General features: G+C 53.2%; 50 protein-coding genes and 2 tRNA genes. 21 read left to right on the plus strand and 31 right to left on the minus strand.

What is annotated here, in order from left to right; translation table 11 throughout:
• Positions 1 to 446: 446 nt before the first annotated feature.
• Both ABF979_RS02200 and ABF979_RS02205 read right to left on the minus strand, forming a co-directional pair.
• Positions 447 to 1136, minus strand: coding sequence for a histidine phosphatase family protein (locus ABF979_RS02200; protein ID WP_415557547.1), 690 nt, complete (start codon positions 1134 to 1136; stop codon positions 447 to 449).
• Complete coding sequence (locus tag ABF979_RS02205) at positions 1133 to 3181, minus strand: hypothetical protein (protein WP_415557548.1); 2049 nt, start codon at positions 3179 to 3181, stop codon at positions 1133 to 1135. Before ABF979_RS02205 ends, ABF979_RS02200 begins: the two co-directional genes overlap by 4 nt.
• Positions 3182 to 3370: 189 nt before the next feature.
• Between ABF979_RS02205 and rfbB the strand changes: the two genes are divergently transcribed.
• The 5 genes from rfbB to ABF979_RS02230 all read left to right on the plus strand — a co-directional run bounded on the left by rfbB (position 3371) and on the right by ABF979_RS02230 (position 7967).
• Positions 3371 to 4426 carry a dTDP-glucose 4,6-dehydratase gene (rfbB, locus tag ABF979_RS02210; protein ID WP_415557549.1) on the plus strand — a complete coding sequence of 352 codons (1056 nt, stop codon included), beginning with the start codon at positions 3371 to 3373 and terminating at the stop codon, positions 4424 to 4426.
• A 20-nt stretch (positions 4427 to 4446) separates the two neighbouring features.
• On the plus strand, positions 4447 to 5319 hold the full coding sequence (rfbA, locus tag ABF979_RS02215) for a glucose-1-phosphate thymidylyltransferase RfbA (RefSeq protein ID WP_202207245.1): 873 nt from the start codon (positions 4447 to 4449) through the stop codon (positions 5317 to 5319).
• Between the two features lie 104 nt (positions 5320 to 5423).
• A complete protein-coding gene (gene rfbC / locus ABF979_RS02220) occupies positions 5424 to 5987 on the plus strand; it encodes a dTDP-4-dehydrorhamnose 3,5-epimerase (RefSeq protein WP_215749594.1) in 564 nt (187 codons plus the stop codon).
• Between the two features lie 8 nt (positions 5988 to 5995).
• Positions 5996 to 6886, plus strand: coding sequence for a dTDP-4-dehydrorhamnose reductase (gene rfbD / locus ABF979_RS02225; RefSeq protein ID WP_415557550.1), 891 nt, complete (start codon positions 5996 to 5998; stop codon positions 6884 to 6886).
• Positions 6887 to 6956: 70 nt separating this feature from the next.
• Positions 6957 to 7967, plus strand: a complete 1011-nt coding sequence (locus ABF979_RS02230; protein ID WP_415557551.1) for a glycosyltransferase — start codon at positions 6957 to 6959, stop codon at positions 7965 to 7967.
• Here the strand turns inward: ABF979_RS02230 and ABF979_RS02235 are convergent.
• From ABF979_RS02235 to ABF979_RS02260, 6 genes are all read right to left on the minus strand, one after another.
• Positions 7958 to 8401: an HIT family protein gene (locus ABF979_RS02235; RefSeq protein WP_415557552.1), complete on the minus strand. Its 444-nt coding sequence runs from the start codon at positions 8399 to 8401 to the stop codon at positions 7958 to 7960. The genes ABF979_RS02230 and ABF979_RS02235 overlap by 10 nt on opposite strands.
• A gap of 29 nt (positions 8402 to 8430) precedes the next feature.
• A complete protein-coding gene (locus ABF979_RS02240; protein ID WP_215749599.1) occupies positions 8431 to 9918 on the minus strand; it encodes a sugar porter family MFS transporter in 1488 nt (495 codons plus the stop codon).
• Positions 9919 to 10176: 258 nt separating this feature from the next.
• Positions 10177 to 10983, minus strand: coding sequence for a metal ABC transporter permease (locus tag ABF979_RS02245; RefSeq protein ID WP_415557553.1), 807 nt, complete (start codon positions 10981 to 10983; stop codon positions 10177 to 10179).
• A complete protein-coding gene (locus ABF979_RS02250; protein ID WP_415557554.1) occupies positions 10970 to 11635 on the minus strand; it encodes a metal ABC transporter ATP-binding protein in 666 nt (221 codons plus the stop codon). The genes ABF979_RS02245 and ABF979_RS02250 overlap by 14 nt, the downstream gene beginning before the upstream one ends.
• On the minus strand, positions 11619 to 12473 hold the full coding sequence (locus ABF979_RS02255) for a metal ABC transporter solute-binding protein, Zn/Mn family (protein ID WP_415557555.1): 855 nt from the start codon (positions 12471 to 12473) through the stop codon (positions 11619 to 11621). Before ABF979_RS02255 ends, ABF979_RS02250 begins: the two co-directional genes overlap by 17 nt.
• Before the next feature lie 57 nt (positions 12474 to 12530).
• The gene (locus ABF979_RS02260) at positions 12531 to 12947 is read right to left on the minus strand and encodes a lytic transglycosylase domain-containing protein (RefSeq protein ID WP_415557556.1); all 417 of its coding nucleotides are present in this window, start codon (positions 12945 to 12947) and stop codon (positions 12531 to 12533) included.
• 99 nt (positions 12948 to 13046) lie between these two features.
• Between ABF979_RS02260 and ABF979_RS02265 the strand changes: the two genes are divergently transcribed.
• Positions 13047 to 13532 (plus strand): aminoacyl-tRNA deacylase, encoded by a 486-nt coding sequence (locus ABF979_RS02265; RefSeq protein WP_415557557.1) that lies wholly within the window; start codon positions 13047 to 13049, stop codon positions 13530 to 13532.
• A gap of 110 nt (positions 13533 to 13642) precedes the next feature.
• Here ABF979_RS02265 and ABF979_RS02270 read toward each other — a convergent pair.
• Together ABF979_RS02270 and ABF979_RS02275 are read right to left on the minus strand one after the other, a co-directional pair.
• Positions 13643 to 13718: transfer RNA gene (locus tag ABF979_RS02270), tRNA-Ala, on the minus strand.
• A gap of 91 nt (positions 13719 to 13809) precedes the next feature.
• Positions 13810 to 14421: a Maf family protein gene (locus ABF979_RS02275; protein ID WP_415557558.1), complete on the minus strand. Its 612-nt coding sequence runs from the start codon at positions 14419 to 14421 to the stop codon at positions 13810 to 13812.
• Positions 14422 to 14774: 353 nt separating this feature from the next.
• Here ABF979_RS02275 and hemE point away from each other — a divergent pair, with 353 nt between their 5' ends.
• Genes hemE through hemJ form a run of 3 tightly spaced genes read left to right on the plus strand, consistent with a single transcriptional unit; the run spans position 14775 to position 16968 of the window.
• Positions 14775 to 15824 (plus strand): uroporphyrinogen decarboxylase, encoded by a 1050-nt coding sequence (gene hemE / locus ABF979_RS02280; protein ID WP_415557559.1) that lies wholly within the window; start codon positions 14775 to 14777, stop codon positions 15822 to 15824.
• Positions 15821 to 16525: an HAD family hydrolase gene (locus ABF979_RS02285; protein ID WP_415557560.1), complete on the plus strand. Its 705-nt coding sequence runs from the start codon at positions 15821 to 15823 to the stop codon at positions 16523 to 16525. The genes hemE and ABF979_RS02285 overlap by 4 nt, the downstream gene beginning before the upstream one ends.
• Positions 16525 to 16968 (plus strand): protoporphyrinogen oxidase HemJ, encoded by a 444-nt coding sequence (gene hemJ / locus ABF979_RS02290; protein ID WP_369826506.1) that lies wholly within the window; start codon positions 16525 to 16527, stop codon positions 16966 to 16968. The genes ABF979_RS02285 and hemJ overlap by 1 nt, the downstream gene beginning before the upstream one ends.
• A 26-nt stretch (positions 16969 to 16994) precedes the next feature.
• On the opposite strand, the gene ABF979_RS02295 is transcribed toward hemJ, so the two are convergent.
• Positions 16995 to 17966 carry an SDR family oxidoreductase gene (locus ABF979_RS02295; protein WP_202206884.1) on the minus strand — a complete coding sequence of 324 codons (972 nt, stop codon included), beginning with the start codon at positions 17964 to 17966 and terminating at the stop codon, positions 16995 to 16997.
• The gene (locus ABF979_RS02300; RefSeq protein WP_202207248.1) at positions 17966 to 18568 is read right to left on the minus strand and encodes a DedA family protein; all 603 of its coding nucleotides are present in this window, start codon (positions 18566 to 18568) and stop codon (positions 17966 to 17968) included. Before ABF979_RS02300 ends, ABF979_RS02295 begins: the two co-directional genes overlap by 1 nt.
• Positions 18569 to 18717: 149 nt before the next feature.
• Between ABF979_RS02300 and ABF979_RS02305 the strand changes: the two genes are divergently transcribed.
• Positions 18718 to 20634 carry an alpha/beta hydrolase family protein gene (locus tag ABF979_RS02305; protein WP_415557561.1) on the plus strand — a complete coding sequence of 639 codons (1917 nt, stop codon included), beginning with the start codon at positions 18718 to 18720 and terminating at the stop codon, positions 20632 to 20634.
• A 245-nt stretch (positions 20635 to 20879) separates the two neighbouring features.
• Positions 20880 to 21926 carry an aldo/keto reductase gene (locus ABF979_RS02310; RefSeq protein ID WP_415557562.1) on the plus strand — a complete coding sequence of 349 codons (1047 nt, stop codon included), beginning with the start codon at positions 20880 to 20882 and terminating at the stop codon, positions 21924 to 21926.
• A gap of 38 nt (positions 21927 to 21964) precedes the next feature.
• On the opposite strand, the gene ABF979_RS02315 is transcribed toward ABF979_RS02310, so the two are convergent.
• Complete coding sequence (locus ABF979_RS02315) at positions 21965 to 23260, minus strand: MATE family efflux transporter (RefSeq protein ID WP_202206887.1); 1296 nt, start codon at positions 23258 to 23260, stop codon at positions 21965 to 21967.
• Between the two features lie 300 nt (positions 23261 to 23560).
• Between ABF979_RS02315 and flgE the strand changes: the two genes are divergently transcribed.
• The 4 genes from flgE to htpG all read left to right on the plus strand — a co-directional run bounded on the left by flgE (position 23561) and on the right by htpG (position 29372).
• Positions 23561 to 24820: a flagellar hook protein FlgE gene (flgE, locus tag ABF979_RS02320; protein WP_415557563.1), complete on the plus strand. Its 1260-nt coding sequence runs from the start codon at positions 23561 to 23563 to the stop codon at positions 24818 to 24820.
• A 25-nt stretch (positions 24821 to 24845) separates the two neighbouring features.
• On the plus strand, positions 24846 to 26369 hold the full coding sequence (flgK, locus tag ABF979_RS02325) for a flagellar hook-associated protein FlgK (protein WP_415557564.1): 1524 nt from the start codon (positions 24846 to 24848) through the stop codon (positions 26367 to 26369).
• A gap of 2 nt (positions 26370 to 26371) precedes the next feature.
• Positions 26372 to 27439 (plus strand): flagellin, encoded by a 1068-nt coding sequence (locus ABF979_RS02330; RefSeq protein WP_415557565.1) that lies wholly within the window; start codon positions 26372 to 26374, stop codon positions 27437 to 27439.
• Positions 27440 to 27506: 67 nt separating this feature from the next.
• On the plus strand, positions 27507 to 29372 hold the full coding sequence (htpG, locus tag ABF979_RS02335; RefSeq protein ID WP_415557566.1) for a molecular chaperone HtpG: 1866 nt from the start codon (positions 27507 to 27509) through the stop codon (positions 29370 to 29372).
• A gap of 86 nt (positions 29373 to 29458) precedes the next feature.
• Here the strand turns inward: htpG and ABF979_RS02340 are convergent, their stop codons facing one another.
• The 3 genes from ABF979_RS02340 to ABF979_RS02350 form a co-directional block, all read right to left on the minus strand.
• On the minus strand, positions 29459 to 30322 hold the full coding sequence (locus tag ABF979_RS02340) for a helix-turn-helix domain-containing protein (protein ID WP_415557567.1): 864 nt from the start codon (positions 30320 to 30322) through the stop codon (positions 29459 to 29461).
• Positions 30323 to 30473: 151 nt separating this feature from the next.
• Positions 30474 to 33881 carry an AAA family ATPase gene (locus ABF979_RS02345; protein WP_415557568.1) on the minus strand — a complete coding sequence of 1136 codons (3408 nt, stop codon included), beginning with the start codon at positions 33879 to 33881 and terminating at the stop codon, positions 30474 to 30476.
• Complete coding sequence (locus tag ABF979_RS02350; RefSeq protein ID WP_415557569.1) at positions 33881 to 35113, minus strand: metallophosphoesterase family protein; 1233 nt, start codon at positions 35111 to 35113, stop codon at positions 33881 to 33883. Before ABF979_RS02350 ends, ABF979_RS02345 begins: the two co-directional genes overlap by 1 nt.
• A 55-nt stretch (positions 35114 to 35168) precedes the next feature.
• On the opposite strand from ABF979_RS02350, the gene ABF979_RS02355 reads away from it, so the two are divergent.
• Positions 35169 to 36608 carry a discoidin domain-containing protein gene (locus ABF979_RS02355; protein WP_415557570.1) on the plus strand — a complete coding sequence of 480 codons (1440 nt, stop codon included), beginning with the start codon at positions 35169 to 35171 and terminating at the stop codon, positions 36606 to 36608.
• An 18-nt stretch (positions 36609 to 36626) separates the two neighbouring features.
• On the opposite strand, the gene ABF979_RS02360 is transcribed toward ABF979_RS02355, so the two are convergent.
• From ABF979_RS02360 to ABF979_RS02375, 4 genes are all read right to left on the minus strand, one after another.
• Positions 36627 to 37133, minus strand: a complete 507-nt coding sequence (locus ABF979_RS02360; protein ID WP_202206896.1) for a DUF892 family protein — start codon at positions 37131 to 37133, stop codon at positions 36627 to 36629.
• Positions 37134 to 37292: 159 nt separating this feature from the next.
• Positions 37293 to 39782, minus strand: coding sequence for a TonB-dependent receptor (locus ABF979_RS02365; RefSeq protein ID WP_202206897.1), 2490 nt, complete (start codon positions 39780 to 39782; stop codon positions 37293 to 37295).
• 224 nt (positions 39783 to 40006) lie between these two features.
• Positions 40007 to 40753, minus strand: a complete 747-nt coding sequence (locus ABF979_RS02370; protein ID WP_415557571.1) for a sulfotransferase family 2 domain-containing protein — start codon at positions 40751 to 40753, stop codon at positions 40007 to 40009.
• A gap of 110 nt (positions 40754 to 40863) precedes the next feature.
• Entirely contained in the window at positions 40864 to 41865 is a 1002-nt protein-coding gene (locus ABF979_RS02375; protein ID WP_415557572.1) for a bile acid:sodium symporter family protein, read from the minus strand.
• A gap of 110 nt (positions 41866 to 41975) precedes the next feature.
• Here ABF979_RS02375 and ABF979_RS02380 point away from each other — a divergent pair, with 110 nt between their 5' ends.
• Positions 41976 to 43910, plus strand: a complete 1935-nt coding sequence (locus ABF979_RS02380; RefSeq protein ID WP_415557573.1) for a GH32 C-terminal domain-containing protein — start codon at positions 41976 to 41978, stop codon at positions 43908 to 43910.
• A gap of 57 nt (positions 43911 to 43967) precedes the next feature.
• Complete coding sequence (locus ABF979_RS02385; protein WP_046900439.1) at positions 43968 to 44438, plus strand: MgtC/SapB family protein; 471 nt, start codon at positions 43968 to 43970, stop codon at positions 44436 to 44438.
• An 87-nt stretch (positions 44439 to 44525) separates the two neighbouring features.
• On the opposite strand, the gene ABF979_RS02390 is transcribed toward ABF979_RS02385, so the two are convergent.
• From ABF979_RS02390 to hisG, 7 genes are all read right to left on the minus strand, one after another.
• Positions 44526 to 44601: transfer RNA gene (locus ABF979_RS02390), tRNA-Phe, on the minus strand.
• 61 nt (positions 44602 to 44662) lie between these two features.
• Complete coding sequence (locus ABF979_RS02395; RefSeq protein WP_211502471.1) at positions 44663 to 44839, minus strand: DNA gyrase inhibitor YacG; 177 nt, start codon at positions 44837 to 44839, stop codon at positions 44663 to 44665.
• Positions 44836 to 45879, minus strand: a complete 1044-nt coding sequence (locus ABF979_RS02400; protein ID WP_415557574.1) for a ribonuclease E/G — start codon at positions 45877 to 45879, stop codon at positions 44836 to 44838. Before ABF979_RS02400 ends, ABF979_RS02395 begins: the two co-directional genes overlap by 4 nt.
• Complete coding sequence (locus ABF979_RS02405) at positions 45876 to 46523, minus strand: Maf family protein (protein WP_202206903.1); 648 nt, start codon at positions 46521 to 46523, stop codon at positions 45876 to 45878. The genes ABF979_RS02400 and ABF979_RS02405 overlap by 4 nt, the downstream gene beginning before the upstream one ends.
• Positions 46524 to 46536: 13 nt before the next feature.
• A complete protein-coding gene (gene infA, locus ABF979_RS02410; protein WP_007282896.1) occupies positions 46537 to 46755 on the minus strand; it encodes a translation initiation factor IF-1 in 219 nt (72 codons plus the stop codon).
• Positions 46756 to 47128: 373 nt separating this feature from the next.
• Entirely contained in the window at positions 47129 to 48427 is a 1299-nt protein-coding gene (gene hisD / locus ABF979_RS02415; RefSeq protein ID WP_415557575.1) for a histidinol dehydrogenase, read from the minus strand.
• On the minus strand, positions 48424 to 49128 hold the full coding sequence (hisG, locus tag ABF979_RS02420; protein ID WP_415557576.1) for an ATP phosphoribosyltransferase: 705 nt from the start codon (positions 49126 to 49128) through the stop codon (positions 48424 to 48426). The genes hisD and hisG overlap by 4 nt, the downstream gene beginning before the upstream one ends.
• A gap of 118 nt (positions 49129 to 49246) precedes the next feature.
• Between hisG and ABF979_RS02425 the strand changes: the two genes are divergently transcribed.
• Together ABF979_RS02425 and ABF979_RS02430 are read left to right on the plus strand one after the other, a co-directional pair.
• Complete coding sequence (locus tag ABF979_RS02425; RefSeq protein ID WP_415557577.1) at positions 49247 to 49687, plus strand: GntR family transcriptional regulator; 441 nt, start codon at positions 49247 to 49249, stop codon at positions 49685 to 49687.
• A gap of 2 nt (positions 49688 to 49689) precedes the next feature.
• Positions 49690 to 50613 (plus strand): slipin family protein, encoded by a 924-nt coding sequence (locus tag ABF979_RS02430; protein ID WP_415557578.1) that lies wholly within the window; start codon positions 49690 to 49692, stop codon positions 50611 to 50613.
• 1 nt (position 50614) lies between these two features.
• On the opposite strand, the gene ABF979_RS02435 is transcribed toward ABF979_RS02430, so the two are convergent.
• Positions 50615 to 51517, minus strand: coding sequence for a LysR family transcriptional regulator (locus ABF979_RS02435; RefSeq protein WP_415557579.1), 903 nt, complete (start codon positions 51515 to 51517; stop codon positions 50615 to 50617).
• 131 nt (positions 51518 to 51648) lie between these two features.
• Here ABF979_RS02435 and ABF979_RS02440 point away from each other — a divergent pair, with 131 nt between their 5' ends.
• Positions 51649 to 52422: an SDR family oxidoreductase gene (locus ABF979_RS02440; RefSeq protein ID WP_415557580.1), complete on the plus strand. Its 774-nt coding sequence runs from the start codon at positions 51649 to 51651 to the stop codon at positions 52420 to 52422.
• A 46-nt stretch (positions 52423 to 52468) separates the two neighbouring features.
• Here ABF979_RS02440 and ABF979_RS02445 read toward each other — a convergent pair whose 3' ends face one another.
• The 3 genes from ABF979_RS02445 to ABF979_RS02455 form a co-directional block, all read right to left on the minus strand.
• Positions 52469 to 55087 (minus strand): TonB-dependent receptor plug domain-containing protein, encoded by a 2619-nt coding sequence (locus ABF979_RS02445; RefSeq protein ID WP_415557581.1) that lies wholly within the window; start codon positions 55085 to 55087, stop codon positions 52469 to 52471.
• A gap of 182 nt (positions 55088 to 55269) precedes the next feature.
• Entirely contained in the window at positions 55270 to 55902 is a 633-nt protein-coding gene (gmk, locus tag ABF979_RS02450; protein ID WP_415557582.1) for a guanylate kinase, read from the minus strand.
• Between the two features lie 80 nt (positions 55903 to 55982).
• Complete coding sequence (locus ABF979_RS02455) at positions 55983 to 57248, minus strand: AI-2E family transporter (protein WP_215749655.1); 1266 nt, start codon at positions 57246 to 57248, stop codon at positions 55983 to 55985.
• Positions 57249 to 57420 lie beyond the last annotated feature (172 nt).

A 57420-nucleotide genomic window follows, 5' to 3' on the forward strand; every position in this document is an offset into this window, starting at 1 on the left:
GAGCAGCTGACTCTTAATCAGCGGGTCCAAGGTTCGAGCCCTTGTGTGCCCACCAAGCTCCGTTTCCGGTCTTACCCTTGAAATATGTACTTTAAAGCGCTCCATCTGGATTTTTTTAAATCCGGTTACTTTCGCTTTTAAAAAGTATTCCCTCGATGGTTTCACAAAAATTAAAATAATAGTCCCTCAGAAGAGCTTTCTTTAGTACTAATGAAATCTTCCTATCGCCATTTTTGACGACAAAAAGATCTCATGGAAAATGCTTTAAAGAATTTCTGCTCTGCCTTATTCGCAATTCTGACATACAAGCTTCTGCAAGAATGCCATCACGCATCCTATATTTTGGCTGCACTCGGCGGCTGCCTGATGCAATGCATCATGGATGTGACAAGTGCTCGCTTAAAGAAAAAATACCTAACCATGACCTCCTTAGAGGCAGCCCCGGTTTATCCCCGAAAATCTGGCAGTTCATTAACAGCCACAACACGCCACAGCCCATTGATACGCTCGATAATCGAAATCGACAGATTTTGAATAGTGAAGCGCAGAGCAATGTCAGGGTGAATGGCCAGAGCATGTGAAAGTGCCGCCCGGATCGCGCCACCGTGGCTCACAACAACCATATCCTGACCAGCATTTGCGTTGGCAAGATCTTCCAGGCCATGGGAGACGCGCGCACAAACATCCAGCATGCTTTCTCCGCCCGGCGGAAGCTCACTGGCTGACAAAGACCAGAATGGATTGGGCGGCAGCCTTAGCAAAGAGAGAAACTGATCGTGCGGTGTTCCGTGCCACTCTCCAATAGATTGTTCAATAAATCTTGGATCAACCGTGACGTCAGCGTGGGTAAACGCTCCTGCGCAGCGTATCTGTGCGGCAGTGTCACGTGCCCTTTGAAGCGGTGAGGTATACCAGACAGCATCAGACGGCAGACGTCTGGCCAAAGCAGCGTATCCACCCTGCTGGCTCGCCATCGCATCCATGCAAAGCGGAACGTCCATCGCGCCATACATGGTCTTGCGCGCACTCGCCTCTACAACGGCATGTCTGATCAGCCAGAAGCGGGTAATACCGCGTGGCAGTTCAGGCGTATCAAGAAAGTGTCCATGAGGGACGGCTTGGTCTGTCTGTGTCATGAGAGAGGCGCGTAACGGGGAACAGGGTTGGCGTCCAGAAGAACGTCCCAGTTTTCCAAAATGAGCTCAAGTTTGGCAAGCACCCGTTTCGCGTCTGCACACTCCCGCTGCAAGCGCTGCTTTTCATCCAGACCTTCGTGCGATGGCTCGCCTGAGACCAGACGCGCGCCGCCACACAATCTCAAAGCTCCGGCATGACCAGTCACCAAGGGATGTGGAACCGGAACAGGCTGGCCAAGAACACAGAGAAGCCCCGGCTCGCCCTCCCCTACCCATGGTGAAAGATCTGCATTGAGCCACCGGTGCAACTTACGGGCATCTTCCAGTCGGAGAGGCGCATCCGGATTTTTGGGGTCTTCCACCAGAAATGACAGAATGGTCGGCACAGCGTCCCATCGACCATCATCAATGGGTTTTCCGACTGGCAGTAACGTGCAGGTAGGACTGGCCTCTACCAGCTTAACAGCCTCAGTCATGAAATCATTGAGTCTCTGGCGGATCAGGGAGTCAGGAAGCGAGAAGAGCGCATCCATTTCAGCGAGAGCCGCATGCCAGCGGAGGGCCAGACCGATATTATGGCCCTCATTCAACGCGTGCCTGTCAGCCTGCTCAGGCCACTCGTCCCGATTTCCATAAGACTTCAAGCCTTTGGGGAGCGAAAGCGATGACATCTTCTCCAGGATTACATCTGGCAGCAGAAGAGCCCCACAGAACGGTGGTCCGGTAAAGAATTTTGACCCTGTGATCATAACTAGCAGACCATCTTTAACCCATTCTGAAACACGCGATGGGCTAAGGCGTGCCTGGCAGGCATCTACAACAACACTGAGGTGCTCTCCCAACTCAGCCTGCAACTCTGCAACCGTTTCCATATCAGGTGCTGCAAGACCCGTTTTTGACTGATCCAAACGATGCAGCAGGACGTGTCGGCCAGCCTTCACTTCTCGTCGGGCCAACTCCTTACATTCCGCATTAATGTCTTCAAGCAGACGCGAGGTTCCATCCTCATTCCGAATGGGAACGCCAAACAGTTGTGTGTCTTCGGGGAATCCCTCAATCAGTTCCCCCTTTCCGACTGTCGTAGAGCATGCGCTATCACCCGCGAAGTGACGCCCACGAGCGGCCAAGGGCACCCCACTCCCTGTCTCATCAGGAGCCAGAAGAATGGAACTGACTGGTCGATCTGTTCCGGCCGCCACAAGGGCAAGCACAGCAAGTTCACAATCCGTGCCGGATGCGGACAGAAGAACGGCATCTTCCGGCAAACCATAATGCCGCCCGATACCTGCACGCGCACTTCTGACAATGCTTTCCTGCACGAGATCCGGGTCCTGCTTTGACAGGAGCGCATTCATCATCATGCAGCGCGCAAATTCAGCGCCCCCGAAACCTCGTTCTGACAAAGAGGATGCTGTGGAAGAACCGAACGTCACGGCCCATGGGCGTGGGCGATGAGAACAAGAATACTTGTTCAGGCCAGTTTCGGGATCAACGGCCAGGCGAGAATCCCCGCCGCTACTCATCAGTGTTTCTGCCGGGGCCATAACGTGCCACAGCCGCACAAGAACGGGTCTGAGGCGCTTTGCGTCATCTTCGGTGAATTCCGGAGGATTTGACAGGTGGTGCTTCAGACTAGTCCAGAGTGCCAGAAGCGTTGTGCTGTCCGGAACGTCTCCCGCACAAAGAGCCAATTCCCGTGGAAGCGGATTGACCGCATTCGTATCGAGCGCATGAAACAGCGCTGCGACACGGGCAGCAGCAAAGCTCGCAAGACGGACATCTGCCCCATTATGCAGAAGTCGAAAGAGTTCAACAGCCTGGCGAAGAAATGTCGGCGCTAAACCGGGCGTCCGCAAACATGGCTCACCTAGTTTCAGACATGCTCGCCCCGTTACTGAACTTGCTTCAGACAGGAGATTCTCACCCAACTGAAAAGACTGCTCCAGCGAAATATCGAGCTCGGGCATAAGCCCTGCAGCCACGACCCGCAGGTCCGGACGTTCCAAAACGTCTACAAGCGATCGGGTCAGTATATCAGCCAGCATACCTCTAATCTCCTGCCTAACAGGAATGTCTGGGTAGCTCATTACGGAACTCGGGGCGAGGCCTTAATGGTTACGGCAATTGGTTTCACTAAATATTACCACAAGCAAAATTTGCGCCTCTTGTACAACACTGTAAGATACTTCTTCGTGACGGGGCTGAAGCTCCTACCGTGATGTTAAGAGGTTGAAATGCGGATATTGTTGACAGGCGGTTGCGGCTTCATAGGTTCGGCCGTGGTGCGTCATATTATCAGGAACACTGAACACAGCGTTCTGAATGTGGACTGCATGACGTATGCAGCATCCGAAGACACCGTATCCGAAGTTGCTTCCGATCCGCGTTACTCTCACGCACGGTCAAACATCGTGAATGGCGTTGAAATGCAACGCCTTTTCGAAGAATACCGTCCGGATGCAGTCATGCATCTTGCTGCTGAAAGCCATGTAGACCGCTCGATTGATGGTCCGGGCGTTTTTGTCCAGACAAATATTGTCGGCACTTACTCTCTTCTGGAAGCTGCCCGAAAATACTGGAGCAACCTTGGAAATGATGAGAAAGCGGCTTTCCGCTTCCATCACATTTCAACGGATGAAGTGTTTGGCCATCTAGAGCCAAATGATCCGCCTTTCACCGAGACGACCCCTTACGATCCACGCAGCCCCTACTCCGCATCAAAAGCCTCGTCTGATCATCTGGTTCGTGCCTGGTATCATACCTACGGCCTGCCAACTTTCGTCACCAATACGACCAACAACTATGGCGTCTGGCACTTCCCGGAAAAGCTCATTCCGCTCGTGACCATCAATGCCATCGAAGGTCGTGAATTGCCGGTGTATGGCAAGGGTGAGAACATTCGCGACTGGCTGTTCGTTGAGGACCATGCTGAAGCTCTTGTCCGCGCTGTCGAAATTGGCAAACCCGGTGAGACCTATGCCATCGGTGCCCGTCAGCCGCGCACGAACCTCGAAGTCGTCAAGAAGATCTGTGCCGTTCTGGATGAACTCCTGCCAGACCCGGAAGGCCCGCGTGAGCGTCTGATCCGTTATGTGACAGACCGTCCCGGCCATGATTTCCGCTATGAAATCGACCCGTCCCATGCCGAAAAGGAGCTGGACTGGAAAGCCAAGAACGATTTCGAAACTGGCATCCGCAAAACGGTTCAGTGGTATCTCGACAACCGTGACTGGTGGGAAGGAATCCGCTCCAAGCGTTATACGGGACAGCGACTGGGAACACGCGCATGAGCACGATCGAGACGAAGCCCATGAAGGGCATTATCCTGGCTGGCGGTTCGGGCACACGCCTGTATCCCATGACGCTTGCTTCCTCAAAGCAGCTCCTGCCGGTCTACGACAAACCGATGATCTATTATCCCCTTTCCACGCTGATGCTGGCGGGAATCCGGGATATCATGATCATCACGACCCCGCATGACATGCCCCAGTTCCAGCGTCTTCTGGGCGATGGATCACAGTTTGGCGTGAAGTTTGAATACCGGGTTCAGCCGTCCCCAGACGGTCTGGCACAGGCGTTTCTGATTGCCGAGGATTGGATCCAGGGCGCTCCTTGCGCACTCGCTCTCGGCGACAATCTGATCTTCTCCGAACATCTGGGTGTGCTGCTGCGCGCAGCATCGAACCGGCCGGAAGGCGCAACCGTCTTCGCCTATCAGGTCCGTGATCCTGAGCGCTATGGCGTGGTCTCGTTTGATGAAAGCGGCCGAGCTCTAAAAGTCGAAGAAAAACCAGCTCAACCGGAATCCCATTGGGCCGTCACAGGTCTGTATTTCTATGATCATCGCGTTGTGGATTTCGCCAAGAAGGTGAAACCCAGTCCCCGCGGCGAACTGGAAATTACCGATCTCAACCGTATGTATCTTGAAGAAGGTACTCTGCAGGTTGACCGCCTTGGTCGTGGCTGTGCCTGGCTTGATGCTGGTATGCCAGATAGCCTGATGCAGGCTGGAACCTTCGTTCAGACCATTCAGTCCCGTCAGGGCATGCTGGTTGGCTCACCTGCTGAAGTCGCGTTCCGCAACAAGTTCATCAACGCTGACCAGCTTCGTGCCCATGCAAAAAAAATGGGCAAAACAGAACTCGGCCGCCTTCTGCTTGAACTGGCAGACCACGCTTCCTGAACTGGATGTCCAAAACGCTGTCTGAATTTCCCAGACAGCGTTTTTTCTGTCCCCTCTCTGTTTTGTCTCCGCTCCCGGACATCGTTTATAAAAAGGAATTCGTCATGAAGGTTGAACGTCTCGCCATTCCCGACGTCATTCTCGTCACGCCGCCACGTTTTAGTGACAATCGGGGTTTCTTTTCGGAGACCTACAATCTCGATCGTATGACAGAAGCGGGTATCAACCTTCCCTTCGTTCAGGACAATCAAAGCCTGTCCTGCGAAAAAGGCGTTGTGCGCGGACTTCACTGCCAACTTGCTCCCTATGAGCAGGGAAAGCTGGTTCGTGTAACACGTGGCGCGATCTGGGACGTCGCTGTGGATGCTCGCACAGGCTCACCAACGTACGGTCAATGGGTAGCTGCAGAGCTGTCTGCTGAAAACTGGTCTCAGCTCTGGGTTCCGCCGGGCTTTCTGCATGGTTTCGTGACTCTCGAAGAGAACACGGAAGTTCAGTACAAATGCACATCGCTTTACAGCAAGGTTTCCGAGCGCGCCGTCATCTGGAACTGCCCGGACCTGAACATCGATTGGCCCATCGCCGAAGAAGAGGCTATCCTTTCTGACAAGGATAAGGTCGCTCCGCACTTCTCCGCAGCCAAAGGCTGGTTCTCCTACGAAAAGTGAGTCGCATTATGTCCAGCACAGGTCCTATCCTCGTCACGGGTGGCAATGGCCAGCTTGCGACGTCTCTTGCGAACATCGGGGGTGATCAGATCATCCGTGTTGGGCGCCCGGAGTTCGACTTCGACAAACCGGAAACCATTTCCGCAGCGATTGAAAAATACCGCCCTGAAGCTGTCGTAAATGCGGCCGCCTGGACGGCCGTTGATCTGGCAGAAACGGAAACAGCTGGAGCCGAGCGCGCCAACTGCTCCGGCCCAAAGGCGTTCGGGGAAGCCTGCGCAAAGGCCGACATTCCGTTCATCCATGTTTCAACGGACTATGTTTTTTCTGGTGACAAGGGATCTCCTTACACGGAAGAGGATCCTACAAGCCCTGAAACAGTCTATGGCAGCACCAAAGCTGACGGCGAACAGGCTGTTCTGGCGGCAAACCCGAAGAGCATCATTCTTCGGACCTCCTGGGTTTACTCCGCTCACGGCAAGAATTTCGTCAAGACCATGATCAATGCCGGCGCTAAAAATCCGGCGCTCAAGGTTGTTGGCGATCAAAGCGGCAACCCCACCAGTTCTGACGATCTGGCTGATGCTATTCTCGCTATTCTGGCCCTCATCAAAAAAGATGGCTGGAAGCCGGAATTTGGTGGCATCTATCACGCCAGCGGCACAGGCGAAACGACATGGCACGGTCTGGCTGTTGCCGCGCTCGAAGAAGCAGAAAAGCATGGTCAGACCATGCCAACAGTCAGTGCAATCCGGACGGAAGACTGGCCAACCCCTGCCAAGCGCCCGCAGGATTCCCGACTAGACTGCTCGAAACTGCATCGTATTTTCGGTGTTCGTCTGCCAGAATGGCGTGAGAGCGTGGCGCGGACAGTCCACCGGCTTTTCGCAGCAACCTGAGAATAAGGGGTCATCCCAGCAACCTTGCAGGATGACCCTAGTTTCCTGACCCGTTTCAACCAAGGATATTATGTCTTCTCCCCACTCCGGCATTCGCCGCTGGAACCCACAGATGATACGGGGAGGAGCAAGCCAGACCGGCGACAGGACAGACCGCGTCGCCATTTTACTGTCCCTGCATAACGGCGAAACCTATCTCAACGCACAACTCGACAGCATCCTCGCACAGACTCATACAGACTGGGTCCTCTACTGGCGTGATGATGGGTCAACTGATGCATCACGCGTAATCATGCTCTCATTTAAGGAGCATCGAGGACACGGACGCTGCGTTGAAATCACGTCCGTTATGGGCAACATGGGCGTGACGGGGTCCTACCTACACCTTCTGGATTCCATTCCTCCCACGCCATTCGTAGCGTTTGTGGATCAAGACGATGTCTGGCAGCCCCAGAAGCTGGAATGGGCGCTGGAGTGGCTACATATGCAGCCACTCGATAGGCCGGCACTCTACTGTGCTCGTCAGTATTTGACGGATTCTTCGCTCAACGTGTTCAGCAAGTCAGCATCCCTCCGCAAAACGCCTGACTTTGCCTCCGCCCTGACACAGAATATTGCGACTGGACATACTGTTGTCATCAACGAGGCAACGTATGCGCTTCTTTACGAACGACTGCCTCCCCCCTTCATCCTTCATGACTGGTGGGCCTACCTCGTCACGATGGCCTCTGGCGGCAAAGTCTTTTTTGATGAGCGGTGTGTCAGCTATTATCGCCAGCACGCGCGCAACACTGTCGGAGCCAAGCGTTCGCTTCTCAGCCGAGGCTTAAGTGCTCTCAGACGCGGACCCGGCGTCTTCATGACGATCTTTGAGTCCAATGTTCAGCACCTACTCCAGGAACCGGATATCCTGACAGAAGACGCACAGACCCTTCTGTCAGAACTGGACGGAGCCCGGACGTTAAAAGCCAGAATTAAAATCCTCTGGAGGCGAAGAGAGCTTCAGCGCCAGACACGTTGTGAGACCGCTATTTTCCGTCTCTGGTTTCTTCTTGCAGTCCGGCAGCCTTCTCAAGGCTGAATATGTAGCTCACGCCGCATGGCATCCATGAAGGCCCCGTCATGCTCAAGGCTGAATGGGCGTGCAGACGCATAATCGTAAGCAATACTGGCTGCCTTGATGCGTAGCTCTTCAGGTTCTGACGCATACCGCGGAACAATATGCGTATGGAGCGAAGGCGCCAGATTGCACCATGTTTCGTAATTGATGCGGTTTGAATCGGTCAGCGCAAGCAGAGCGTCCCCAACGGCTGCAACATCCAGAAGATATTGAATCCGTTCCTCACCTTTCAGGTCATTCAGGGAAGACACGACAGGATCAGCCAGGAGTTGGCAATATCCTGCAAGAGGCTGCGTCTCACCAATAACCAGCCAACCAGATTTCATACGCCCAATGACAAACGGGTTGCTGCCACTTCGCGCGGCAACAACCCGTTTTGCAATAACATCCAACATGTATGTTTCCCTTCAAAAAGGGAAAGCTATCATGCAGCGGAGCGTGCGTCCTCTTCATCGTCTTCCGGCACAATGCGCTTGTTATCGCGAGTAGGCCGGAAACGGTTTTCCACCAAGGCGTCTTCAATATCTTCGAGAGAAGCACCGGATGTTTCTGGGACGAAGAAAAAGACAAAAATGACCGAAGCCAGATTGACGAGGGCATAAAACCACATCGTCCATGTCAGACCAATTCCCTCTGCCATCGTAAGAGCCGTGCTGGTGACGAGCAGATCAGCCCCCCACAAGGTAGCGGCATGTAGCGAGGTTGCCTGACCACGCATGGACAGCGGGAACATTTCAGCGCCCAACAGCCAGCCACAGACCTGAATGCCACCAGAATTGAACATCATGAACAACAGCAGGAACGCCACGATCAGATAAGACCCCGCGCTGCCTGCGGCCGGGTGAAGCATGAACATGATACCCAGACCAACCAGCGAGAGTGCAGCCCCCGGGCCCATGATCAGCATCAGGCGACGCCGACCGATCCGGTCTACGAAAAGACAGCCCAGAATGGTCATGATGCAATAAACGATCGCGACACCAAGCGAGGCCCAAAGCGCCGACGATGCGCCGAAACCAGCATCATTCAAAAATGTTGGGGCATAGTAGATCATCATCTCCAGGCCACCACACTGGGTGAAAAACGCCACGCCCAGTGCTGCGACCAGAGCCGGACGAACCCATGGCTGAAAAAGACCACGCCACCCTCGGTTCTCCTGCTTGATACCCTCTGCATTCTCACGAATGGCTTCGACTTCCTTGCGAACAGCCCTTTTTGTGGTGCGGATACGGCTAAGATGAAGAATGGCATTCTTCATGCCTTCATTCTCAGCAGACCAGCGCGGGCTTTTCGGCATGAAGAACATGGATACGAAGACGAGGGCAGCCGGTATGGCGGCAATCCCCACCATAGGGCGCCAACCCCAGTTTGTGCGCTGGGTAAGACCGATAATGTTGGCAATCAGAATACCGAGACCGATGGCCACATTGAACATCGTCACCAGGCTTCCCCGCCGTTCTTGGGGAGCCAGTTCCGAAATATACATCGGCACAACCTGTGTGGAACCACCAACGGCAAGTCCAAGCACAAACCGTGCGGCAATGAGGCTCCATACATCCGGAGAGAAAGCACATGCGGTCGCGCCAAGGACAAAGACACCGCTAACCAAACATGTTGTGGTGCGGCGCCCGAATTTCTCTGACAAAGATCCGGCTATAAAGGCTCCGAATACTGCGCCAAGGAGAATAGCCGAAGCTACACTTTCCTTCATTGTGGAGTTCAGATGAAAATCATCACCAATCAAAGGCAATGTGCCTGAGATGATGCCCGTGTCGTAACCGTAGAGACCACCACAGATTGCAGCAACCATAGCTGCAAGCATCAGGATCAATTTCGCGTTTGGTGAGACCTCAACCTGTGAGAGGTCTATCTGTTCACGAGCAGGTCGAGATGTTTTTGTATCATTTGGCATAATGACATTAACATATCGCAATCTATTCAGTTTTTCTGCATTTTTCTATTTTTTTGAAAATTAAGTGACTTTCCACTTATTCTAGCCATGAAAATCAGAACTCTATATGAATTCCAGGACTGCTCCGGAGGCCCTCAATGCTAACGCCTACACCTGATACCACCCGTGATGTCCCATACATCTCTGGCAGAGCCCTGATCATCATGCATATTGGTCTTGTGGCGTTTATCGTGCTTGTGTCCTCGTGTGCAGGAACACTCAACTAGCCTTGAAACGCGTCCAAACGTTCGCCAATCCGTAAAAAGCTCCTGCTCCCAATCCAATCCAGAATGGAATGGGAATATCCGTTATCCAGGACAGCATCAGACCGCCCCAGGACAGGACAAGAGCGAGCAATACGGAAATCAGTAGTCCCATCGCCGGGCGTAGCCCTAGCCTCAATGCCGTAGCCGCTGGGCCAATCATGAGACTGAAGGCCAGTAATGCGCCGGAGACTTCGGCACATGCTGAACAGGCCAAAGCTGCTACAGCCATAAATCCAAGGGACGTCAGACGCACAGGCACGCCACGTGCACGCGCTACTTCTGGCGTCAGGCTCGAAAACAGAAGCGGCCTTCCCAGAAAAACCAGCCCCGCCAGACAAAGGGCCGTCACTCCAGCCAGAATAAACAGCGTTGGAGTGTCAATTCCAAGCACATCCCCAAACAGTAGTGTTGTGGCCATGCTGGAGGCGCCGTTGGCCTCATGCAGGAACCACGTGCCCAAGCCAAGGCTGGCAGCAAGCACAAGACCAATCGTACTGTCTCTCTGAGGGGGAATTTTACCGCGTCCCTCACCTTCGCTTCCTATGGCAAGGCCTGCCAGAAGGCTGAAAGCAATCATTCCAAAGAGAGGCGAAACGCCAAGCCAGACTGCCCCTGCGGCTCCACTGAAGCCAATATGGGACAGTGCATGGGCGGCAAAAGCCTGTCGCCGCAGGCTCAGAAACCATCCCACAGTTCCTGCGAGAACAGAGACGAGCGTGCATCCCAAAAATGCATGCCGCATGAATTCAAATTCGAACATGCAACTCGCCATTTTCCAGAACCAGAACGCGCGTCACGTTTCTATCCAGCGCGGCGGTTTCATGGGATGTCATAAGGATTGAAACGCCAAGGCTCTGGGTGAGTGATACCAGCAGGGAAACAATCTGCTGCTGCGCGCCGTGATCCAGAGCGGCAAGGGGTTCGTCCAGAAGGAGCAGACCCGGTTGACCAGCAAGTGCCTGTGCCAGACAGACACGCTGTCGCTCTCCCCCTGACAGATGTCCCAGAGGTCGTTTTGAGAAAGAGAGTGCTCCAGTCAGGGTAAGAAGCCGCTCGGCCTCCCTTTTTCTTTGACCAAAACGAACAGGCACGCCCCAGCGCGCACCATCCATGGCAGCCATCACATGACTGATCGCCGGAATCATGAGAGCCGCATCGCTCAAACCCTGCGGCATATATCCAATGCGTTCACAGGCCATTCCGGGTGGAAGACCGTCAATCAGGATCTGTCCTTTTTCAGGCCTTACAAGATCCAGACAGGCCCGCAGAACAGTCGATTTTCCTGCACCATTTCGCCCTGACAGAAGCGTAATGCCTTCAAGAGGCACGGTCAGGGAAACCTGATTTAAAACACGTGTCTGGCCTGCACAGAGGGTAACATTCTCAAGAACAAGGTTATCGGGACTGGCCATCAAGTGCCTGCTGAACGGACTGAAGGATCGACGAGACCCAGTCTTGCCATTGCTGGCTGACAGGGAGCGTCTCTCCTATCATAACCAGCGGCAGACCGCTGCCCCTGGCCCGTTCTACCATACGGTCAATCTGTGGAGACCTGACGGCAGGATTGACGATCAGAAATCTGATCTGTCTGCTGTCGATTGCAGTTTCCAGTTGAGCCACATCCCGCGGAGACGGTTCGCTATGATGCATGACTGACAGGGCAAACCCGGGGTCAATGATCCTGAGTCCCATCGTCTGGATCAGATCAGTTCCCACCGGTTCCATGACACCGATGATAGTCCCGTCGTGTTTCTGCCTGATGGCTGCTGTCTGGCCAGACAGAGCATCAACCTGAGTCAGAAAACTCGTTAGGCGGCTACGAATATCCGTCTGATCCAGGCCCCGCGCTATAAACGCGTCCGCCACGGCTGAGGCCACTTTACGCACGGCGCTCAGATCAAGGAACAGATGTGGATTATCCCCTACGCGCCATCCCGCTTCTTCCGCCGCAATAATCCGTGTTGCTGATGAAGGAGAAAAATGGACTGCCCAGTCATCGTAGGTCGCGCCATTCAGAACGATGACGCTGGCATGAGCCATGTTCCGCGCCATGGATGGCGTTGGCGTCAACTCATGGGGATCGATGCCCGGAGTTGAAATTAAAGACTGTGTCTGGACGGCCGGTCCACCAATCTGCGCTGCAATATTACACCAAGCTGCCTCAACGCAGACCACAGGCAATGGAGCAGCATACGCAAAAGGCGCAGTCAGAAGCGAACCAGCCAGAAACAGGGTTCGGACACAGCGCATGAGTTTCCCCGGACGGATGGAAAGGAAAAACGTTATAAGATAACATTCTTCCTTTGGCTATCCTCGGGACGGCTGCCTTACGTAAAGTTCGGTTGCTGCGGCAAGCACCTTACGCTGATACTCCATGTTCAATGGCACGGTCCGCGAATGGTAGTCTCCAATGGCACGCATGAGATTCCCGTGTTCATTATCCAGCGCGGTGCGCAAAATCATCGCAGCGGCAGCAACATTGAAACAAGGCTCAAGGGCCAGTCGCGTTGCAATCTGGGCAGGGCTTTGGTGCAGCATGGATGAAATAGGAAGGATCCATCGCGAATTGATCTGCATGAGACCAATATCCACTGATCCGTCTTTATTCTGGCTAACCTTGCCCATCACTCCACCTTCAACCCGCTGAATGGCAGGAAGAACACGGGGAGGAATACGATAATGCAAAGCCGAAGCAAGCATACAGGCTAGGAAACCAGCGGCCATGAAACCCTGTCATCTTTATTAAAGAAGCTCATAGTCTAGCATCCCCTGACCCTACCTGCCATCCTGACACAACAAGCCGAGAGAATAAGAGCAACAGGAATGAATACACAGGACACTTCCGCAACCCTGACCTTGGATGCTCTGTCCATTCCCTATCAGCGTCGCATTTATGACTACGATCCATCCGCTGGGAAACTTGGTATCGCCGCCGCCAAAGCCTTGGGTCTTTCCCCGGATCATGTTCTCAAAACCCTGATGGTGCAGATTGACGGTCGCCCTGCCTGTGTTGTCCTGCCTGCTGATCGCGAGTTGGATTTCACACGTGTTGCAGCAGCCTTTGGGGGGAGAAAAGCCAAAATGCTCTCTCGCCCAGAGGCAGAACAGCGGACAGGGTACAAAATTGGCGGTGTCAGTCCGTTCGGCCAGCGCAGTATTGTACCAACAGCGTTTGATCAAAGTGCAATGGATGGACCGCCCATCGTCATCAATGGTGGAGACCGGGGCCTTCTTTTAGAACTTGGACCTGAAGATGCCCTGATGGCAACGAATGGCCTGATTGCAGACCTCGTTCGCCCCCTCTCCTAAATTGGAAACAGACCTGATCCTTCGTATTGAAGGACAGGTCTAAGGCATGGCTCTCCGCGCTTCGTGTGTAAAAACACAGAAAGCAGAAATTCAGATTTTTTGGGAGAAACTGGTGGAGCCAATCGGGATCGAACCGACGACCTCCTGAATGCCATTCAGGCGCTCTCCCAACTGAGCTATGGCCCCACGTGTTTCATCTACAGCCCCTTTGGGGTGGAGCCGGATGAGCGCGGTATATAAGGATGTTTTCATCGTGACAAGCCATAAAAACACTTTTTCAGGCTAGAATCACGTTCTCCTGACGCAGCTTCTCAAGAAGCGAAAGCCGTGGAAGTCCAAGGATAGCATCCTGATCGCCCGAAATTTTGGAAAAGAGCTGAATACCCAAGCTTTCCAGCCGATAAGCCCCTACGCAGGACAGTATCCTGTCTCCCTCCTCTCTTAGATAGAACTCCAGAAATTCATCGGAAAAGGGGCGCATCGTCATTTGAGGAGTAGCGAGTGTCTCCCAGATTTTCTGTGAACCCCGATACAGAACGACAGCCGTCTGAAGAGTATGCGTGCGGTTTCGAAGGCATTGAAGATGCGTCTTCGCCTCATTGAGATCCTGCGGCTTCGCAAAGGCTGTTCCGTCCAGATCGAGGATCTGGTCAGCCGCGATAATCAGACTGGTGTCCGGCGATACATCGGCCGCAAGCCTCGCTTTGGCATCCGCGAGAGCCAGAGCCGTGTCTCCCAGAGATTTTCCTTCACTTTCACACTGCTGGCGCAAGGCCTCTTCATACAGATCTACTGGTCGAACCTGAATGATCAGACCACTCTCTTCCAGAAGTACTCGCCGGGCACTCGAGCCACTTGCGAGGATTATGGAATTATTGAGCAAGGTCATAAGATGCGACTCCAAACTATCGACTGCCAGCACAAGTGCCAGTACTGCGTATGACCCGGTGAAAAGATTGTGTCAGTACTGGGGTACATGGGGACAGTACTTGAAGTTTGCGGGAAGGTACCGAGTACCGTGGATTGTTGGGTACGCCCCCGAATTTTGGGGGTTGTACACAGGGGGTCTGTGAGCAAATCGGGATAGAATCCTACACCCCCTTGTCCACTGCGGGTTTTGCAGTTGTACACAGTGTGAGTAAGACGGGGTACATTTTTAGAGAGCCGGGTACCCCGGTATCCACAGGGATCATCCTATCCTCCAGGATTTCTTTCTTATTTCTTTCATGGTTAGTGAGCGGCATGAATTCGGAAAACGCACCCCTCTCCCCGTCCTCGAAACCGCTTTTAAGAGCTCTCAAGGGTGAAGCTGTCTGGCCCCCGCCGGTCTGGCTCATGCGGCAGGCAGGGCGTTACCTTCCCGAATTTCGTGCCATGCGTGACAAGGCCGACTTCCTGACGCGCTGCATGACTCCGGACATGGCTGAAGAACTCACCCTGCAGCCGATCCGCAGGTATGGAATGGACGGAGCAATTCTGTTCTCGGACATTCTCATTCTGCCCTGGGCAATGGGTCAGTCCCTTGAATTCATTGATGGTCGAGGCCCGGTTCTTGGCGCCATCCGTTCTCAGGCAGATCTGGAAAAACTTGATCCAAAGCGTGTACAGGAGGCCACGGCGCCTGTGCGGGAGACACTGTCGCGACTGAGTAAATCGCTCCCAGATGTCACGACATTGCTCGGCTTTGCTGGTAGCCCCTTTACGGTCGCCTGTTACATGGTTGAGGGCGGCGGATCGCGGGATTTCGCCAATACCCGCAGAATGATGCAAACTGATCCAGCGCTGTTTGACCGTCTGATTGAAACTCTGACGATCAGCACGGCAGAGATGCTTTGCGGCCAGATTGAAGCCGGGGCCGAAGCTGTCATGCTCTTCGATTCCTGGGCTGGAATTCTTCCTCCCAGTGCGTTCCGTCGGTATGTGATCGAACCCACCCGGCAGATCGTGCGTCATATCCGGGAGAAGCATCCGGGAACGCCGATTATCGGTTTTCCGCGCCTCGGAGGGATCATGATACGCGAATACGCAGAAAAGACCGGGATCAATACGCTGGCGCTCGATACAGTGGCTGATCCGGCGCAGATTGCGGAGCTGGTACCAAACGTGACGCTGCAAGGAAACATGGACCCGATGGTCCTGTTTTCTGGCGGTGAGGCCATGGTGCGTGAGGCTCAGGGGATCCGGGACGCGCTTCGCGGACGTTCGCATGTTTTCAACCTGGGACACGGCGTTATGCAGCACACGCCGCCTGAAAACGTTGGTGCTCTCGTGGAAGCGGTGCGCGCGATATGACCACGGCTCTGGATACAGCAGGCCAGCTGAAACTGGTCATCTTCGACTGTGACGGTGTACTCGTGGACAGTGAGCGTGCGTCCTGTCGGGCCACAGCAGAATTCGCTCGGTCGCTTGGTCTCAAGATTTCAGACGATGAGGCTCATGACAGGTTTTCAGGTAAGGCACTCTCTCAGGTCGTGAAAGAATTAGAGCATGAAACGGGATATGCTCTTCCTGAAAATACGGCACTCAAAATGAGAGAAAATCTCGTACACCTGATGCAGAAAATGGCGGAACCTGTAGAGGGAGCGCCGGAAATGCTACAGGGAATACGTGGTTTACAACTGCCGTTTCGTGTTGGTTCGAACTCGTCTGTCGTAGAGATGGACGCCAAGTTTGAACGGACGCAGATGACCACGTTTTTCCCGGAAAACCGGGTCCATTCAGCAAATGACATGGATGAACCGAAGCCATCTCCTGAGGTTTATCTGTACGCTGCAAAAGCAGAAGGTGTTCTGCCAGAAAACTGTGTTGTGATTGAGGATAGTGACACGGGTGCTGAAGCCGCCCGGCGTGCTGGTATGAGTTGTGTGCTTCTTCGTTCGGAAGACCTTCCTCTTCCGGCATTTTGGCCAACGCCAGGCTTCGTCAGGATCGGTCATCTCTCCGAACTGGTACCGCTGCTTCGCAAGACACTTCAAAGCCAGAAAGAGAACTGATGGACTTTGTTGTTGATCACCTGAGCTGGTTCCTGTCCCTCCATATCATGGCCTTCACAGCCTGGATGGCGGGGACATTCTATCTGCCACGCCTTTACGTGTACCATACCCAGACAACGCCTGGTACTGCGGAGAGCGAACGTTTCAAAATCATGGAGCGCAAGCTTCTCCGTCAGATCATGACGCCTGCGATGATCGTTACCGTGCTCGTGGGTGGCATGATGTCGTCTGTGCCGGGTCTGGTGGACTGGAACAGCGGCTGGTGGTGGACAAAAGTGATCTGCGTTCTCGGCCTCATGGGGTTTCATGGGGCATGCAGCAAATGGCGTCGTCTGTTCGCAGAAGACCGTAATCCGCATTCCGAGAAATATTACCGGATCGCAAATGAGGTACCGACCATTCTCATGGTGATCATTGTCATCATGATCATGGTTCGGCCCTGAGACACGTCGCCTGTACAGATACGGCCTTAGAGAAGGCCGTATTTGACGCCAGTCATTTCTTCAGAAATTGCCCAGAGGCGTTTTGCAAGCGTATGGTCTGACGCAGCCTCTGGCAGCCCGGCGTCACCCGGGAGACCGGTTCTTTCTCCCTTGCCCAGAGGCCCATAATAACCTCCGTCCTGCGCTTCAGGAGACGCCAGAGCATAGAGAAGCGGCCAAGCCCCCTCCTCCACTGTCTGTCCCATCATATGAAACACAGGGCCGGCGAAGCTTCGGGCAATTTTACGACCCCAGCGACCAATCGGTGTACCATTCCGATCAAGCGAGCCGTTATTGGAGACAATATCGCTTGCTGCCCAGCCGGGATGAGCAGCCCGTGAATGAATGGGCCAAGGAGCTTTCTTGGCCCGACGGTCTAGTTCCAGAGCAAAGAGCAGATTTGAAAGTTTACTCTGCCGGTAACGTGCCATCGGATTGTAGCGGTGACGGGCATTCAGATCACCAAACGGAATTTCACCCTTCAGGGCAGCAAGAGACGCGACAGTCATGATTGTCGCATTGCCCGCGGCTAATAGAGGGAGCAGCCGTCCGGTCAGAGCAAAGTGACCAAGGTGGTTGGTACCAAACTGAAGTTCAAACCCGTCTTTCGTGGTGAGCCGGGATGCAGGGCCCATGATGCCAGCATTATTGGCAAGAAGCTGAATGGGGCGTCCCTGCTCGCGCAAAGCGGTGGCAAAAGCTGCAATAGATGCCAGTGAGGCAAGATCCAGCACTTCAAAGCGGCCCTGCACACTTGGAACACGTTCATACAGGCGGTTAAGAGCCGCCCTGCCCTTCTCCAGGTTACGCCCACTTAGAATGATGGAAGCGCCACGTGCAGCCAGTCCACAGGCAATTTCGAAACCCAGACCGCCTGTAGAGCCCGTAATGAGCGCAGTCTGACCATCCAGACGGTTCAGATTATCAAGAGACCAGCTGGTCTGGGAAAGACGGGTCATTAGTGTTGTCCTTTTTCGTGGGCTCCGGCGGCTGAACGCTTTTCATCTTCTTCAGCCTGTTTGATGGCTTCTTCAGTCAGTCGTTTCTCGTTCTTTTTGAGAAAGAGAAACGCTCCTCCCAGACAGCAGGCTCCTACGACGGCCAGAGCAATTCCAACCGGCCCGGTGATCTTTTCGATCTGCTTACCGAGTTCATAAGTGATGAAGGCATAGCCCCCAGCCCAGAAGAGACCGCCAAGCGCGTTGAAAAAAAGAAACGAATGCCAGGGCATTCGGTTTGCTCCAGCCAGAAGAGCAACGAACACACGCAGAACAGCGACAAAGCGTCCGAGGAAGACAACAATCCCGCCGTGTTTGCGAAAAAGATAGCGGCCGAGCATCAGGCGCTCATCAGTCAAGCCGACTTTCTTGCCGTGTTTCTTCAGGATGCTGTAGCCAAAATGGTGGCCGAGCAGATACCCGAAATTATCGCCCATGATGGCGCCTGTCACAGCGGCAAGGGCAATCCATCGAATCTCTAGATGGTGCGTACTGCCTGCATAGAGGGACGCAGCGATGATGATGCTTTCCGCTGGCAGTGGCAGGCCCATGCTTTCCAGCATGACTGTCACGCCGATAACGCCGTAGCCATATTCCTGGAGCAGGTGATCGAGAAATTGCGTGAGATGAAACAGTGTCGTGATCCTGTGCGAATATGGCGGAAGGCAAAACCGCCAGCTACGATATTAGGACATCAGACACGGGATGAAAAATGACTGAGCTTTGCCCTCCTCACGTAGCCGGAAACTGGCCCTCCTGGGTTGGCCCTGAACTCGTGGCTGGCCGCACTCTTTCTTTCTCTGAACTCAGAACGGTTGAAGACTGGGTATTCTGGCAGGAGACCCGACCAGAAGAGCAAGGCCGCACGGTGATCGTCGGACGACGTCACGATAGAACACTCGTAGACTTGATACCGCCAGAGAGAACTGTCGGAACCCGTGTTCACGAATATGGTGGAGGAGCGTGGGATGTCCGCCTGAAAAACGGATATCCGGAAGTCGTCTTCAGTGACCGAAAGGTTGGCGGTCTGTGGTTCAGTAACAGAGAGGGCACGTTTCAGGCGTTATCTGGCGATCGTGCACCGGAAATGCGTTATGCTGATCTGACATGGGATACAGCGGGAGACGGTGTTTTCTGCGTTCGTGAAACGCATGACGAAGGTCTGCCAATAGCGGCGCTTGTTCATGTATCACAGTCGGGCCAGGAAACGGTTCTGGCAGACGGGGCTGATTTCTATGCAGCCCCTCGCCCCTCGTTGGATGGTGCCTCTCTGGCCTGGTTCTCCTGGCAGAATCCGGAAATGCCATGGACAGTCACCCGACTGTATGTGGCGCCTGTTGACCGAACCGGCCTCAAGCTTGGACAGGCCACAGATCTGAGTGGTCAGACACCCTGCAGCATTATTGAACCGCGTTGGGGAGCAAATGGTAACCTCTATGCGACATCAGATGCTCAGGGCTGCTGGACGCCTGTTAAATTCGTGCATGATCAAACGGGATGGAAAGAGCAGTTTTTCCCAGAGGCTGGAGCTGAGATTGGTCTGCCGCATTGGGTCTTCGGACAAAGAACACTCACGCCACTGCCTGACGGTCAGCTGCTCGCATTAGGAATTCGGGAAGGCCTCACTGGCGTTCTGCTCTTTGCAGATGGACACTGGAAAACTGTTCAGATGGGAGCGCCCGTCAACGTTCCAGAACGTCTGTCGAATGGACAGTTTGCCTGGATTGATGCCCCCGAAAACGCTCCACCTGCTTTGGCTATTGGTGACATGGATGGGAATTTCGAGCGTTTTCGCTCAAGTGTTGTGCTGCCTAATACGATTACGTGTGACGACATTGCCAAGCCTTCTCTGTTCTCTTTTCCAACAGCCGATGGATCGAAGGCATACGCGCTCTTCTATGAACCAGCGAGCAGCACGTCGCATCTAAAAGAAGGCGAAAAACCGCCTTTGGTTGTTATGGCTCATGGCGGTCCAACAGGGCGTGCCAATTCAGGCTTTGCTTTCAAAGTGCAATGGTGGACCTCCCGCGGTTTCGCTGTTCTTGATGTCAATTACCGCGGTTCAACAGGGTTTGGTCGCAAATATCGGGAAGCCCTAAACGAACAATGGGGTGTTGCAGATGTTGAGGATTGTCTGGCTGGTGTTCAGTCCCTGATTAAACAAGGGCTGGTTGATCCAGCACGCTGCGTTATTCGCGGAAGCAGTGCGGGAGGCTTGACGGTTCTGTCAGCACTGGCACAGTCTGATCTCTTTGCGGCAGGCGCCTCTCTTTATGGCGTTACCGATCTAAGGGCCTTGGCAGCAGAGACGCATAAATTCGAAGCACGCTATCTGGATGGTCTGATTGGGCCTTATCCCGAAAAGGAAGCTGTGTATCTGGAACGTTCTCCTCTCACACATGCAGAGAAAATTTCCGTTCCTGTCCTGTTCCTGCATGGCGGTGCTGACAAGGTGGTGCCTCTCGCACAGGCTGAAGCCATGAGAACAAAACTGGCACAGTCTGATCTCCATGTTTATCCGGACGAAGGTCACGGTTTTAGAGCCCGTGAAGTTGTCGAGGATGCTCTTGAGAGAGAGCTGAGATTTTACCGAACTGTTTTTGCCACATCCGCTGATCCGGCCTTATGAATAAAGAAATCAAAATAGAAGACTTTATAAAAATTCGATTTTATTCCGGAATGGTATGTTTGAATGTTTTGAATAAGAAATATTCAATTGGAAAGAATGAAATTGTTTGGTCGAGGGTAGCGCAAACATGCATGCCCTGCCCTTGCGTTTGATCCCGGCACAGGAGAGACTCAGCTTAACCGGTTGCGCATTTAACTGTTGGATGCGCAACCTGACATCCAAAAAATCATCTCATTGGACCTTCTATGAAACATCGCAAACTTGGACGCACCGGTCTTCAGGTCAGTGAAATCTGCCTGGGCACAATGACTTTCGGTCAGCAGAATACGGAAACCGAAGGACATGCGCAGCTCGATATGGCGCTCGATCAGGGGATCAATTTTATTGATACTGCTGAACTTTATTCCATTCCCCCGCGTGCTGAGACCTATGGCGCGACTGAGACCATTGTTGGAAGTTGGCTAAAAGCTCGCGGCGGCCGTGACAAACTTGTCATTGCGAGCAAAGTTGTTGGACGCAGTTCTTCACCGTGGTTTCGGCCCGGCGGTGAGGAAGCCCGTTTGACGCCAAAGCAAATTCACTATGCTGTTGAAGGCTCTTTGCGTCGTTTGCAGACGGACTATCTTGATATTTATCAGTTCCACTGGCCAGACCGTAAAATCGGGTTGTTTGGTGAAGGCGGCACGACGTTTCGGGACGTGGCGGCAGCCAATGAAGTTCCGATTGCTGAAACTCTTGGCGCATTGGGTGATCTGGTCGCACAAGGTAAGATCCGTCATGTCGGTGTTTCCAATGAAACAGCGTGGGGTGTCTCACAATTCCTTGCAGCTTCGCAGAATGGTCTTCCGCGGCTGGCATCCATTCAGAACGCCTACAATCTCATTAACCGGACGTTCGAAATTGGTCTGGCAGAGATGTGCCTGCGGGAAGATGTCGGGCTTCTGGCCTACTCTCCGCTGGCTCAGGGATATTTGACAGGGAAATACCTGAACGGAGCACGCCCTGCTGGCGCACGCACCACGCTCTTTAACCGTGGTCAGCGTTACGAGAAGCCCGGTGTGGATGTTGCCATCGAGGCCTATCACGCATTGGCCCGTGAGGAAGGACTGGATCCGGTTCAGTTGGCTGTGGCTTTTGTGACGTCGCGTCCGTTCGTGACATCCAATATCATTGGGGCCACCAGCACGGATCAGCTTCAGACAATTCTGGATTCAACCCGTCTACAGATCACGCCTGAACTGGAAGCCAAGATCAACGCCATTCACCAGGTGCATTCAAACCCCGCTCCCTGAATTTCAACGATGCGGGCATGAGATCATGCCTGCATCTGTCAGGGGGCTGTGTGCGGCCCGAGCCGTCCAATGACGCGGAAAGCCGTCAGAACTGCAAACGTGCCAAAAATAACGACACCCAGAGACTGCCCAACGAGAATACCAATCGGGCCATAAGCTGACCCGAACCACACAAACGGGATGGTTCCCAGTGTGGCGCGTCCCCAGTTGAAGCCGGTTGAGTAGAAAGGGTGCCCAAGGTTGTTGAACGCCGTATTGGCGACAAATAGCAGCCCGACGAACATATAACTCAGGACCAGCCAGCAACAGAACAGGCGTACGATTTCCGCCCCAATACCCTGAACGTTGAAAAGCTGGAGAATGACATTGTGCCCGGCGGCAAGAACAAACCAGGTGGTTCCCACACAGAGCGCTGTCAGCTTCAGCGCGGCCATCAGGGCTTCACGCACCCGATCAAATTGTTGGGCACCAAGGTTCTGCGCCATGATAGGTCCAACAGAACCTGTCAAAGCAAAAACCAATGAAAACGCAACGGGCACAATCCGGTCGATGGTTGCCTGACCCGAAACAGCGTCTAGCCCAAACTGTGCCATGGCGTGAGTTACGAACAGTGCGCCTGTTGGTGTGGCGAGATTGGTTGCAATCGCCGGGACCGCAATGCCGCCAATTTTTCGCATCGCAGGCTCAAAGGCTTCTTTCTTTGGCCATTCCAGCATGGCGTGCCCCCGAAGGTTCAGGAAGCCGCTCGCTGTAATGGCACATCGCGCCAGAATGGTGCTGATGGCTGCACCTTCCAGACCGAGATGCAGCACAAAGATCATCAAGGGGTCCAGCAGAGCTGAAACAAGCGCACCTGTCAGGGTAATGCGCATGGACCGTTTGGCATCACCAACTGCGCGCAACAGAGCTGACAGAGCCATTCCCAGGCACACTAATGGAAGAGCTGGCGACACTATGTGCAGGAAGGTCGCCGCGTTTTCCAAAGCTGCTCCCTGAGCGCCAAGCAGCCTGAGAAGTGGTGTGGCAAATACCGCCGTGAGCGTGCCCAGAACGGCCGCGATGCCAACCATGACAGCAATGAAAGCAGATGCGAGACTTCGGGCCTCCGCATGCTGGCGCGCGCCGATCAGACGACCAATGCAGGCGCCAAGTCCAATGGTCATGCCAATGGAGACTGAAATCTGCAGAAAGCTCAGAGACGTCGCAAAAGCGATAGCGGCCGTCAGGGCAGAATCATGCAGGTGGGAGATGTAGAAGTAGTTCAGAAGATCGACAGCAAAAACTGCCATGAGGCCAATGGCCCCGGTTCCAGCCATGGTGATGACATGACGCATGATGCTGCCATGTACGAATCTCGCCGGTTTTATGGGAGAATCGTCAGGAATTCTGGGCTTGGATGGGTCATCTGATGGTACTGGCATGTCAGCATATACTGCCTCGTCCCGTGACAAAGAACCAGTGCCTGAAGTGCTTTGTTGGGAAGGTTTTCTGTCTGCCAGAAAGGAAAGGGAGCGTGGGAGGAAGAAGGAGGTTTTCCGCGAGTGTAAGGGTTTCGTTAACGCATGGTGTGGAACTGTCAGGTCAGATAACACCCGGGCGTGAGGCCCGAAGCCCAGTTTCTGCCGGAGTCCGCCATGTCGATCATCAATTCTCTCAACACGGCTGTCAGTGGCCTTAATTCCCAGTCACATGCTTTCAGCGATCTCTCCAACAACATCGCGAATAGTCAGACGACAGGATATAAAGCTGCAACAACAAGCTTTGCCGATTATGTGACAAGCAATGATCTGGCAAGCGACGGGGAGTCACTGAGCGACAGTGTGGCTGCGACAACCAGGCAGCATACTGACAATCAGGGTATGGTTGTTTCTTCCACAAATACGCTGGCGCTCGCAATTTCGGGGAACGGATTCTTCAACGTTGTCCAGCCCACAGGAAGCACGACATCCAGCACAGCGCCGACGTTCAGCAGCCAGCAGTTTTATACGCGAAATGGTGACTTCTCACAAAATAACCAGGGATATCTGGTCAACACTTCGGGTTATTATCTGGAAGGGTATCAGGTGGGTTCAGAAGGTGCTTTGAGTAGCACTCTGTCACCTATAAAAATCTCTGATTCCGTCGCATTTCAGCCGACCAAGAGCACAACTGTTTCTCTGTCTGCTGCAATTGGCAGCACCTCTGGGGCAGAAGGTACCAATACATCTACGACAACAGCCTATGACAGTAAGGGAAATGCTCAGGAGGTGAGCCTGAACTGGAAACAGTCTTCCACGGATCCTTTGGTCTGGACTGTCAGTAATTCAGCAGATTCGAGCAATTCAGCCACAGTGAAGTTTAACAGTGATGGTTCTCTGGCGTCTGTAAATGGAGCGTCCCAGTCTACGGGTTCAGCGGCAACCTTTTCATATACGGGGCTGCCGCAGGATATGACCGTCAACCTGGGAACCATCGGGAGCACATCCGGTGTGAGCCTGGCAACAGACAGCAGCAATTATAGCACCAATCCCACAATGACGACGGACAGCGTCACAAGCGGTACCTTCACGGGTCTGTCTATGCAAAGCGACGGGTCTGTGATGGCGACATTTGATAATGGGCTTTCTCAGCTCCTTGCAAAAATACCACTCTCGACGTTCGCAGACCCTAATGGACTCTCTGCCCAGAACGGGCAGGCTTATACAGCAACGGCGTCATCTGGCGCACCGACAGTCAATGCAGTGAATACGAATGGGGCAGGGACGCTCAGCACCAGTTCCACTGAAAGCTCAACGACGGATCTGACCAGTGATCTTACCAAACTTATCGTCGCGCAGCAGGCTTATGGAGCGAATACAAAAATCGTGACCACTGCAAATCAGCTTCTGCAGACCACTTTGGCGATGATTCAGTAAGGCGGGGTGAGGGGAACTCTCTATCATGGGGCTGACTGATTCACTTTCAATCGCCGTCTCTGGCTTGCAGGCCGTCCAGTATGGAATGTCTACGGCCTCCCAGAATGTCGCCAATGCGTCTACTGCAGGTTATATCAAAGAAGTCGCAAATGTTCAGTCTGTCGTAAATGACGGGACGGGTGGCGGCGTACGACGCGCAACAACTAGTCTGGCTACAAACGCACATATCCAAACTGCTTTATATTCCCAGAATTCAGATGTTTCCCAATATACGACAACAAGCAACGCGCTCTCTGTCGTCACGGCTCTACAAGGTTCAACCTCGGCAGATTCTGGTAGCAGCGGAACACTTTCTGACCAGTTGGGAAATCTTCAGTCAGCTCTTATTTCTTTGACCAGCTCCGCGTCCAGTTCGACCACCCAGAGCATAGTTCTTTCTGCGGCCAATAGTTTTACCCAGTCGTTGAACACTCTTGCAGACACTGTGCAAGAGCAACGTCAGAACGCACACGATGGTGTTGTCTCGTCAGTTTCGGATATCAATACCAACCTGACGACTATTGGCTCTTTGTCTACCAAGATCATGGCTCTTAAAGGGCAAGGGCTCGATACTGCGGATATTGAAAATCAGCGCTTTACGGCCTTGTCATCGCTCTCCAGTGAATTGGGTGTGAATTGGAAGGTTTCCTCCAATGGAGACATGTCCATTACCACGGAAGACGGTGTCACGCTCCCTACACACAATACGTCTTCGGGTTCAGCAGATGCCATTTCGAGCACGTGGCCTTTGACGACAGCCTCAGCGCAAATTTCAACCAGCATGAGCTACCCGGGTAACTCCGACGCTAATGCGATTCCAGCAATTACGCTGAACGGAAAAGATATTACTGATCATCTGACGGGTGGAAGCCTCGGAGCTGATATAACGCTGCGAGATACCACGCTCCCAACGATGCAAGCCCAATTTGACTCTCTAGCCTATACCGTAGCCAGCCGCTTCGATGCGCAGGGCATGTCTTTATTTACAACATCAAGTGGCAATATTCCCGAGGCGTCCCAGACGTCCATTGTGCCGCAGGGAAGCGCTGGTTTTGCTCAGAATATTCAGGTTTCCCAGTCCTATCAGGACGACCCATCGCTTCTTGTATCTGGCGAGACCGCAAGTAGCAGTGTTGTCCAGAACATTCTGTCTTATGCGTTTGGAACCACTCAATCAGATGGCACAGGACAGGTAGCCGCCCCTACCAATAATTTAGGTGTGACGGGGAAATTGTCTACCGGATATAGTGGAAGTCAAAGTCTTGTGGCTCTTGCGACGTCTTTGACAGCCAACCAGGCCGCGACGGCTAATAATGCAAGTAGCAGTCTTTCTCTTGCACAAACAACGCAGGCCAATCTCTCTTCAAGCTTGGCAGGAACATCAACTGTCTCTGTCGATACTGAAATGGCAAATATCGTTACATTACAGAACGCCTATTCAGCCAATGCGAAAATTATTTCGTCCGTACAATCCATGTTCATCGCCCTTTTAAACGCTGTTGGAAGCTGATTATGACTGGAATTACGGCATCGTTTGGTTATGGCGGATTATCGAATCAACAGATGCTAAACTTGGCTTCGTTATCCCAGATAAAAGATAATCTTCAGGAACAAGCTTCTACGGGCGTGAAATCCAGCAACTACGCCCAGCTTGGGGAAACACGTGCGCAGGCGCTGGCGCTTCAGCCTGCAATCACTCAGGTGTCGGCCTGGACCGCCAACGTGACTATGGCGCAAAACAGATTGACGGTCACGCAGAGTGCAGTCAGCCAAATTTCGACGATCGCAGATAATTTGAATGAGACACTTTCAACCCTTGTTGGGAATGTTTCCTCAACGTCCATAAGCTCTGCGTCCGAGCAGGCTAAATCAGATTTATTATCCTTGGGCAACCTGCTGAACACGCAGGAAGGCGGAAGTTATGTTTTTGCAGGGTTGCAGTCTTCTACTGCCCCCGTAAGCACCATTCTAAGTAACTCTGATCTCTCGTCTTCTATACAGGAAGCTGTACAAAGCATGGGAAATGGTAGTGCCTCAGATGTTCTGTCTGAGACGCTTTCTCTGGCGGGGCAAACTAGCCAAAATCAACCGTTTTCCGCAGCGCTTTCGACTAATCCGGTCACAGCATCCCAGCAAAACCTGAAAATTACTGTTTGGAATAATAAAACGGTTTCCGCAGGTATCGTTGCGACACAAGGAAGTACTTCTTCAAAAACATCAACAGGCTCACCAATCCGAGATCTCATGCGAAACCTGATGGTTGTTGCATCTCTGAGTTCTGATGACGCAGGAACCACAGATTACACACAGCTGGTTCAAGGATTACAGACGACGAATACCGGTGTCATCGAAGGGCTATCCGATATCAGTGGGGGCCTTGGAATACAGCAGAACAGCTTGACCAGTCAGAGTACGATGCTGGCACAGATGAAAGCCGCTCTGACAACCCAGCTTGGAACCGCAAAAGATGCAGATCTGGCGCAGGTTTCCGTCCAATTGAATGATACCAGCAATCAACTCCAGGCATCATATTCTATTATCGCAAATATGAAGGGTATGACGCTTGCAAGTTATCTCTGAACTCTGTTGAAAAATTGACCCTGACGTCGCATATCTTCGTTACTTTCCTAAGAGGAGATTGATGACGATGAGTGCAACGCAAGGCCAGCCGGAACAGCATGAATTCAGTGCAGAGGTGGGGCGTCTGCTCGATCTTGTCGTGCATGCGCTTTATTCGGATCGAGAGATTTTTCTGCGTGAACTTGTTGCGAACGCAGCCGACGCAACAGACAAGCGCCGCTTTGAAGGGCTGACGAACTCTGCTCTCGCTCTTCCAGAAAATGCGTCAATTCGTATTGCCCCGGAAAAAGACAAGAAAGAGTTGGTCATTTCCGACGACGGTGTGGGAATGACGCATGATGAACTGGCTCAAAATCTAGGTACGATCGCCCGTTCAGGCACACGCGCTTTCGGTGAAAAACTGAATGCTGCCAAAGCTGAAGATCGCCCAAGTCTGATTGGTCAGTTTGGTGTTGGGTTCTACGCGGCGTTCATGGTTGCCGAAAGGGTGGATGTGACGTCCCGCAAGGCTGGGGCAGACGAGGCTTGGACTTGGTCTTCAGACGGGAAGGGCGCTTTTACCCTGACGCCTTCCACCCGCTCTACGCCTGGCACTGACATTGTTCTGCATATGAAAAGTGATGCGGAAGAGTTTCTGGATAGCTGGCGTCTTCGGTCGATTATCCGCAAATGGGCCGACCATATTTCCTGGCCGATCACCCTGCGTGAGGTTAGTGAAGACGGAACAGTCGAAGAAAAAGCTGCCAACGAAGGAACAGCCTTGTGGCGCAAGCCGAAGGCTGAAATTACGCCGGAACAATATACGGAATTTTACAGGCACATCGCGCGTGCCTTTGATGAGCCTTATGCAACCATGCATTGGCATGCAGAAGGGACGACAGAGTTCACGGCCCTTCTGTTTCTCCCCAGCGCTCGACCATTTGATTTCATGGAACAGTCTCGGGAAAGCAAGATTCACCTGCATGTTCGCCGCATGTTCATCACGGACGACGCAGATCTGCTTCCCAACTGGATGCGCTTTGTCCAAGGCGTAGTCGATACTGAAGATCTTCCGCTCAATGTCTCTCGTGAAATGCTGCAGGCCACCCCAGTTCTTGCTCGTATCCGCAAGGCGGTCACGAAACGCGTTCTGACGGAGATTAAAACCCGGGCTAAGGACGCAGATGCTGGATTTAATGCATTCTGGGAAAACTTTGGAGCGGTTCTCAAGGAAGGGTTGTGGGAAGATAGTGAGCACCGTCAGGAAATTGCCGGTTTCGCACGTTTCCATACGACCCATGGTGATGATCTAACGACGCTTGATGACTATATCTCGCGTATGAAGGACGGGCAGGACGTTATCTACTTCCTGACGGGCGATAACCTTGAGGCTTTGAAAGCATCCGCACAGTTGGAGGGCTTCCGAGCCCGTGGACTGGAGGTTCTTCTCCTCGCAGATCCGGTAGACGCATTCTGGCCAGAGCGATTGCATTCATACCACGACAAAATCTTGCGGTCAGTCATGTATTCTCATGGAGATCTTGAGAAGTTCCCTACAGACAGTGAGGAAACAGTCGAGGCAGCCAATGTAGAGACTCTGGTTCCTGTGTTGAAGGAGGCTTTGGGTGATGCAGTGAAAGATGTTCGTAGTACGGTTCGTCTTACGGATAGCGCGGTCGTCATGACTTCTGAAGGCGGACCAGATCTGGCCATGCAGAGGTTAATGCGCCGGTCAGGTCAGGCTCTTCCAGAAACACTGCCCATTTTGGAAATTAATCCTCGTCACCCGCTGATTAAAGCTTTGGCTCAGCGTGTCGAGAATAAAGAAAACATTCAGGATCTTGCACGCGTGCTGTTGGATTTGGCTCGTGTTCAGGAAGGTGAGCCTTTGCCAGACCCGACCGGTTTTGCTCGCCTGCTCGCAAAACTGCTTGCTGGCACTTCTGCTACTTAATTGAGTACTAGTAGCGGTCTGGACAGAAAAAAAGGCGGAAGATTATTCTTCCGCCTTTTTTAGGTAATTGGGTGACGAGTAATACTTTATCCTGTCAGTTTCTTCTGACGAAATTCCCTAGGCGAAAGTCCAAATTTTTGACGGAAGCGCCTTGAGAAATGAGCTGCATTTCTGAAGCCATGTTTGGCAGCAATCTCGGCGATGGTCATGGAAACGTAAGTGGAAGACTGAAGGTCTTTGTAAATCCTCTCCAATCTCTGGCTCAAGATCCACCCCGAAACAGCATCTGGTTCCCCATCAAAGAGTTGGTAAAGTGCTCGGGAAGAAATACCATAAGCATCTGCAATACTTTTTGGCGTCAGATCGGGTTCTTGCAAACGGCTTTCGATATAGGATCGAATGTGTTTCTGGCGATGTCTGCGTCGGCCTGCAACGCTGAGTTCTAGATCTAGAGAATCCAGAAGGGTTGTGATCAGAAGATCTGTCAGATGTTTGAACAGACGCGTTTGAGTCTGAGAAGGAGAGGCTTCTAAGGCGCCTTCAAGAATTAATTCACAACACGTGAAGAGAAAACGACCAGGTCCCGAGTGGACCTCAAAATGAACAACAGGCAGGCCGGACAACACGGGCAGGTGATTAAGCAGAACGCTTTGTGTCACAGATATAAGAATGCTGTCCGTAATCAAATTTTCATGCTCAGGACGGAACACCTCAGAACTATAAGATCTTCTGAGGTGTTCGCGATCTATATACAGGTTTCCACCGTTTTCTCGCGAGATTACGAAGAGAGCTTGTCCATTTTTGAAGTATGGAAAAAGGCTCTCGGGCATTTCTTGGAGGGAGCGTTGTTGTCTTTGGACAACCGGTTGCAAGCCAGAGGATGGAATGGCAAGCGTCGCAAGAGGAATGATGCGAGCGGGCAGCTCTGGGGAATGCCCTTTTTGGGTCATGGCAGAAACTCTAAGGAGCCTCCAGAGGAACACAGGAGTAGTCTGCTATAACGAAATTACTCATGTAGTGGAATGAAAATATGGAATTTCGTTTCATGTCGGCAGATAACATCTGAAAGATATTTATAAAGTATTCCTCGGATAGGATAAATTATAGAGTCGTAAGATGGCCGAAATTTTTTGCGATATCTGCAATATGTTCATGGTGTGTAAAGAATAATATTTGAGTTCTTTTTGCTATGGAGAAAAGAAGTTCAAGTCCTGAAAGAGACCTTTTCTCGTCGAATGTTATAAAGAGATCGTCAGCGATAAAGGGAAGCTGAATGCCACGATCTAGAGACTGTTCTACGGACGCAAGGCGGAGTGCCAGATAAAGTTGATCTCGTGTACCTTCGCTCATGGCATGCACCGAGACGAGGGAGGATTCATCGGCAAGGAGACCAGATAGAGTCAGGTTGTCTGTTCCCGTGTCTTCCAGGGCAATCCCTGCATAGCGATGTTGTGTCAGATGTGAAAACATGGCCCCCGCTCTTTTCAACAAGGGGCCATGAGTCTCCTGACGCTGTTTTTCTACGAGACGACGTAACATCAGGCTTTGAAGGCGAAGAGAGACATATCGTGCTGCGCGATCGTTCAGGTCGGCTTCGACTTCCTGTATTTGCTCAGCCGTTTCATGCGATCCACTTTTATCCTCTAGGGTTTTTAAATTCTGACGGGCATCCCATAATTTTTTTTCAATTTCAGAATGCCTTTGTTTCAGAGAAAGATTCTGCTGTTCCAATTCATCCGACTCTTTTTCAAGGGTTTCGGGATCAGCCTGTTTCGCTTCTGATAGAAGAGTTTCCAGAGAGCGCCCGTTACCTGAAGAGAGAATAATAGCTTTCAGTTCTTCACGTCTTTGAAGAAGGTTGGCATGATGTCTGAGTTCGGTAGCGACACTATGCAGGCCTTCTCCGAATGGAATTTCAAGCCGCGATAAAATTGGAGAAAGGGTCTGCTTTAGTGACGTAAGTCGTGCATTGGTCGCGTCAAGTGTTTCCAGAAGTGTTGCCCGCTGCGCCATAAATTCTTCGCGTTTTCGTTCTGTTTCCTGAGCCTGTTTGAGTGAAGCGCACAATTCATCCAATGAGGTCGTATTATTTTTTTCGAGAACAAAATTGAGTGAATTTTTGAACTCCAGGATATCCGTATTATTTTTAAGCTGTTCGCTTTCTTCATTTTCCAAGCGAATTTGAATAGCTCGAGCTTCCTGTACATCCCCCAGGTCAACCTGGCGGGGACCAGCAGGATAATGACAGGATGCACAGGCTGTATCCCACTCGACTTGCCATAGGGCCAACTTATCCCGCAGCGCTTCAAGTTGATTTTCTTCAGCAGTAAGAGATGTTTCTAGTCTTTCCTGGGCCTGTTTTTTATCTCTGGCGGCTCTTAAACGATTTTCATATTCATCCTGGATATTTTGTGCATGTTGAAGACAGAGCGCAAAATTATCATTCTGAGTATCAGATATATAAGGTACTAACTCTTTGAGTGCCGAATGCTTTTGTTTCTGCTTTTGCTGCAGAATTTCGTAAACTCGATCCTGATCCTCTGATTTTGAAAGAGCATCGATTCTGGCATCACACCAACCGAGAAATTCTGCAGGCGCAAGTTCGGGCAAGCCGAGATATTTTAATTTCGCATACCAAGATTGCTGCCGAGATATCTGGTCTGATTTAATAAGAGAAACGGTTCTTTCAGCCTGCTCAATTTCTATTTTTATTGTGGTAATTTTCTGGCTAAGATCGTTTAATCGAGCAGACTTCTCAGCATATGCGTGCCGCCGATCCGCAAGTGTATCTGCATTTTCAAGCAAAACCGAGAAAGCGTTTAGAATGGATGATTCGGGATGCTGCTTAGTTTGCAGGAGGCTTTGAATTGATTCCCAAGCCGCATTACGCATCTGCCGCGCGTTTAAAAGCGACTCAGGAGAAACGGCTTCTCCATTTCTTTCCAAGGCATCGTAATCAAAACTTTTCTTCGAGAAGTCTTTTTGGAGCTTTAAAAGAAGATCACGTTCTTTGAAGTGTCTATCCTCAAGCTCACGCCAGACAAGGCACTCAGCGTCAATGATTGTTTTTTGTAGAATAGGCAGACCGTCAAGCGCTCTCCAGCGCGTAGATGGATCGGCGGGAGTCCAGGGAAGGAGACGATCAAAAGCGGCATTAGTGGCATGAATGGCAGCTTTTAGCGCCTTTTGCAGTTCTTGAAGATCATCATCAATGGCTCCAAGGTTGCGCGCGTGGTTCAGGCTGGCTTTTAAGCGTTGAAGATCGATCGTAGAAACACTCTTGGGTCCGTCGGACAGGGACTTTATGGCATCTTGCTCTTGTCTCAATCTCGAGATGCGAAGTTTTATTTCCTGCTCAAGAGTAATGAAATTTTCCCGTTCCTGAAGCTTTTTGTTTAAAGCCTCCAGTGCGGCTGTGCTGGGAAGACGGCAAGGGGAAGCATGATGACGCGCCCAGAATTGCTCCAACCAGATTTTATCATTTCGAATTCGACTTATTCTTAAGTTCGTATCGTTTTCGATCTTATTTATAAGATCGTTTCTGTTTTCTAATGAAATGATTTTCTCGCCATCGTTCAGAATGGCGGATTTGTCCGGGAGTAATTTGATATATTCCGAAACCGTTTCTAATCTTAACTTTGTTTCGTTATCAATAGAAGTTTGAGTTTTGATTTCAGAGAGAATGGCTTCGAAGTTGTCGCATTCAGGGCTGGAAAATTCTGGAAGTTTGGATCCGGAGAGTTGCGATTGCAGATCTAACAATTGAAGGTAGGGAATGCTGATATTTCTGGCGCGGCTATTCTCTCGCTGCCGCATCAAGAGACGCTGTTGTTCCGCGTTGCATTCTGAAAGAGCCTGCTCTCCTTTCGCTTGCGCTTCACGGGCAACAATCAGGTCATGAGGAAGGACGGCATTGCTTCTCAAGGCTTTATTGAGTTCCGAAAGGTCGCGCTTCGCCTTGAGAATTTCTGACTTGCTGCTCCCTTTTCTCCATTGGGTACTCGTTTCTTTATCAAGAGAGGTCATTAGCCCCCCCAGACCGCCTATTCCCAGACCTGCTGATAGAATTTGGAGGCCGGCGTCGTCTTTGAGGCGTCTCATTTCTTCCCCGCCCTCACGGAGGCGGGTGTGGTTAAGAGCCCATCCAGCTTCGAAGCTTTTTGCGTCCAGGTCCCCCATCCAGCGCTTTAGAAGGTCATCACTTTGTGGGGTGAAATCGTCTGGCTCATAGAAAGTCTGTGTGCGTGCCCTTCGGCGCACGCCCTCCAGAACGTCTCCTTCATGGCTTACTTTTCCACCCACTCGCAGAAGGGGGGCAGCACTCATCCAGTCTGCGCTGATGTGATGCGGAAACTGGAAAAGAAAATCCCTTATAGCTGCGAGCATTGTGGATTTTCCGGCTTCATTATGCCCATGAATGACATGGAAATCCGCTTCCGATTCAGGGAAGGCAATGCTGCGATTTTGAAAGCCGCCATATCGGAAGAGGTCAAGACGATCAAACCGCATCAGGTGGTGCTTCCCATAAGTCGTGCTCGTAAGGCAGATCTGGCCTCTTCCAAGGGCCAGTTGCTATCGTCAGCCATTAATGCGCTTTTCTCTACGCAACTGGGTAATGCAGAAAAAAACATTTCAAACTCTTCGGGGAGCATGGCCAAAAACTCAGGATCGCTGATTAACTCTGCCAATGCGGCATCTACATCGTGCAGTGTCTTTGCCGATGGTAGAGACGTCGTCTTGTTCCGGAGTTTTTCCAGCGCAATCTGGTTCTGACCTGTGTCCAGAGAGACAGCTATGCTTCGTAAGTCGTCTTGCCAGCATGTAGATGCACAGAGACTGTCATGAAGGGAGGATGCACCCGTTAACGTGACCCGTGCAATAACAGTACGTTCCTCTGCCTGAGTAAGTGCCTTCTCCATGTACCGCCTTGCAGCATGATTAATGTCCTCCATGTCATGCATGTCGGCTATATCTATGACGATATGGGTCCAGCGTACGACGTCACATGCGACCGGCGTAACAGACTGAACGATGTTGTTTTCGACAGTCACAAGTACCGCACCACACGAGCCTGTTTCGCGGATATGCCGGCCTTGCAGTACACCTGGGAAAACGATCCAGGGATGGCGACAGACAATTTGTTGGGCATGAACATGCCCCAGAGCCCAATAGTCGTAGTGTTTGGATGTAAGTGTCTCTATGGAGCACGGAGCATAGGTTTCGTGTTCGCCGTAGCCTGAAAGAGACGTATGCAGGACACCAATATTGAACCAACCTGGGACAGGTGCAGGATATGCTGGCGTCATGTCTTTCCGAACATGTCTGTCCCGAAAGCTTTGACCATGTAGCGCAACCTGGATGTCTTCCAGCCGCACAGTTTCAGGAGCATCGTAACTGAAGTGATCAACGCCAGGGGGGCGGGGAAGTTCACGTGCGATGACAGACTGGGCATCGTGATTGCCTGAGAGAGTGATAACTCGAATTCCAGCATTCACGAGACGGCTGAGCGACTTCATCATGTAGAGGCCGGTGCTGACGTCCTGCCAGCTCCCGTCATACAGATCACCTGCAAGAATCAGGAAATTTACCTTCTCTTCAAGCGCGGTATCGATAAGACGATCAAGAGCCCGTCGCGTTGCATTTCGAATTTCTTCCAGGGGAAGGCCCTCATAGCGGCTTAGTCCTTTAAGGGGGCTATCAAGGTGAATGTCGGCAGCGTGCAGGAAGGAGAAGTTGGACATGCCAACACTCTAACCTGAGAGCAGAGTCGAACGAAGAGTGTTTCAGAAGGAGGCCTTGACGAGGCGAGACGACCCACCCTATGCCGGATTTATGGATAGTTGGACGGCCTACGGTACTGCCCCTCGTGAAGTGATTGCTGGAGGAGGACAACGACCTTCTCCAAAGCATCAATTTTCCTTGGTAACTACAGTCCGTTGGGAAACACCGTATATTTTGGAATGGCTTACCTATCATTTTTCGATAGGGTTTGATCATGTCTATATATATTGCAATGATGATGATCCGGCCGAACTTTACAATGAAATTCTTCCTTTAACTGTTGGACAAAATCCTAAGGTGACATTCGTTCACTATGGGATTGTCGGTGCCCAGTTTCAGATGTTCTTTCATTATTTACGCCACTACTCGACTGAAACCGAGTGGCATATGTTTTTGGATGTCGATGAATTTCTTTGCCTAAAAGATTGCGATGATATCGGGAAATTTCTTGAAAAATTTCCTCCGCTTGATGCTCTTTACTTCAATTGGTCATTTTTTGGTCATAATGGTTATAAAACCAGACCTAAAGGTGCTGTGCTAACCAACTATATACGTCGCGAAGATGGAGCGACGCCTTTTACAAAAATTCTTGTACGTTCAGCGATGGTTCCGTACGAGGCTATATTTGAGAACCCGCATGAAGCTATTCATCATAACCTTCTTACTGTAGCGCCAGATCTCAGGGCAATTAATGTTCTGGGAGATTCCATGCATGGGTACTATGACAATTTTCCTGAAAAAGCCTGGGCATATCTGAAGGAGAACCAGCGTAACCGCGCCATCGTGGATGTGGCTTTTATTGCTCATTACAATATCAAGTCTGAACAGGATTTTGAGATTCGGGCAAAGCGGAGCGTTGTCGGAAATTTCATTGCTCAAAAAACCTGGCAGAGTATGACGCAGGCAGAACGGGCAGTTTTTTTCTCCATGACGAATGCCGTTCAGGACACCTATCTAGCTGATTACTGGAAGAAATTGTCCGATGCTCGGCTAACCTGCGTTTTCCCAATTTCTACTTGGCCGCTGCTGTCAGAAGGTTGTTCCGCAACACAATCTTCAACGTTTTCGGAAATTTCTTCAGAGGATGACGCGGAAGGTCCTCTCTCGGGACAAATTGGAAATTTTCCAGCTCACCATACTGCTGAAGAGAAGAATCCCTGGTGGCGGGTCGATCTTCAGGAAAAAGCCTGTGTTCACGAAGTACGGCTGTTTAACCGACTTGATTCCGCATTGGAACGCGCAGCTAATCTGACAATTTCCGTTTCAACTGATGGAGAATCCTGGACTGAAGTGCATCGCAAAGAAGATGGACAGATTTTCGGTGGTGCTGACGGCACACCCTATATCTGGACAACCCCGGAAGGCGTTAAGGCAAGGTTTGTAAGGATTACAGTTCTTGGTGAAAAGACATACCTGCATTTCAGCCAGGTCCAGGTTTATGGGAACGTTGACTGAAGCCCAAAAAATATAGTCTCAATGGTTGAGGAGATATTGTGTAACGATATCTGGAAGGTTCTCTTGCAGCGTTTCAGTCGAGGCTACTTCTTCACTACGGAGGCGCTCTAAAAGAGAAAGATCGCTGCTAAAACCCAGTCGATCTGCCAGGATCATAAGTATATTCAAAGATGCGATTTGATGAGCGCGGTAACTCACGTCTGTAAGAACGTTCTTGAGAAGATTACTTTCCTCGCCGGTGACCAGCAGACTGGAGACAGTGCTGAGAATGGAAGAAACCGTCTCATGGGTCGCGGGTGTGTGCCTGCCATGCCGGCTAAGAATCGCCGTAATGTCGCTGACATGCTGTCGGCGCAGGATGAGATCCTGCTTCATCTGGGCACTGACACTTCCATAGCGCTCACAGAATGGCAGTTCTGAAAGAACGGTTTCGATGGCTTTGGTCTCGATCGCCAGATGGTCCTGCAACCGCTCCAGATAAATATCCAGTGCTGTTGTTTCTGTGGACTTGGTTCTGCCAGCCATTGGTTTCCTCTAGCGTCACGATGACGGGATCTGAGCCTATATCTGTTCATGGCGAGTGAACTGTCAACGTCATGATCAAAATTGGAGAGCGGCATAAAAAAAGTCCTCATGCCAAAGGCTGGCACGAGGACTGAATAACGCGGCGTCTGGTTCTGAATATCAGAAACCGGCGCTTACACTCGCAATAGCGGCGAATGGAGCTGCAATCGCATATGTTGGAGCAGAACCGCTGATAGTCTTGCCGAAGATACCAGTCTGCTGTTTTGCGTTGGTCTGAATGCCCTTGACGAAGCCCAGGTAGGCCTTGTCCGACAGATTGGAGAAGTTAATGCGAACGTTCGGAGCCTGCAAAAAGCCAAGGTTGCCGAAGCGATAGCCGATGTTCGCGTTCATCAGGACATAGCCCGGAATGGACTGGTCGTTCATGAACGTGGAGTACTGGCGGGACACATACTTCAGGTTGTAACCACCGAACAGATGGCCATCGTCATAATCAAGGTTGAAGCCAACCTGGAACTTCGGTGTTTCCGGAGCGAATTTGCCCTTGGTATGGAGATAATCGATGCCAGAGCCGCTACCAGCCTGAAGGTTGCTGCCCAGGCGGGCATCAACATACTCGAAGGACACATATGGGCGGAAGTAACGGAAGATTGGCCGCGTACCAATTTCAGCATCTACGCCGTTTGTTGTCTGACCGCCTGCATTGACGTTGGTGGAGACAAAGTTCTGGCAGAGGCTATCCAAACACTGGCTGGATGACATCAGACGGTTCGTGAAATCATAATGGAAGTACGTGATGGACCCCATAATGGTTTTGCCAGTGTAACGGTATCCAACTTCTTCTGAAATCGAGATTTCTGGGTTCTGGTTTAGGTTTGCCTGAGTTGCGTAGGCATGGCTTCTGGCACTGTAAACGCCAGCATCATACAGGGCGTAATTGGTTGGCATCCGGAAATTAGTGGCACCAGAAACAAAGATCTGGTTTTCAGGGTTGATCTGGTAACGGATGGCTACTGTTGGTAGCGGTTCCTGATACGTATGGCTGCTATTTCGCCCTGTAGAGGTATCCGGCAGCATATTCGTCCCACTTCTCAGAACGATTGCGTATTTGAAGCCAGCATCAATGGTCAGCTTGTTGTTCAGTAGCGACAGTGTGTCACCAATGAACATCGTATGCACGCGTGTCTGTGTCAGGCTATCGCGGAATTGGTAAGTCTGGCCATTGGACAGGATGGCATTTGCATCGCTCCCCCAGACATTCCAAGGGTTACCATCAGCACCAACGCCCGTATAAGGTGCCTGCTGCGCCTGCTTGGAATATTCGAACCAGTAACCGACCATCAGGCGGTTGTTGCCTGTTGTCAGGGTGAGCTTCGTGACAGCACCTGGGCGATACGTCTTGGTCAGGGACGGGTTGTAAAGCATCCGCCGACCTCCCGCGCCGTTCAGGGAGCCTGTTACAGACTGCTCACCATAATTCAGGGAGTCCAGGTTCGTGTAGCGACCACTTCCGCCGCTGCCATCACCATACCAGAAATAAGGCGTTTCAGTCAGAACAAGATGGTCTGTCAGCTTAAAGGTTGACGGTGCGCTGGCATAAATATTGGTGAACGGGTTCTGATGGAGCTTGTAATAAGAAGCGCCATTGTCAGACGCGGAGGGATCGTAGGAGGAGTTCCAGACAGTATTGGAAATCGATTGACCCGCTGCGTTTCGTCCCGGAGCAACGTAGCGATCCTTAACCCCGCGGCCATAGGCATCCCAAGAGGCCTTGTTCACGTTCGGGGTCAAGTAGTTGTACAGTCGGTTCCCCACGATCGCGAGAGAGACGCGGTTTCCATCGCCCCAGTCGTTCACGATCTTGGTTTCTGCGTGCAGCTTGCGGTTTGTCGCATCGCTGTTGTTCACGCCTTCCGTGGCATAGGAGCCTGAGAAGTATGCGCGGAGATTGGTGTTACCGATTTTGCCCGTATCCAGGCGCAGAAAGCCGCGGGTGTAATCATAGGACCCGTAGCTGACTCCAAGACGACCACCACTCTTCATGGTGGGATCAATCATGTACATATCGACCACGCCGCCGGTAGAGCTGATATGTGGGCTGTCGAGGTCAGCGGAGCCCTGGGCTACGCGAACGGTACGAAGGTTTTCGGAGTCTACGATTTCCTGAGAGTAAACCGCGAAGTTACCGATGTCGTTGATCGGAAAACCTTCGAGTGTGAAGCCGATCTGGGACTGATCCAGTCCACGCATGCTCATGGAACTGCCCGTCAGGCCTGCAGGGTCACCAGACGAAACGTTTGCACCCGGAAGCAGAGAGATCAGCTGCATTGGGTCAGCGCCCGGAACCTGCTTCTCGATGAAGTCGCGAGAGACAGCCGAGACAGATTTGGCGCTATCCTGCTTCTCCATCAAACCACCACCCACGGCACGACGCGTTACGCCATCGAAAGAATGACGGCCGCTGACGGAGACATGCTCTTCATGCACATCGGTAGGAGCCGTACTACCCATCATGGATGGAGCCGCTACTTCCGTTTTCGGATGGGATTTTTGAGACTGATGTTTCGTATCTGAAACAGGCGCTGCAAGTGCTGGCAGTGTGCCAAATGCGATCAGCGCAGAGGTCGAGAGGAGGCGTGTAAGGCGCATCGTCTGTGGGGTCTTTCTCGGCCAGGTGGGGTTGGTATGGCTGAGAAAGACCATGGTTTGAAATGATCTTCAATCAGATGATGTTAGTCACACTATGACATTTAGTGTGTATGGTAATTTCGCAACAATGCAGTCGTTCGGAAGCTATTTATAGAGCGATAGCTGTATGCTTTGTGACAGTTTAGAGAAAAGGAGAATATTTCTCTTCTCCTCTATTCTTGGCCTTACGGCCGTAACGCTTCGTCCTGTTGGTACAGCCTGCGGATTCTGCGTTCCTGAAGTGCCGTGACTTCGATTGCGTGCGGGTTCTGGTTCAAGTGAGGGATGATGTGTCCCTTCATGGCGGGAACAAGCTCCGGAAGCTGCGCAATTTGTTTCATAGGAAACAGGCGATCTACTTCCAGCTTTCCGTCTTTTCCGCAAATGTACCAAGCCTGTGGGCGGAAAACATGATCCACATCATATGGGGATGACTGGCTTTCTACATGTGTGATGGCATCATCCAGCGTATCGAAAGAGCGGTAAAGTGCATTGACAGAAGGGTGAATCCTGACCGTTGAAGTGCCGCCTTTTCTTGCAAAGGCCCACGCGGAAACAAATCGTTCTACCGGATCGCGCCAGATGGCAAAGCTCGGTAGTTCTCTGGAGAGTTCCGGCGTGACATGACGATAGTACCGGAACGTCTGATGCATCATGGAACAGCCGTAAAGCTGGTTACAGATGGATGTGCCCCCGTTCTTGGGAACATGAATAAACAGTGCGCCAGCACTTCGAATACATTCCAAGCGTTTCAGGCGCTTTTTGCCCAAGGGCAGGCGAAGACGCAATTCTGCAGCCCGTTCGTGAATATCATTGAATTGCTGAACGCGGAAAAGCCGGCAGAGAAGGGACTGTGGAATACCGTCTGGCACAGGCCTGAGTACCGACGATTCAGGGACCTTTTCCTGAATCAGGGTCGAGTATGACGGCATGGTCTGTGGCTCCGGTTTTCAAACTTGGGCCACACTGGTCTACGAACCTGAGGGGGTCAAAGACCACCTCGTGACAAAAGGAAACCTCTTTAACAACTCTGACATGAAGCTCAGGAGTGGGGCTTTGAAGGTGCTTCCAAACCGATGCGTTTTCCGTAATGGCGAGCCAGAAGCGTGCAAGTGAAAAGCTGGATCTGGTGATAGATCATGAGAGGCAGAACAATGATGCCTACCGAGGCAGAGGGAAAGATAACGCTCGCCATCGGAACACCAGAGGCCAGCGATTTTTTTGAACCACAGAATTGAAGCGCGATGCTGTTTTCCGTGGATTGATTCATGCCCTTGCCCATGAAGTGCGAGGCCACCAGCACCAGCACCAGCGCCAGCATGAGGCTGTCCAGCAATGCCACCTCAAGCAAATGAAGCGGTGAAACGCGGTGCCAGATGCCTTCGACAACGGCTGAACTGAACGCGGTGTAGACGACAACGACGATGGAGCCACGATCTGTGAACGAGATCAGGAATTTGTGGCGTTTGACAATCGGGCCAATCCATTTCTGAAGGATCTGCCCGAGAATGAACGGAAGAAGCAGTTCCTTTGCAACGTCCAGAACGCTCTCAAGGGGTGAATGACCTGCACCAACGTGACCAAGGACAATGCCTGTCAGAAGAGGGGTCAATGCAATGCCTGCAATATTCGACACAGTGGCTGCGCAGATGGCCGCAGGAACATTGCCGCGTGCAATCGAAGTCAGGGCAATCGAGGACTGAACGGTTGAAGGCAGGCAGCACAGGAAAAGAATGCCAGCCCACAGATCTTCTCCGAACAGCGCATTCGGGAACAAATTGCGGAAGAGCAGATGCAGCCCGATGCCAAGAAGCGGGAAGAGAGCAAATGTGCAGAGCAGAACCGTTCCCTGAAGGCGCCAGTCACGCACGCTTTCGATAATGGCATGGCGCTCAAGTTTGGCCCCTTGGAAGAAGAACATCAAGGTGATGAGAACCGTGACGACCTGCTGCAGGATATGTTGCATTTCCCCGCGGCAGGGCAGGACGGAGGCCAGGACGATCGCGCAGATCAGGGCCATCAGGAAAGGGTCTAAGCGCTTCATGACGTCCTTATGTGCGTATTCGCAACGGACATGCAATGTCCTTCCTCTTTTTGAAGACAGGTCTTTCCTGAAAGGCTTCCGGGTTAAGCATCCTTCTGTATGGTGGAGGTATGACAGATCGAAACGACAGGCCCGAACTCGGGCGCCGCACGGCTCTGGCCAGCATTTTAGCCGCAGGAGCTGCTGTCGGCAGTAGCCGGATTGCCAGAGCCGCCGAGGAAACGCCGATGTCTGCAATGACCCCTCATCACGATGAACCCAGCAATTCCCATCAGGAGCCAGGCAATCATCCGGGGATAGCAAGCCAGCCTGTTGTCAGAACGCAGAGTGACTATCTCTATCGCCCAACGGTTCATTTCTCGCCGCAGACCGGGTTCATGAATGATCCCAACGGACTGATTTTCGACGGCCAGACGTATCATCTCTATTACCAGTACGACCCTTTCGCACCCTATGCGGGTCAGGTTCACTGGGGTCATGCAACCAGTACGGATTTATACACGTGGCAGGATCAACCTATCGCGATTGATCAGACAGCTGCTGGCGAAGCGTATTCAGGGTGCGTGGTTCTGGACCGGAATAATGATTCTGGTCTTTTCCCTCCGAAGGAAAACTCTCCTACGCAAGGGGACACTCCACCCGCTCCCAAGACGGCAACGCAGGCGGCAGTTGAGGCCTTGGCACCCGGCTTGACCAAGGCCACGTCAGATGTACCATTTTCGCCGGAAAACATGGATGTTCTTGGTCCGGGGACGAATGCTCCCTTCGGACATGTCTTTGATCCACCGACAACAGCTGAACTTCCGCCAGCGGCTCCTTCGGTTCCTCCGTTACCATCCACGCCGGGTGGTCTGGTCGCTCTTTACACGCGCGCTACACCCCAGAAGCAGACGCAGTATCTGGCATGGAGTCCGGATGGCGGTAAGCGCTTTATCGACTACGAGCACAACCCCGTTCTGGATATCGGGCTGAACTCTTTCCGCGATCCGAAAGTGTTCTGGCACGAACCTAGTGGAAAGTGGGTCATGGTCGTCGTGAAGGCTCGGGCTCACAGGGTGGCCTTCTACGGATCAATTGATTTGAAACACTGGATGCATCTCAGTGATTTCGGGCCAGCAGGTCTGTTCGGCGTGGATTATGAATGTCCCAACCTTATTGAATTGCCGGTTGAGGATGAGGGGAAGGCATCCCGTTGGGTTCTGTTTGTCTCGGTCAATCCGGGTGGACCACAGGGCGGAAGTGTCACGCAGTATTTCGTTGGTGACTTCGACGGTGAGCGCTTTATCCCCGAGAACACGGTCATAGGCCTGACGGACTTCGCCAAAGACAGCTACGCCATGCAGGTTTATGAAAACATGCCGCGCAATGAAGCTGTCTATTTCGCCTGGTTTGGAAACTGGCAGTATTGCGAAGAGGTTCCGAACAGAAGCTGGCGCGGTCTTATGACCCTTCCGCGAACCTTGTCGCTCAGGCGGGACGATATGAACTGGTTACGGTTGGTGCAGCGTCCTCGAGGACTGGAAGCGCTGAGAGGCGAGCAGATTCCCTTTCGGGTTGAGCGTATTGCTGCCCAGAGCGGCGTTCAGGTCTCCATCCCCACAGGACAGGCTATTGAACTCTCTCTGACGGTAACTGTGGATGAGCGTAGAAACCCGCAACCTGATGGCAACAAGGGGCGAGCGGGTCGCTTCCTGATTGTCTTCTCCAACGGGCAGGGAGAGTCTCTGTCTATCGGGTTTGACGCATTTTCAGCTCAGCTCTGGCTGGATCGCGGAGATCTGCATGGTTTTTCGCAGCCATTTTTCACTGAGAGGTTCTCCACGCCACTGACGGCAAACAGCCGACGTTTCTCGTTGAAACTGGTTCTGGATGCGTGTGCGCTCGAAATCTTCATCAATGATGGCTTGTCGGTCGGGACAGCTCTGGTGTTTCCTGCAAGTCCCTTGGATACACTCAGTCTTCAGGCAACAAACGCTGGTGCAACCATCGAAAATCTCAGTCTGTATCCTCTGCGGAAAACCATGGATCGTCCGACCGCCGTATGATCGCAAACAGCCAAGGCTTCTGAACCGCGATACACGGCAGGCAGCGAAAGAGTAACAATGCATTTTACCCAGACCTTTGATGCGCACTCCTTTCTGGATACGTTCGGAAGCTATCTGGCTGCTTTTGTATTTGGGACGCTGATCGGGGCGGAACGTCAGTTCCGCCAACGGACCGCCGGGTTACGCACCAACGCGCTGGTCGCGATTGGTGCGTCCGCTTTTGTAGATCTCGCAGAGCGTATTGGCGGAGATGTCTCGGCCATCCGCGTAATTGCCTATGTCGTGTCAGGTGTCGGATTTCTTGGCGCTGGCGTCATCATGAAAGATGGCCCCAACGTGCGGGGCCTGAACACTGCGGCAACACTCTGGTGCTCAGCAGCCATCGGCGCGTGCACAGGGTGCGACATGATTGCGGAGGCAGCTCTGCTCACCGTTTTTATTCTTGGTGCCAATACGGTGTTGAGAGTTCTGGTGAAATGGATCGATCGCCGCCTGCCGCCACAGATTGATGCAGTGGATCAGGAATGACGGCTCTGTTCATGAGTCTCGGCGCAGCTAAGACGAGCTAGGCTTTAAGGCTTAGCACAAACAGATTTTTTTATTTTCTGGAAAAAATGGTGCCCAAGACCGGGATCGAACCAGTGACACTGCGATTTTCAGTCGCATGCTCTACCAACTGAGCTACTTGGGCACCGAGCTTAAGGTGAGACACCCGCTGCGGAAACGGGGTTTAGCTGATGATTCGCTTGGGATCAACCCTCAGTATGAGGATATTCTTCAGAGTCTTCTTCATTATCCTGCCTGAAGGACGGAACGCGGTAGTTACCGTTGAACCAGCGCCCCAGATCAATGTCTGCACAGTGCTGTGAGCAGAAGGGCCGAAAAGCCGGTTCCGTTGGACGATTGCAGATAGGGCAGGTGGCACTCATGACAGGCTCCAGCTTGCAGGGGGTGCGTTTGGATCCATGACCAGCTCCAAGGGAGCGGCCCGGCGGGAAATGAAGTCGCTCATGGCTTCCGGATCGTTCTCTAGAGCCCTGAAGAGAGAAATGGATGCTGTCAGAGTGCGACCCTTGCGGTCTTCTCGCAAAATGGTGCGGAGCACTGACAGCGCCCTCCCATGTGGGGAGGACAAAAGCTCATGCAAGGGAGGTCTGCGCCGCGGGCGAGTGATTTCCAGAAGACCGGAAGGCGTGGCTCCGAGCACTTGCGACTTCAACGGATCATCCAACAGGGCATCGCGCAGGAAGCTGACGAGGGCAGGCCTCTTGCGGCTTTTAACGCCTGCGGGATCAACCAGCAGCGTCCCTGACAGATTGCGGAGGCGGATCTGGCGCGCCAAGGCTGGAAAGCTTGCAACGTTTCCCTTGAAGTCAGGAGCGCTGGCGCTGTCCAGGTCTATGGCGATCAGGGCGGGGGTGGGAAAGATACTGGCTGTCAGTTGGCCAAGATCTGCAAATTCGGAGCCAAGTTCGTCAAAGTCGCTTTCCAGCGTGTCGTCAAAAGCCTGCTGGCATCGCTGAAACCGGGGGCGCAGTCGGGCCGGAAGGCGAGCGGCAACACCTGGCGCATCAACGTACAGAGGGGTGTCAGGATAGCGGTCTGCCAGCTCTTCCAGCGGTGAAGGACCGCATGCCAGAAGCGTCGGTGCAACAGGCATATCCGGCACAGACTCTGCTTTACGCAGGCGCAGGCCCTTGCCATTCTGTGCGGAGCGGCTGACGCGGACGGAGATCAGTTCTCCTTGAACCAGCGCGTCCCTGCAGGACAGAAAGCCATTGTCTCCGTTGTGGAGTGTGACAAAGGCCCCGCCCAGTGCGGGAGCGACCGTTTGGATGCGCGCAATATGCCAGTCATCAAACCCATCCGGAAGGCCGGGACGCCAAATGGCAGCATCCAGAAGGGTTTCATGGTCCGTAACCGCAATCCGCACATCGCCCGGAGAGCAGGCGGCGCGGATCTCGATCACGCGATCCACCCACCCTGACGACGGTGCTGCCCGCGCAGAAGCTGTGCAGTTTCGAACAACGGGAGACCCACAACAGCAGAGTAACTGCCGCCAATTTGCCGGATATGAGCTGCGGCAGCCCCTTGGATCGCGTAGCCGCCAGCCTTGCCCTGCCAGTCTCCGTTGGCGATCAGTGCGTCGATCTGCCTGTCAGTAAGGCGGTGGAACGTAACGGCCGTTTCCACAAGGCGCTCATTGGCCACACCGTCCGTCCAAGCAGAGGTGGGACGCAGAGCCACTGCGGTCAGCACTTTGTGGTTTCGGCCTGAAAGCAGCCGCAGACACGCGCGTGCAGTCTGTTCATCCTCCGCTTTGGGGAGAATGCGTCGGCCGACCGCAACGACAGTATCCGCACCGATGACCAGAGCTGCATCCTGACGCTGTGCTGCTGCATGGTCAGCTTTTGTTCGGGCCAGACGTTGTACCAGCGCGCGGGGAAGTTCTCCGGGGCGCGGTTCCTCATCCACATCTGTGCTGATGACGGCATCAGGCACGATTCCAATCTGCTTCAGAAGAGCCAGACGTCGGGGGGAGGCAGACGCCAGAACAAGCGCCGGGCGATCTGTCATGCCATTTTCAGGCACAGGAGACTGGGAAATGGGCATACGCCGCAGTCTCTTACTTGAAGCGGAACGTGATCCGGCCCTTGGACAGGTCGTATGGGGTCATTTCAACGTTCACGCGGTCACCAGCGAGAACGCGGATACGGTTCTTGCGCATCTTGCCGCTCGTATGAGCGAGAATGGTGTGCTCGTTGTCGAGCGTGACACGGAACATGGCGTTGGGCAGCAGTTCCATGACGGTGCCGGTGAACTCGATAAGGTCTTCTTTGGACATGGGAATCCTTGCTTCAGGGACAGGGTAAAGGTCTGCGGATGGCAGTGGCCCCGATCGGAGCCTGAAAATCCAGTTCCGCTATGTGCGGACTGTCCGGCAAAAGGTCAAGCTTAACGCGGTTTTTCTGATGTTTTTGGCTGAAATGATTGTGGGCTTCCCACAGGACATGCGGATTGTCCATGCACCCGGTACGAAAAAGGTAGTGGAGGGATGGCACCTTGGTAAGGTGGATCATGTGAGCCTGTTCATGACCGTTTTCGTCGCAGGGGAGAGATATCGTAGCTTCAGCTACAGAGGTTTCTCTTTTTAAGGTCACAGAGAGCTATGTGCGAAGAGGAACATTTGCCCACCCCAATGAGAGGTGGGCAAAGACTTAGTGTTTGAGCTGGCCCAGACGAAGGGAAAGACTCAGAGCATGGGCATCCAGCCCCTCTGCCTGTGCGAGAGCAACCCCAGCGGGGCCGATCTTTTCAAGCCCGGCTTCATCCGCCTCAATGGTCGTTGTGCGTTTGATGAAGTCGAACACAGAAAGCCCTGAGGCGAAACGGGCCGTGCGGCTTGTGGGCAGAACGTGGTTGGGGCCACCAACGTAATCGCCCACAGCTTCCGGGCAGTAGCGGCCCATAAAGATGGCCCCCGCGTGGCGGATTTTTGCACTGAAGGCACGCGGTTCGTCGAGCAGCACTTCAAGATGTTCAGGAGCAAGCTGGTTCACAATCCGGGCGGCTTCATCCAGATTCCGAACGACAATGACTGCACCATGGTCTTCCCAGCTTTTGGCCGCGATAACGGTACGGGGAAGGGTTTCCAGCTCTGTCTGGACAGCCACCGTTACTGCGTCTGCAAACGCGGCATCCGTGGTGATGAGAATGGCCTGTGCCTGTTCATCATGTTCAGCCTGCGCCAGAAGATCGACTGCTGCCAGACGGGGATCATTATTCCCATCTGCCACAACGACAACTTCCGAAGGCCCGGCGATGCTGTCGATGCCAACATGGCCAAAGACCTGTCGCTTGGCCTCCGCCACGAACGCATTGCCTGGACCGACGATCCGGTCCACCGGAGCAATCAGTTCTGTTCCGTACGCCATGGCGCCCACAGCCTGTGCACCGCCGATCCGATAAATTTCTTCCACGCCACAAAGGCGGGCCGCGGCCAGAACAAGTGGGTTCAGCACACCATCAGGAGACGGAACACACATGGCCACGCGTTGCACCCCAGCGACGCGCGCGGGAAGGGCATTCATCAGCACCGAGGAAGGATAAGCGGCTTTTCCGCCGGGCACATAAAGACCCACGGCATCCAGAGCCGTCCAGCGCATGCCAAGGCGGATTCCTTCGTCGTCCGTGAAATCCAGATCCTTCGGCATCTGTGCAGCATGGAACGCTTCAATGCGCCGGGCAGCGGTTTTGAGAGCATCCATCAGGTCTGACGGGACAAGATCTGCCTGCGTGGCAATTTCTTCCGCGCTGATGCGTAGTTTTTCAGCAGGCAGAGTCAGGCGGTCAAAGCGGGCCGTATAGTCACAGAGCGCCTCGTCCCCGCGCTGACGAACGTCAGTCAGGATGGCTCGGACCGGCTCCGCAACGCTGCGCTCGTCGCTGCTGCGATCTGCCAGAAGGCTCGCAAGATCCTGTTCAAAACTGGCGCTCAGGGTGTCGAGACGTTTCATTTTGACGTCCCCTCAGTGTTGAGGGCTGCACGGAATCGCTCGATCAGTGCCCCGATTTCTTCAGGGCGCGTCTTGAGCGCAACGCGATTGACGATCAGGCGGCTGGTGACGTGTGCAATGGTTTCGGTTTCCATGAGGCCGTTGGCACGGAGAGTGGAGCCCGTATCAACCAGATCCACGATTACGCTCGCCAGATCCAGGGTCGGCGCAAGCTCCATGGCACCGTTCAGATGCACGATTTCTGCATTCACGGCACGAGACGCGAAGTGACGCCGCGCAATGGTCGGATATTTTGTGGCGACACGCAGGCGTGACTGAGAGGCTGCCGGATCTTCGGTGACGGTTTTGGGGCGCGCCACGGCAATCCGGCAGCCACCAATCCCGAGATCAAGCGGAGCGTAAATATCCGGATAGTCGAATTCCATCAGGACATCTGCGCCACAGACACCGATATGCGCCCCACCATACGCTACGAAAGTTGCGACGTCGAAAGAACGGACGCGCACAACATCCAGATTTGGATAGGAGGTGCCAAATCGCAGCCGACGGCTGCTTTCCTGAAGGCAGTCCGCATCGGGTTCGATGCCTGTTCGTGTCAGAACGGGGGCTAACGCCTTGAGAATCCGCCCTTTTGGAAGGGCAAGGATCAGCGGAGAACCGCTTCGGTCAGAAGTGTCCGTTCCGGTCTGAGGCGCTGTCATGGGGCGTCTGTCCTTGCTGTCCGCAGCCAATGAAAAGAGAACAGCAGCGCATATCACGAAGCGGCGGTCTTCCAAAATTTCTTGACAGGGAGGGTGCACATCGATGCATCTTGTATGCATGTCTGCAAACATAGAGACATTGCTGTTTCCAACCCCTCTTTCTGCTGCGAGTGGCCTGCCCCTGCGCGCACAGATGCGGGAGCGTATCCTGACAGCGATAGGTTCAGGTCTGCTTTCTCCGGGAGACCAGCTTCCCACGATGCGGGCGTTGTCAGTTCATCTTCGGGTTGATCTCAACACTGTGCAGCGTGCTTACGCGGAACTGGAACGGCTGGGTGCCATCGAGACGTATCGGGCGCGAGGCAGTTTTGTGAGCCAGCATCCTCCATCGGGCGATATTGATCGAAAGAAGGGAGAGCTCATGGATCTCGCTGCGGCAACAATCGCCCGGAGCCATGCTTTGGGGCTCGATCCAGACGAGCTCCTCCGGGCCATGCAGCACCTTCTTGAAGCGTCTTCGCCCACAATCGCGCCAGAGACCAGCGCCGGAAAGGCATAGTCATGATTTCGTATCCAACACTTCCGTCGTCCGTGTCGCGGCGCAGCAATGGCCTTCCTGTCAATTCGGTGTCTATTGCACTGGCTCTCGGGTGTATTCTGGTCGGCGGGGGCTTACAGGTTCTGACCTTTAACTTCGCCTTCTCGATCATCGGCGTGGTGCTGGGCGTTCTCGTCCTTCTGTCTCTGAAGATGTGCAACTCCTGGCAGCGTGCTCTGGTCTTGCGCGCTGGTAAAATTCAGGGTTTGCGGGGACCTGGGCTGTTTCTCATCATCCCTTTTGTAGATCAGGTCACCGAAGTGGTTGATCAGCGGATCAGGACAGTTCCGGTGCATACGCGGCAAACCCTGACACGCGATACGACGCCGGTGGATGTGGATGCTGTTGTTTTCTGGATGGTTCATGATCCGCTCCGCGCCATCACGGAGCTGGATGACTATGAGGGGTCCGTGTCCATGGTGGCACTGACGACCCTGCGTGAGGTGGTCAGCAGCTCTGATCTTGCCGTGTTACTGGAGGATCGTCGCAGAATTGATGACCAGCTTCGGGACCTGATTGAGGTCAAGACGCGCGAATGGGGTGTTACGGTGCAGGCCGTTGAGATCCGTGATGTTCAGCTGCCAGATAATTTGCAGGATGCGATGAGCCGTCAGGCGCAGGCAGAGCGGGAACGTGCAGCGCGTGTTACGCTCGCCAGTGCCGAACGTGCTGTTGCTGTGGAGTTGGCTGCTGCAGCCAAAACGTATGAAGCCTCCCCGATTGCCCTGCAGATTCTTCAGATCAACCGCGTTTTTGAGATGAATAAAAACCGTGGAACGACCATCCTGATGCCGACCACCATGGCCGATGCGATGGGAAGTGCGACCGCCTTTGCTGCGGCCGTGCAGGCCGCAACACAAACGGATTCTGAAGCACCATCAGCCTGAATCACGTCAGAACGTGGCTTTTGATGAGAGGCTCCAGCCAGTCCACGAATGTTGTCACACGATCACCAGCGGAGTGCCTGTGTGGATATAGAATGGTCATGGGCAGAGCCTCTGCGCACCATTCAGGCATCACGCTGACGAGCTCTCCACCCTGAATATGCTGCTGCACGTCATAGGCCGGAATCTGGATCAGACCCAGCCCGGCCAGGCAGCAGGCAATGAGGGCTTCAGCGTTATCCACCGTCACGCGACTGGGTGGCGAAGCGGTTTTGGTCTCTCCGCCCTCCTGCCATTCCCATTCTTCCGGTCGGCCAGTGACGGGGGATGCATATCGCACCACGTAATGATCGTTCAGGGCATCTGGGTGGGCAGGGCTGCCAAACTGGTCAAGATAGGCCGCACTCGCGACGTTAATCAGATTGAGTTCTCCGATCCTGCGACTGATGAGACCGGAATCCTGCAACGGCCCTACACGCAGAACGCAATCTGCTCTGTCTTCCACCAGATTGATGGCTCGGTCCGTGACGCCAAGATCGACGGACAAGCCAGGGTGACGGGATAAAAAATCGGGTAAAGCCGGGGCAACAATGAGACGTCCGATCCTGCCCGGCATATTGACCCTTACGACACCACTGAGGCCGTCACGGTCTTTCCGGAACAGCGTTTCAATGTCCTCCACCTCCCCGATGACGCGCAGGCAACGCTTGTAAAAAGCCAGTCCGTCCTGAGTGGGAGAGACCGCGCGCGTGGTTCTGGCGAGCAAACGCGTTCCTGCTCGCGTTTCCAGATCACGAATGGCTGTGGAGATGGTCGAACGTGGCATGTTCAGCATGTCAGCCGTGCGTGTGAAACTGGAAGTTTCAACGACTCTGGTGAAAATGCGGAAGAGGTCGATCCGGTCCAAAAAAGTCTCCGCAGAGCAGGGGCCTGAGTTTGTTCGTGATTCCTGACAGGTGTCGTCAGGAATACAGCCTTTGTTATGTTCCGTCAGACGGTAGCCTGCGCGTTCCATTTCAAAAAGGCGGAGACCGGATCATGACAGATCACAGTATCAAAGGAAAAACGGTTCTTATTGCTGGGGGCGCCAAGAACCTTGGCGGTCTGATCGCGCGGGATCTTGCGGCTCATGGGGCTCGTGCCATCGCCATTCACTACAACAGTGCAGCGACAAAACCCGCTGCGGACGAAACGATCGCGGCTCTCAAAGCCCAGGGCGTGGAGGCTGTCGCTTTTCAGCAGGACCTGAGAACTGCGGATGGCAACACCAAGCTGTTTGCTGACGCTTTGGCTGCCATCGGTCGGCCGGATATTGCGATCAATACGGTTGGCAAAGTGCTCAAGAAGCCGATGGCAGAGACGTCTGAGCAGGAGTTCGACGAGATGTTCGACGTGAACACGAAGTCGGCTTTTTTCTTCATCAAAGAAGCCGGAGAACATCTCAACGACAACGGCAAGATTCTGACGCTCGTTACGTCACTTCTGGGAGCTTACACGCCGTTCTACTCCACCTATGCGGGAAGCAAAGCGGCTGTCGAGCATTTCACTCGTGCTGCTTCCAAAGAGTACGGCGCACGGGGCATTTCCGTGAATGCGATTGGCCCCGGGCCAATGGATACGCCCTTCTTTTATGGGCAGGAAGGTGCGGATGCCGTTGCATATCACAAGACAGCGGCTGCCCTGTCCGCTCTGAGCAAGACCGGCCTGACCGACATTGAGGATGTTGTCCCCTTTGTCCGGACGCTTGTGTCTGATGGCTGGTGGATGACGGGTCAGACCATTCTTGTGAATGGTGGATACACGACCAAGTAAGAAACAAGGGCTGCCAGGGTTTTCTCCCTGGCAGCCCTTTGCAGGCTCAGAATGTCGCGTTGATACGGCCGTAGTAGTAGCCGCCGTTGATCGGCACCTGTGCAGAGTTGGAGTCATAGACGGCAGCACCGTATGAGCTCAGCTCTTCCGGAAGCTTGCGGGGACGAACGTTGAACACGTTGTTACCGCCAACAGCCACATGCCAGTGCTCGTTGAAGCGATAGCCGACTTCAAGATCGGTCAGCCAGCGCGGAGTGTTCTTGAACTGGCCAAAGCAGGTGTTGGAGTAACGAAGGGCGGCCCCGCCGGCAGCGGCGCAGGTGGCAGAGGTTGGCGTCCAGTCCTGATAGGTCATCATGCTGGTGGTTTCGCCGTAACGCGTCTGCCGTACGTTGATGTCCCATTTCCCAACCGTGTAGTACGCGTTGAGGATGATCTTGCTCCGTGGGTAGCCCGTCGTGAGGTAACCAATTGTCTGCGCATTGAGCAGCGGGTTGCCGTTTGTATCGCTGGCAACATGATGCATGCGGGTACGGTTCAGATCCAGCGCCATGCTGAGGGCGAGATTACCGTAGCGATGCAGGTGGAACGTGTAGTCGGCCTTAATGTCCAGGCCCTGTGTCCGCGTACTGGCAACGTTGGCAAAGTAATAGGCCGAGACGTTGCTGACATCAAAAGAGTTGACTGGCAGCGCGTAACCCATGGCCTGAATGGCGTCGACAGCCGCCTGACCCTTCGTGGTTCCACCTTGCGAAATGCGATTGCGCAGATTGATCTGATAGACGTCTGCCTCCACGTGGAAGCCCTTGACCGGTTCCACGACGACGCCGCCACTGGAGCTTACGGAGTATTCGGGCTTGAGCGGGCTGGCACCCAGGATCTGTGCTGCTGCGGAGCTGACAGGCAGAAGACCGCTGGCGCTAGTCGGGCTCACACTCATCGTGCTGTAGTGCTGCTCGGCGAGGGTCGGGGCACGGAAGCCTGTGCTGATCGTTCCGCGGAAGGCCAGCCAGGGCGTTGCGTCGTAGCGTGTGGAGACCTTGCCGTTCTGGGCATTGCCAACATCTGTGTAATGCTCGAACCGGCCTGCGAAATCCAGATCCCAGTGCTTCAGAGGGTGGAAATCGCCATCAATATATGCGGCCCAGATGTTTCGGCTCCAGGAGCCTGCATTCTGTGGTCGCAGGCCAGCATACCCTTGCGTGCCACCGACTTCGTAAGAAGCGGGTTCACCAGCGACGATGTCATACATCTCGAGGCGATGTTCACCCCCAAAGGCAAGAACCATCGGGACGGTGTTGAAGATGTTGATCTTCCGGCGGAAATCCAGATTGTTGGTCCACTGGGCATTACGGTAGTTCAGCGCGCGCACAGTCGTGGGAGACCAGCCACACCCGGTGGAGGAATAATTGGCGACGTTGCCGTTATTGCAGGTAGAGCCCAGCATACCGGTGTTGGCCGTGTTCTTGTTGCTGATCTTGTCCTGATCTGCACCGTAAACCGTGCTCAGATCCCAGTCGAAGCCATAGAAATCATGCCCTTTGAGGCCGAGTTCACCGGCGTAGTCGTCTTCATCAATGACTTCGAGCGGAGAGAAGCCGGAAGGATAAAGCGTCGGGGCAATGCTAGGAACGCGGTAGTTCTGAATGGCTTCGGCATGACGATGGGCGTAGGTCACCTGTCCATACAGATCGATTTTTTCAGTAATCGGCTTCCCGAAATCAATCCCCAGATTTTCGCGGGTTTCTTCTGGGGTGCTCATGATCTTGTTGGAATTTTTCGGCACGTTCACGGCATTGGCCACAACGCCTGTATAGTAGCCATTGGTGTTGGCGCCTGCCGGCCAGCTTCCCAGAAGGCGATGGTCATTCGCACCAGCAACAAAGTGATCCGTGTGATAAACTTGCCCGCTGATGTGCATGAAACCATCATGGCCAAGTTTGAAGCCACCATCAGCATTGAGTTGGTACTGCCATCCGTCTCCGTTATAGGCGTTCGCGCCAGTTTGAGCGGACATGTTCAGCCCGTGATTCTGCTTCTTGGTGATGATGTTCACCACGCCTGCAATCGCATCGGAGCCGTACATGGCTGCTGCGCCATCTTCCAGAACTTCGATGTGGTCGATCATGTTTGCCGGGATCATATTCAGATCGACTGGCGTGGAGCCAAACTGGGGCCCGGCGTTCTGTACGATGTTGGCTGTGACGTGGCGGCGCTTGCCATCAATCAGGATCAGCACCTGGTTTGGGTTAAGGCCACGCATCCGGATTGAGGAGGTGAGAGCGGCAGTATCACTCCCCTTCGCAGAGACGTTGATCGAAGCATAGGTGCGCGTCAGGGCATCAGCCAGATTCATCTGGCCGGACCGTCGCAGCGTTGCGGCGGACACGACTGTTACCGGGCTCGAGCTGTCTCGAGCCCTTTTGTTACTGGCATGTGTCCCCGTAACGATCATGCTCTCATTGCCACCTTCAGCAGCGCGATGCTGCACAGCCTGTCGCTTCACTGCCGTGGGCGTTGTTGCTGCCTGAGGCGTGGCATGATGATGGATGGTTTTGGGATGAGTATTCGCTGTTGCCGTAGGTGTTGCGGCAAAAGCATGGGTTCCGACGGTGGACGCCAGGAGAGACGTTGTTGCGAAGAAAAAGAGACGCCTTGATGACATACCGTCGACTCCCAATAAGCTACGGTCTTCTGCAGCACCAACGCTGCTGTCATTATTCATAACGAACTCGTTACGTCTGGCTATGCAAATTCTGATACCGAAATGTTTTGTCATTCTGAAAAAGAAACAAAGGCCACAATCAGTAAATTGCGGCCTTCTGGAACATTCAGATTTTGAAGATGTCAGGCGGTCTTGTTGAAGGCCGCTACAATATTGGAGAGGTTTCTCTGCCTCTGTGTCGCAAGCCGTGCAGCAGTCAGAACTGATCTGGCTTGAGAGATAGCTGTATCGAGGTCAGAATTAATGATCGTGTGGTCAAACTCTGCCCAGTGAGAAATTTCATCCAGCGCGGCTTTCATTCGCTTTGCAATTTCTGCCGGGTCATCAGAGGCCCGTTTGTGGAGCCTGCGTTCCAGTTCTTCAAGTGAGGGTGGCAGAACAAACAGGCTCACTACGTCTGCGGGGAGGGCGGCTCTCAGCTGGCGATGGCCTTGCCAGTCAATGTCAAAGACCATGTCATGACCGGCCTCTAATGCCTCCTCAACGGGCGCGCGTGGCGTGCCATAGCCACGGCCGAAAACTTCTGCCCATTCCAGAAGCTCTCCGGCATCTGCCATCGTGCGAAACGCCTCGATATCCCGGAAGTGATAATGAACACCTTCGACTTCACCGGGACGCGGCCCACGGGTCGTCACGGAAACAGAGTGCTTCAATGATGGCTCTGACGCACGAAGGGCGTTTGCAATCGTGGATTTACCCGCACCGGAGGGGGCTGAAATCACCAGGCAGACACCGCGTCGGGGCTGTTGGATCATGAGGGTCTCCTTGATGTTTCCTGAGGCAGGACAATGTCGCTGCCTCTAGCCTGAAAACCCCTTGTCTGACCAGATATTCCTCAGGTTTCGGACTGAAGCTGGGCTGTTATTGCGCTGCTGAGAGACCGTCTGCGCGATCCGCCGAGGATGTGGCCAAGGGGGGCCAGAACCTCGATATGGTCACAGATGATCTTGAAAACAGCGAGCATCGGGACGGACAGGAAGGCGCCGGAAATGCCCCACATCCAGTCCCAGAACAGAAGAGACCCCATCACGAAAACCGGGTTCAGCGTGAAGCGCCGGGCCAGAAGCATGGGGGTGATGGTTTCACCTTCCAGCACATGAATCAGCAGGTAGATGGAAGGGGGAACTAGCGCATAAAGCAGGGACGGGAAGGTAAAGAGCCCCACAACGAAATAGACCACCATTCCGGTCAGGGGGCCGATGATCGGGATGTAGTTGAGCAGAAAAGCCAGAACCCCCCAAAGCAGGGGATTGGGCATGCCCGTTGCCCAGCACTGGATCATGTTCGCAAGCCCCACCAGCAGATTCATCATCGTGATGGTCGCGAGATACAGAGAGACATTCCGTTCGATCTGGGTCGTAATCTGAACGAGCCGACGCTTCTTCCGGAATGTGGGCATGATTTCCACAATCCGGCGCAGCAGTGTGTCCCCTTCCGTCATGAGGAAGAAGAGCATCAGCAACATGGAAAAGAAGCCGCCTGCAATTTCCCTGGTGCCCGCGAGAACTGACGTTCCAAGGCGGCTGAGGGCATTCTCTCCACCAATCGGAGCCGCTACGGCATGAGAACCAGAGGGTCTGTAGCCGCCGAACATCCCGGAAAGCCGCATGTAATCCCGCTGCATGACTTCAATCGGCCCTCGCATGACGGCCAGCTTGCTCTGAAGAGCAGGGAGGGTCTGTGGTGCGCGGGAAATCCATCCTGCCGCCGGGACTGAAATCGTGGTCGCAATCCCTCCAACCACGCCAAACATGGCAACGATCAACAAAAGGGCAGCCAGATGTTTGGGAAGATGAAGCCTCTGCCGAAGGAAGCGCATGGGGGCAATCATCATCAGATTGACGACCAGTGCGAACACGAACGGCAGAAGAATGGGGGCTGTGAAGTATAGAGAGTAGAATACGGCCAGAATTGTCAGAATCAGAACGCAGATGTCCCGGACGTTCAGGTGCTGACGTAATATGTTACGGTCGAGCGTCGGATCTGGCAGTTCATCATTATCCCGCGGAGGGGGCCAACTTGGGCCGGATGCATCCTCTTCCGGCGGAAGAGAGGCTTTCTGGCTGGAAACTGCGGAAGGCTCTGTCGGACGGCCGGACATGTTTGACGCCTGAAGCGGAGAAGGGTGACGTCAGGGTAAAAGCCCTGACAGAGGACACAGTTGCGTGTTCTGCCCAAAAACCCTCTTGAACTCCAGTGGGAAGAGGTAACTAAATAATGATCAGAGCTGGTGGGGGTCTGCCCTGCTGGCGAACCTGGAGCTAGGAGAACAG

Source organism: Gluconobacter sp. (assembly GCF_047723935.1).
Classification (GTDB): domain Bacteria; phylum Pseudomonadota; class Alphaproteobacteria; order Acetobacterales; family Acetobacteraceae; genus Gluconobacter.

What these genes read in the sequence shown, in the direction of transcription:
- ABF979_RS02200 (WP_415557547.1), bottom strand. Translation starts at nt 1,136, where the DNA reads ATGACACAGACAGACCAAGCCGTCCCTCATGGACACTTTCTTGATACG.
- ABF979_RS02205 (WP_415557548.1), bottom strand. Translation starts at nt 3,181, where the DNA reads ATGCTGGCTGATATACTGACCCGATCGCTTGTAGACGTTTTGGAACGT.
- rfbB (WP_415557549.1), top strand. Translation starts at nt 3,371, where the DNA reads ATGCGGATATTGTTGACAGGCGGTTGCGGCTTCATAGGTTCGGCCGTG.
- rfbA (WP_202207245.1), top strand. Translation starts at nt 4,447, where the DNA reads ATGAAGGGCATTATCCTGGCTGGCGGTTCGGGCACACGCCTGTATCCC.
- rfbC (WP_215749594.1), top strand. Translation starts at nt 5,424, where the DNA reads ATGAAGGTTGAACGTCTCGCCATTCCCGACGTCATTCTCGTCACGCCG.
- rfbD (WP_415557550.1), top strand. Translation starts at nt 5,996, where the DNA reads ATGTCCAGCACAGGTCCTATCCTCGTCACGGGTGGCAATGGCCAGCTT.
- ABF979_RS02230 (WP_415557551.1), top strand. Translation starts at nt 6,957, where the DNA reads ATGTCTTCTCCCCACTCCGGCATTCGCCGCTGGAACCCACAGATGATA.
- ABF979_RS02235 (WP_415557552.1), bottom strand. Translation starts at nt 8,401, where the DNA reads ATGTTGGATGTTATTGCAAAACGGGTTGTTGCCGCGCGAAGTGGCAGC.
- ABF979_RS02240 (WP_215749599.1), bottom strand. Translation starts at nt 9,918, where the DNA reads ATGCCAAATGATACAAAAACATCTCGACCTGCTCGTGAACAGATAGAC.
- ABF979_RS02245 (WP_415557553.1), bottom strand. Translation starts at nt 10,983, where the DNA reads ATGTTCGAATTTGAATTCATGCGGCATGCATTTTTGGGATGCACGCTC.
- ABF979_RS02250 (WP_415557554.1), bottom strand. Translation starts at nt 11,635, where the DNA reads ATGGCCAGTCCCGATAACCTTGTTCTTGAGAATGTTACCCTCTGTGCA.
- ABF979_RS02255 (WP_415557555.1), bottom strand. Translation starts at nt 12,473, where the DNA reads ATGCGCTGTGTCCGAACCCTGTTTCTGGCTGGTTCGCTTCTGACTGCG.
- ABF979_RS02260 (WP_415557556.1), bottom strand. Translation starts at nt 12,947, where the DNA reads ATGGCCGCTGGTTTCCTAGCCTGTATGCTTGCTTCGGCTTTGCATTAT.
- ABF979_RS02265 (WP_415557557.1), top strand. Translation starts at nt 13,047, where the DNA reads ATGAATACACAGGACACTTCCGCAACCCTGACCTTGGATGCTCTGTCC.
- ABF979_RS02275 (WP_415557558.1), bottom strand. Translation starts at nt 14,421, where the DNA reads ATGACCTTGCTCAATAATTCCATAATCCTCGCAAGTGGCTCGAGTGCC.
- hemE (WP_415557559.1), top strand. Translation starts at nt 14,775, where the DNA reads ATGAATTCGGAAAACGCACCCCTCTCCCCGTCCTCGAAACCGCTTTTA.
- ABF979_RS02285 (WP_415557560.1), top strand. Translation starts at nt 15,821, where the DNA reads ATGACCACGGCTCTGGATACAGCAGGCCAGCTGAAACTGGTCATCTTC.
- hemJ (WP_369826506.1), top strand. Translation starts at nt 16,525, where the DNA reads ATGGACTTTGTTGTTGATCACCTGAGCTGGTTCCTGTCCCTCCATATC.
- ABF979_RS02295 (WP_202206884.1), bottom strand. Translation starts at nt 17,966, where the DNA reads ATGACCCGTCTTTCCCAGACCAGCTGGTCTCTTGATAATCTGAACCGT.
- ABF979_RS02300 (WP_202207248.1), bottom strand. Translation starts at nt 18,568, where the DNA reads ATGCTGGAAAGCATGGGCCTGCCACTGCCAGCGGAAAGCATCATCATC.
- ABF979_RS02305 (WP_415557561.1), top strand. Translation starts at nt 18,718, where the DNA reads ATGACTGAGCTTTGCCCTCCTCACGTAGCCGGAAACTGGCCCTCCTGG.
- ABF979_RS02310 (WP_415557562.1), top strand. Translation starts at nt 20,880, where the DNA reads ATGAAACATCGCAAACTTGGACGCACCGGTCTTCAGGTCAGTGAAATC.
- ABF979_RS02315 (WP_202206887.1), bottom strand. Translation starts at nt 23,260, where the DNA reads ATGCGTCATGTCATCACCATGGCTGGAACCGGGGCCATTGGCCTCATG.
- flgE (WP_415557563.1), top strand. Translation starts at nt 23,561, where the DNA reads ATGTCGATCATCAATTCTCTCAACACGGCTGTCAGTGGCCTTAATTCC.
- flgK (WP_415557564.1), top strand. Translation starts at nt 24,846, where the DNA reads ATGGGGCTGACTGATTCACTTTCAATCGCCGTCTCTGGCTTGCAGGCC.
- ABF979_RS02330 (WP_415557565.1), top strand. Translation starts at nt 26,372, where the DNA reads ATGACTGGAATTACGGCATCGTTTGGTTATGGCGGATTATCGAATCAA.
- htpG (WP_415557566.1), top strand. Translation starts at nt 27,507, where the DNA reads ATGAGTGCAACGCAAGGCCAGCCGGAACAGCATGAATTCAGTGCAGAG.
- ABF979_RS02340 (WP_415557567.1), bottom strand. Translation starts at nt 30,322, where the DNA reads ATGACCCAAAAAGGGCATTCCCCAGAGCTGCCCGCTCGCATCATTCCT.
- ABF979_RS02345 (WP_415557568.1), bottom strand. Translation starts at nt 33,881, where the DNA reads ATGCGGTTTGATCGTCTTGACCTCTTCCGATATGGCGGCTTTCAAAAT.
- ABF979_RS02350 (WP_415557569.1), bottom strand. Translation starts at nt 35,113, where the DNA reads ATGTCCAACTTCTCCTTCCTGCACGCTGCCGACATTCACCTTGATAGC.
- ABF979_RS02360 (WP_202206896.1), bottom strand. Translation starts at nt 37,133, where the DNA reads ATGGCTGGCAGAACCAAGTCCACAGAAACAACAGCACTGGATATTTAT.
- ABF979_RS02365 (WP_202206897.1), bottom strand. Translation starts at nt 39,782, where the DNA reads ATGCGCCTTACACGCCTCCTCTCGACCTCTGCGCTGATCGCATTTGGC.
- ABF979_RS02370 (WP_415557571.1), bottom strand. Translation starts at nt 40,753, where the DNA reads ATGCCGTCATACTCGACCCTGATTCAGGAAAAGGTCCCTGAATCGTCG.
- ABF979_RS02375 (WP_415557572.1), bottom strand. Translation starts at nt 41,865, where the DNA reads ATGAAGCGCTTAGACCCTTTCCTGATGGCCCTGATCTGCGCGATCGTC.
- ABF979_RS02380 (WP_415557573.1), top strand. Translation starts at nt 41,976, where the DNA reads ATGACAGATCGAAACGACAGGCCCGAACTCGGGCGCCGCACGGCTCTG.
- ABF979_RS02385 (WP_046900439.1), top strand. Translation starts at nt 43,968, where the DNA reads ATGCATTTTACCCAGACCTTTGATGCGCACTCCTTTCTGGATACGTTC.
- ABF979_RS02395 (WP_211502471.1), bottom strand. Translation starts at nt 44,839, where the DNA reads ATGAGTGCCACCTGCCCTATCTGCAATCGTCCAACGGAACCGGCTTTT.
- ABF979_RS02405 (WP_202206903.1), bottom strand. Translation starts at nt 46,523, where the DNA reads ATGCCCATTTCCCAGTCTCCTGTGCCTGAAAATGGCATGACAGATCGC.
- infA (WP_007282896.1), bottom strand. Translation starts at nt 46,755, where the DNA reads ATGTCCAAAGAAGACCTTATCGAGTTCACCGGCACCGTCATGGAACTG.
- hisD (WP_415557575.1), bottom strand. Translation starts at nt 48,427, where the DNA reads ATGAAACGTCTCGACACCCTGAGCGCCAGTTTTGAACAGGATCTTGCG.
- hisG (WP_415557576.1), bottom strand. Translation starts at nt 49,128, where the DNA reads ATGACAGCGCCTCAGACCGGAACGGACACTTCTGACCGAAGCGGTTCT.
- ABF979_RS02425 (WP_415557577.1), top strand. Translation starts at nt 49,247, where the DNA reads ATGTCTGCAAACATAGAGACATTGCTGTTTCCAACCCCTCTTTCTGCT.
- ABF979_RS02430 (WP_415557578.1), top strand. Translation starts at nt 49,690, where the DNA reads ATGATTTCGTATCCAACACTTCCGTCGTCCGTGTCGCGGCGCAGCAAT.
- ABF979_RS02440 (WP_415557580.1), top strand. Translation starts at nt 51,649, where the DNA reads ATGACAGATCACAGTATCAAAGGAAAAACGGTTCTTATTGCTGGGGGC.
- ABF979_RS02445 (WP_415557581.1), bottom strand. Translation starts at nt 55,087, where the DNA reads ATGTCATCAAGGCGTCTCTTTTTCTTCGCAACAACGTCTCTCCTGGCG.
- gmk (WP_415557582.1), bottom strand. Translation starts at nt 55,902, where the DNA reads ATGATCCAACAGCCCCGACGCGGTGTCTGCCTGGTGATTTCAGCCCCC.
- ABF979_RS02455 (WP_215749655.1), bottom strand. Translation starts at nt 57,248, where the DNA reads ATGTCCGGCCGTCCGACAGAGCCTTCCGCAGTTTCCAGCCAGAAAGCC.